This window comes from Tenacibaculum soleae (assembly GCF_030549005.1).
Classification (GTDB): Bacteria; Bacteroidota; Bacteroidia; order Flavobacteriales; family Flavobacteriaceae; genus Polaribacter; species Polaribacter soleae.
This window is the reverse complement of record NZ_JAUOSW010000005.1, coordinates 115,344-173,014: the sequence shown is the minus strand read 5'-3', so window position 1 is coordinate 173,014 and position 57,671 is coordinate 115,344. Positions and strand designations below refer to the sequence as shown.

53 protein-coding genes, 1 tRNA gene and 1 other RNA gene (2 of these 55 cut by a window edge) are annotated in these 57,671 nt (G+C 30.5%); 25 read left to right on the top strand and 30 right to left on the bottom strand.

What is annotated here, in order from left to right:
• Together Q4586_RS08965 and Q4586_RS08960 are read left to right on the top strand one after the other, a co-directional pair.
• A protein-coding gene (locus Q4586_RS08965; RefSeq protein WP_303528509.1) for an alpha-2-macroglobulin family protein crosses the window boundary here: on the top strand, window positions 1–2,235 show its 3' portion. 4,188 nt of this gene lie to the left of the window's left edge; the window shows 2,235 of its 6,423 coding nt (coding positions 4,189–6,423); its start codon lies beyond the left edge, outside the window; its stop codon occupies window positions 2,233–2,235.
• A gap of 51 nt (window positions 2,236–2,286) precedes the next feature.
• The gene (locus Q4586_RS08960; protein WP_303528506.1) at window positions 2,287–2,733 is read left to right on the top strand and encodes a hypothetical protein; all 447 of its coding nucleotides are present in this window, start codon (window positions 2,287–2,289) and stop codon (window positions 2,731–2,733) included.
• A gap of 61 nt (window positions 2,734–2,794) precedes the next feature.
• Here the strand turns inward: Q4586_RS08960 and Q4586_RS08955 are convergent, their stop codons facing one another.
• Both Q4586_RS08955 and Q4586_RS08950 read right to left on the bottom strand, forming a co-directional pair.
• Entirely contained in the window at window positions 2,795–3,313 is a 519-nt protein-coding gene (locus tag Q4586_RS08955) for a DUF4136 domain-containing protein (protein ID WP_303528503.1), read from the bottom strand.
• Between the two features lie 54 nt (window positions 3,314–3,367).
• Window positions 3,368–4,366, bottom strand: coding sequence for a M20/M25/M40 family metallo-hydrolase (locus Q4586_RS08950; RefSeq protein WP_303528502.1), 999 nt, complete (start codon window positions 4,364–4,366; stop codon window positions 3,368–3,370).
• 90 nt (window positions 4,367–4,456) lie between these two features.
• Here Q4586_RS08950 and kdsA point away from each other — a divergent pair, with 90 nt between their 5' ends.
• Together kdsA and Q4586_RS08940 are read left to right on the top strand one after the other, a co-directional pair.
• Window positions 4,457–5,275 carry a 3-deoxy-8-phosphooctulonate synthase gene (kdsA, locus tag Q4586_RS08945; protein ID WP_068703384.1) on the top strand — a complete coding sequence of 273 codons (819 nt, stop codon included), beginning with the start codon at window positions 4,457–4,459 and terminating at the stop codon, window positions 5,273–5,275.
• 40 nt (window positions 5,276–5,315) lie between these two features.
• Entirely contained in the window at window positions 5,316–6,278 is a 963-nt protein-coding gene (locus Q4586_RS08940; RefSeq protein ID WP_303528501.1) for a transglutaminase domain-containing protein, read from the top strand.
• A gap of 110 nt (window positions 6,279–6,388) precedes the next feature.
• Here the strand turns inward: Q4586_RS08940 and Q4586_RS08935 are convergent, their stop codons facing one another.
• Complete coding sequence (locus tag Q4586_RS08935; RefSeq protein ID WP_068703379.1) at window positions 6,389–6,751, bottom strand: DUF1801 domain-containing protein; 363 nt, start codon at window positions 6,749–6,751, stop codon at window positions 6,389–6,391.
• A 78-nt stretch (window positions 6,752–6,829) separates the two neighbouring features.
• On the opposite strand from Q4586_RS08935, the gene Q4586_RS08930 reads away from it, so the two are divergent.
• The 5 genes from Q4586_RS08930 (at window position 6,830) to Q4586_RS08910 (ending at window position 10,573) form a co-directional block, all read left to right on the top strand.
• The gene (locus Q4586_RS08930) at window positions 6,830–7,438 is read left to right on the top strand and encodes a hypothetical protein (protein WP_068703377.1); all 609 of its coding nucleotides are present in this window, start codon (window positions 6,830–6,832) and stop codon (window positions 7,436–7,438) included.
• A 2-nt stretch (window positions 7,439–7,440) separates the two neighbouring features.
• Window positions 7,441–7,737 (top strand): winged helix-turn-helix domain-containing protein, encoded by a 297-nt coding sequence (locus tag Q4586_RS08925; protein WP_068703375.1) that lies wholly within the window; start codon window positions 7,441–7,443, stop codon window positions 7,735–7,737.
• A gap of 52 nt (window positions 7,738–7,789) precedes the next feature.
• Window positions 7,790–9,172, top strand: a complete 1,383-nt coding sequence (creD, locus tag Q4586_RS08920; protein WP_068703373.1) for a cell envelope integrity protein CreD — start codon at window positions 7,790–7,792, stop codon at window positions 9,170–9,172.
• Window positions 9,173–9,241: 69 nt separating this feature from the next.
• Window positions 9,242–9,601: a ribosomal maturation YjgA family protein gene (locus Q4586_RS08915; protein ID WP_068703371.1), complete on the top strand. Its 360-nt coding sequence runs from the start codon at window positions 9,242–9,244 to the stop codon at window positions 9,599–9,601.
• Between the two features lie 66 nt (window positions 9,602–9,667).
• A complete protein-coding gene (locus tag Q4586_RS08910) occupies window positions 9,668–10,573 on the top strand; it encodes a transporter (protein WP_303528490.1) in 906 nt (301 codons plus the stop codon).
• A gap of 79 nt (window positions 10,574–10,652) precedes the next feature.
• On the opposite strand, the gene Q4586_RS08905 is transcribed toward Q4586_RS08910, so the two are convergent.
• Window positions 10,653–10,874, bottom strand: a complete 222-nt coding sequence (locus tag Q4586_RS08905; protein ID WP_068703367.1) for a DUF3820 family protein — start codon at window positions 10,872–10,874, stop codon at window positions 10,653–10,655.
• A gap of 40 nt (window positions 10,875–10,914) precedes the next feature.
• Window positions 10,915–12,123, bottom strand: a complete 1,209-nt coding sequence (locus Q4586_RS08900; protein WP_068703365.1) for an NAD(P)-dependent oxidoreductase — start codon at window positions 12,121–12,123, stop codon at window positions 10,915–10,917.
• 189 nt (window positions 12,124–12,312) lie between these two features.
• Here Q4586_RS08900 and ssrA point away from each other — a divergent pair.
• Window positions 12,313–12,706, top strand: a transfer-messenger RNA (tmRNA) gene (ssrA, locus tag Q4586_RS08895).
• A 61-nt stretch (window positions 12,707–12,767) separates the two neighbouring features.
• On the opposite strand, the gene prfA is transcribed toward ssrA, so the two are convergent.
• Window positions 12,768–13,844, bottom strand: a complete 1,077-nt coding sequence (prfA, locus tag Q4586_RS08890) for a peptide chain release factor 1 (RefSeq protein WP_068703320.1) — start codon at window positions 13,842–13,844, stop codon at window positions 12,768–12,770.
• A gap of 624 nt (window positions 13,845–14,468) precedes the next feature.
• Between prfA and Q4586_RS08885 the strand changes: the two genes are divergently transcribed.
• The 7 genes from Q4586_RS08885 to Q4586_RS08855 all read left to right on the top strand — a co-directional run bounded on the left by Q4586_RS08885 (window position 14,469) and on the right by Q4586_RS08855 (window position 22,409).
• The gene (locus tag Q4586_RS08885; RefSeq protein WP_141677653.1) at window positions 14,469–14,726 is read left to right on the top strand and encodes a hypothetical protein; all 258 of its coding nucleotides are present in this window, start codon (window positions 14,469–14,471) and stop codon (window positions 14,724–14,726) included.
• 115 nt (window positions 14,727–14,841) lie between these two features.
• Complete coding sequence (locus Q4586_RS08880) at window positions 14,842–14,985, top strand: hypothetical protein (protein WP_176714953.1); 144 nt, start codon at window positions 14,842–14,844, stop codon at window positions 14,983–14,985.
• Between the two features lie 176 nt (window positions 14,986–15,161).
• A complete protein-coding gene (locus Q4586_RS08875) occupies window positions 15,162–17,486 on the top strand; it encodes a TonB-dependent receptor (RefSeq protein ID WP_303528485.1) in 2,325 nt (774 codons plus the stop codon).
• A gap of 48 nt (window positions 17,487–17,534) precedes the next feature.
• The gene (locus Q4586_RS08870; protein WP_303528483.1) at window positions 17,535–18,749 is read left to right on the top strand and encodes a DUF4374 domain-containing protein; all 1,215 of its coding nucleotides are present in this window, start codon (window positions 17,535–17,537) and stop codon (window positions 18,747–18,749) included.
• Between the two features lie 12 nt (window positions 18,750–18,761).
• Complete coding sequence (locus Q4586_RS08865; protein WP_028887570.1) at window positions 18,762–19,463, top strand: ABC transporter ATP-binding protein; 702 nt, start codon at window positions 18,762–18,764, stop codon at window positions 19,461–19,463.
• A 76-nt stretch (window positions 19,464–19,539) separates the two neighbouring features.
• The gene (locus Q4586_RS08860; RefSeq protein ID WP_303528482.1) at window positions 19,540–20,970 is read left to right on the top strand and encodes an ABC transporter permease; all 1,431 of its coding nucleotides are present in this window, start codon (window positions 19,540–19,542) and stop codon (window positions 20,968–20,970) included.
• Entirely contained in the window at window positions 20,967–22,409 is a 1,443-nt protein-coding gene (locus Q4586_RS08855) for a DUF3526 domain-containing protein (protein WP_303528480.1), read from the top strand. Before Q4586_RS08860 ends, Q4586_RS08855 begins: the two co-directional genes overlap by 4 nt.
• Window positions 22,410–22,722: 313 nt before the next feature.
• Here Q4586_RS08855 and Q4586_RS08850 read toward each other — a convergent pair whose 3' ends face one another.
• Both Q4586_RS08850 and Q4586_RS08845 read right to left on the bottom strand, forming a co-directional pair.
• Window positions 22,723–23,901 carry an AIR synthase related protein gene (locus Q4586_RS08850; RefSeq protein ID WP_068703310.1) on the bottom strand — a complete coding sequence of 393 codons (1,179 nt, stop codon included), beginning with the start codon at window positions 23,899–23,901 and terminating at the stop codon, window positions 22,723–22,725.
• Between the two features lie 264 nt (window positions 23,902–24,165).
• Window positions 24,166–26,349 carry a glutamine synthetase III family protein gene (locus Q4586_RS08845; RefSeq protein WP_303528476.1) on the bottom strand — a complete coding sequence of 728 codons (2,184 nt, stop codon included), beginning with the start codon at window positions 26,347–26,349 and terminating at the stop codon, window positions 24,166–24,168.
• A 179-nt stretch (window positions 26,350–26,528) separates the two neighbouring features.
• Between Q4586_RS08845 and Q4586_RS08840 the strand changes: the two genes are divergently transcribed.
• Window positions 26,529–27,551 carry a glutamine synthetase beta-grasp domain-containing protein gene (locus Q4586_RS08840; protein ID WP_068703306.1) on the top strand — a complete coding sequence of 341 codons (1,023 nt, stop codon included), beginning with the start codon at window positions 26,529–26,531 and terminating at the stop codon, window positions 27,549–27,551.
• Window positions 27,552–27,635: 84 nt separating this feature from the next.
• On the opposite strand, the gene Q4586_RS08835 is transcribed toward Q4586_RS08840, so the two are convergent.
• Window positions 27,636–28,577, bottom strand: coding sequence for a calcium/sodium antiporter (locus Q4586_RS08835; RefSeq protein WP_303528474.1), 942 nt, complete (start codon window positions 28,575–28,577; stop codon window positions 27,636–27,638).
• A gap of 513 nt (window positions 28,578–29,090) precedes the next feature.
• On the opposite strand from Q4586_RS08835, the gene Q4586_RS08830 reads away from it, so the two are divergent.
• From Q4586_RS08830 to Q4586_RS08815, 4 genes are all read left to right on the top strand, one after another.
• Entirely contained in the window at window positions 29,091–30,428 is a 1,338-nt protein-coding gene (locus tag Q4586_RS08830) for an SPFH domain-containing protein (protein ID WP_068703303.1), read from the top strand.
• 97 nt (window positions 30,429–30,525) lie between these two features.
• Window positions 30,526–30,678 carry an SsrA-binding protein gene (locus tag Q4586_RS08825; RefSeq protein ID WP_068703301.1) on the top strand — a complete coding sequence of 51 codons (153 nt, stop codon included), beginning with the start codon at window positions 30,526–30,528 and terminating at the stop codon, window positions 30,676–30,678.
• 12 nt (window positions 30,679–30,690) lie between these two features.
• Complete coding sequence (locus Q4586_RS08820) at window positions 30,691–30,918, top strand: putative signal transducing protein (protein ID WP_084443079.1); 228 nt, start codon at window positions 30,691–30,693, stop codon at window positions 30,916–30,918.
• 77 nt (window positions 30,919–30,995) lie between these two features.
• Window positions 30,996–31,069: transfer RNA gene (locus Q4586_RS08815), tRNA-Arg, on the top strand.
• A 117-nt stretch (window positions 31,070–31,186) separates the two neighbouring features.
• Here the strand turns inward: Q4586_RS08815 and Q4586_RS08810 are convergent.
• From Q4586_RS08810 to Q4586_RS08775, 8 genes are all read right to left on the bottom strand, one after another.
• Window positions 31,187–33,133: an OmpA family protein gene (locus Q4586_RS08810; protein ID WP_068703297.1), complete on the bottom strand. Its 1,947-nt coding sequence runs from the start codon at window positions 33,131–33,133 to the stop codon at window positions 31,187–31,189.
• 518 nt (window positions 33,134–33,651) lie between these two features.
• Entirely contained in the window at window positions 33,652–33,924 is a 273-nt protein-coding gene (locus tag Q4586_RS08805) for a hypothetical protein (protein ID WP_068703295.1), read from the bottom strand.
• 1 nt (window position 33,925) lies between these two features.
• Window positions 33,926–34,201 (bottom strand): ATP-dependent Clp protease adaptor ClpS, encoded by a 276-nt coding sequence (locus Q4586_RS08800; RefSeq protein WP_068703293.1) that lies wholly within the window; start codon window positions 34,199–34,201, stop codon window positions 33,926–33,928.
• Window positions 34,202–34,206: 5 nt separating this feature from the next.
• Window positions 34,207–35,040 carry a 50S ribosomal protein L11 methyltransferase gene (gene prmA / locus Q4586_RS08795; protein WP_068703290.1) on the bottom strand — a complete coding sequence of 278 codons (834 nt, stop codon included), beginning with the start codon at window positions 35,038–35,040 and terminating at the stop codon, window positions 34,207–34,209.
• On the bottom strand, window positions 35,040–35,798 hold the full coding sequence (gene tpiA, locus Q4586_RS08790; RefSeq protein WP_068703288.1) for a triose-phosphate isomerase: 759 nt from the start codon (window positions 35,796–35,798) through the stop codon (window positions 35,040–35,042). Before tpiA ends, prmA begins: the two co-directional genes overlap by 1 nt.
• Window positions 35,799–35,829: 31 nt before the next feature.
• Window positions 35,830–36,318, bottom strand: coding sequence for a TlpA family protein disulfide reductase (locus Q4586_RS08785; RefSeq protein WP_068703286.1), 489 nt, complete (start codon window positions 36,316–36,318; stop codon window positions 35,830–35,832).
• A gap of 106 nt (window positions 36,319–36,424) precedes the next feature.
• Window positions 36,425–36,892, bottom strand: a complete 468-nt coding sequence (locus Q4586_RS08780; RefSeq protein WP_303528460.1) for a thioredoxin family protein — start codon at window positions 36,890–36,892, stop codon at window positions 36,425–36,427.
• A 2-nt stretch (window positions 36,893–36,894) separates the two neighbouring features.
• Window positions 36,895–37,971: an ABC transporter permease gene (locus tag Q4586_RS08775; protein ID WP_303528457.1), complete on the bottom strand. Its 1,077-nt coding sequence runs from the start codon at window positions 37,969–37,971 to the stop codon at window positions 36,895–36,897.
• A 63-nt stretch (window positions 37,972–38,034) separates the two neighbouring features.
• On the opposite strand from Q4586_RS08775, the gene pyrF reads away from it, so the two are divergent.
• Entirely contained in the window at window positions 38,035–38,847 is an 813-nt protein-coding gene (pyrF, locus tag Q4586_RS08770) for an orotidine-5'-phosphate decarboxylase (protein WP_303528454.1), read from the top strand.
• Between the two features lie 4 nt (window positions 38,848–38,851).
• On the top strand, window positions 38,852–39,643 hold the full coding sequence (locus Q4586_RS08765) for an ABC transporter substrate-binding protein (RefSeq protein ID WP_303528451.1): 792 nt from the start codon (window positions 38,852–38,854) through the stop codon (window positions 39,641–39,643).
• Here the strand turns inward: Q4586_RS08765 and Q4586_RS08760 are convergent.
• From Q4586_RS08760 to Q4586_RS08715, 10 genes are all read right to left on the bottom strand, one after another.
• On the bottom strand, window positions 39,626–39,823 hold the full coding sequence (locus Q4586_RS08760; protein ID WP_303528448.1) for a hypothetical protein: 198 nt from the start codon (window positions 39,821–39,823) through the stop codon (window positions 39,626–39,628). The two genes, Q4586_RS08765 and Q4586_RS08760, sit on opposite strands and share 18 nt — an antisense overlap.
• Window positions 39,824–40,002: 179 nt before the next feature.
• Window positions 40,003–43,167, bottom strand: a complete 3,165-nt coding sequence (locus Q4586_RS08755) for a S41 family peptidase (RefSeq protein ID WP_303528445.1) — start codon at window positions 43,165–43,167, stop codon at window positions 40,003–40,005.
• An 87-nt stretch (window positions 43,168–43,254) separates the two neighbouring features.
• Entirely contained in the window at window positions 43,255–44,076 is an 822-nt protein-coding gene (locus Q4586_RS08750) for a hypothetical protein (RefSeq protein ID WP_068703272.1), read from the bottom strand.
• 55 nt (window positions 44,077–44,131) lie between these two features.
• Entirely contained in the window at window positions 44,132–44,671 is a 540-nt protein-coding gene (locus tag Q4586_RS08745; RefSeq protein ID WP_303528441.1) for a sigma-70 family RNA polymerase sigma factor, read from the bottom strand.
• A 301-nt stretch (window positions 44,672–44,972) separates the two neighbouring features.
• Window positions 44,973–45,419, bottom strand: a complete 447-nt coding sequence (locus tag Q4586_RS08740) for an FKBP-type peptidyl-prolyl cis-trans isomerase (protein ID WP_068703268.1) — start codon at window positions 45,417–45,419, stop codon at window positions 44,973–44,975.
• A 25-nt stretch (window positions 45,420–45,444) separates the two neighbouring features.
• A complete protein-coding gene (locus tag Q4586_RS08735; protein WP_303528437.1) occupies window positions 45,445–47,058 on the bottom strand; it encodes an amidohydrolase in 1,614 nt (537 codons plus the stop codon).
• A complete protein-coding gene (locus Q4586_RS08730; protein WP_068703264.1) occupies window positions 47,055–47,417 on the bottom strand; it encodes a DoxX-related protein in 363 nt (120 codons plus the stop codon). Before Q4586_RS08730 ends, Q4586_RS08735 begins: the two co-directional genes overlap by 4 nt.
• A 3-nt stretch (window positions 47,418–47,420) precedes the next feature.
• Window positions 47,421–48,857 (bottom strand): M20/M25/M40 family metallo-hydrolase, encoded by a 1,437-nt coding sequence (locus Q4586_RS08725; RefSeq protein WP_068703262.1) that lies wholly within the window; start codon window positions 48,855–48,857, stop codon window positions 47,421–47,423.
• A gap of 150 nt (window positions 48,858–49,007) precedes the next feature.
• On the bottom strand, window positions 49,008–50,801 hold the full coding sequence (locus Q4586_RS08720) for a TonB-dependent receptor (protein ID WP_084443077.1): 1,794 nt from the start codon (window positions 50,799–50,801) through the stop codon (window positions 49,008–49,010).
• A 27-nt stretch (window positions 50,802–50,828) separates the two neighbouring features.
• Window positions 50,829–53,849, bottom strand: a complete 3,021-nt coding sequence (locus Q4586_RS08715) for a tetratricopeptide repeat protein (RefSeq protein ID WP_084443075.1) — start codon at window positions 53,847–53,849, stop codon at window positions 50,829–50,831.
• A gap of 125 nt (window positions 53,850–53,974) precedes the next feature.
• Between Q4586_RS08715 and Q4586_RS08710 the strand changes: the two genes are divergently transcribed.
• Window positions 53,975–54,658 carry a cell division ATP-binding protein FtsE gene (locus Q4586_RS08710; RefSeq protein WP_303528424.1) on the top strand — a complete coding sequence of 228 codons (684 nt, stop codon included), beginning with the start codon at window positions 53,975–53,977 and terminating at the stop codon, window positions 54,656–54,658.
• Between the two features lie 204 nt (window positions 54,659–54,862).
• Here Q4586_RS08710 and mdh read toward each other — a convergent pair whose 3' ends face one another.
• From mdh to gyrB, 3 genes are all read right to left on the bottom strand, one after another.
• Window positions 54,863–55,789 carry a malate dehydrogenase gene (gene mdh / locus Q4586_RS08705; RefSeq protein ID WP_068703258.1) on the bottom strand — a complete coding sequence of 309 codons (927 nt, stop codon included), beginning with the start codon at window positions 55,787–55,789 and terminating at the stop codon, window positions 54,863–54,865.
• Window positions 55,790–55,915: 126 nt separating this feature from the next.
• Window positions 55,916–56,938 carry a DUF6588 family protein gene (locus tag Q4586_RS08700; protein WP_303528418.1) on the bottom strand — a complete coding sequence of 341 codons (1,023 nt, stop codon included), beginning with the start codon at window positions 56,936–56,938 and terminating at the stop codon, window positions 55,916–55,918.
• 86 nt (window positions 56,939–57,024) lie between these two features.
• A protein-coding gene (gene gyrB / locus Q4586_RS08695) for a DNA topoisomerase (ATP-hydrolyzing) subunit B (protein WP_068703254.1) crosses the window boundary here: on the bottom strand, window positions 57,025–57,671 show its 3' portion. Its footprint extends 1,291 nt past the window's final position; only the last 647 of its 1,938 coding nucleotides appear in the window; its start codon lies off the right edge, out of view; it ends in the stop codon at window positions 57,025–57,027.

The following is a 57,671-nucleotide window of genomic DNA, read 5'->3' as shown; positions in this document are numbered from 1 at the left end:
ACTAAAAAAGCACAATCTGTTGTAAAAACGTTAACAACGGTAACTCAAAAAGAGTTAATGATTACACCAAATGCTCCACGATTTTTAAGAGAAGGTGATAAAATAACATTGAGTGCCAAAATTTCGAATCTGTCAGATAAAAATCTGCGAGGGATATCTCAATTAATTTTAACGGATGCTATTACAGGTAAAGAAATTCATCTGTTAGAAAACACAACAAAAAATCAATCTTTTAAAGTTGATACAAACGGAAATACAAATGTTTCTTGGAATTTAACCATTCCAGAAACTGTACAAGCAGTTCAATATAAAATTATAGCCAAGGCTGGCGATTTTTCTGATGGAGAACAAAATGTTTTACCTGTTTTATCTAACCGAATGTTGGTTACTGAAACGCTGCCAATGTGGGTACGCTCTAATCAAACAAAAACATTTACGTTAGATAAACTAAAAAACAATACCTCAACAAGTTTAAAACATCACAAATTAACATTAGAAGTTACATCAAACCCGGCTTGGTATGCTGTGCAAGCGTTACCGTATTTAATGGAATATCCATATGAATGTAGCGAGCAAACTTTTACACGTTATTATGCAAATACATTGGCGAGTCATATAGCAAATTCAAATCCAAGGATTCAAGAAGTTTTTAAACAATGGAAATCTTCGGATGCTTTAGTAAGTAACTTAGAAAAAAATCAGGAATTAAAATCATTGATTATTCAAGAAACTCCTTGGTTGCGTGATGCACAATCTGAAACCGAACAAAAAAAGCGTATTGCCCTGTTATTTGATTTAAACAAAATGAAGAACGAGCAACAAAAAAGCGTCCATAAACTAAGAAACATGCAATTGAATACTGGTGGTTTTCCTTGGTTTAAAGGAAGTGATTATGCCAATACATATATTACGCAACACATTGTTAGTGGATTTGGTCATTTAAAAAAATTAGGTATTAAAAATTTTGATGCTTCAACAAATGAAATGCTTCAAAAAGCAATTCGATTTTTAGATCAAGAAATTGTAGTACAATACAGTGATTTATTAAAACAAGCTGCAAAAATAAAAGCCACAAAAGGCGTTGTTAAATATGAAGAATATCTAAAGAAAAATCATTTAAATTATTTTACGATTCAGTATTTATACATGCGTAGTTTTCACCCTGAAATTACATTTTCAAACGCGACTAAAAGCGCAATTAAATATTATAAAAATCAAACTGCTATTTATTGGAATGCTTATAATTTATACGCTAAAGGGCAAATAGCTTTAATTCAATTTAGAGCTGATAATCAATCTATTTCAACAAAAATTATCAAATCTTTAAAAGAAAATAGTATTACTTCTGATGAATTAGGTATGTACTGGAAAGCAAACGTTGCAGGATATTATAATTACGAAGCCCCTATTGAAACACAAGCATTATTAATAGAAGCATTTTCTGAAATTGAAAACAACACCAAAACTATTGATAATTTAAAAATTTGGCTGCTTAAAAATAAACAAACCAATCGTTGGCAAACAACCAAAGCAACCACCGAGGCTGTATATGCATTATTATTACAAGGAAACGATTGGCTTTCTATTACAGATATGGTTGATCTTAAAATCGGAAATCAAAAAATTGAACCTGCTAAACTAGAAAACGTAAAAGTAGAAGCAGGAACTGGGTACTTTAAAACTTCATGGAATAAAGAAGAAATTAAATCCGACATGGCAGAAGTAACGATTTCTAAAAAAGGAAAAGGTATTGCTTGGGGAGGTTTATATTGGCAATACTTTGAAGATTTAGATAAAATTACAACCGCTGAGACTCCGCTAAAAATAAAGAAAAAACTGTTTAAAAAAGTAAATTCGGATACAGGTAAAGAACTTGTTGAAGTTACTACTAAAACAAATTTAAAAGTTGGCGATTTAATTACGGTAAGAATTGAACTTCGCTCTGACAGAGATATGGAATTTATTCACATGAAAGACATGAGAGCGTCTGGTGTAGAACCAATAAATGTACTTTCGCAATACAAATGGCAAGATGGCTTAGGTTATTATCAAGCAACCAAAGATGCGGCAACAAATTTCTTTTTTGATCGTTTACCTAAAGGAGTTTATGTTTTTGAATATGATGTACGCGCAAATAATAAAGGAAATTTCAGCAATGGCATTACAACCATTCAAAATATGTATGCTCCTGAATTTAACAGTCATTCAAAAGGAAAATCATTAATAATTAAGTAAGTTTGTAGCTTACTTAAAAAATATCTTTTTTAAATAATTTAATTAACATTTATGAAAAAACTAATTTTATTTATTGGCTTTATAACCATTTCAATTTTATCAGCAAACGCACAAGAAGTTTCTAAAAATGCAATTGGTATTCGTTTTGGTGACAACAGCGGTTTTGGTGGAGAAATTTCATACCAAAGAAAATTAAGCAACGTTAATCGTTTAGAAATCGATTTAGGTTTTAGAAAAGGTAGTGCGTTTAAAGCTACTGGACTTTACCAATGGGTTTATAAATTAGACAACCAATTTAACTGGTTTGCTGGTGCAGGTGGAGGATTAATTTCTGCTAGTGGTAACAGCGCTATTTTTGCTGCAGGGACTGTAGGTATCGAATACAACTTTGATATTCCTTTAATGATTTCTTTAGACTTTAGACCAGAAATTGGTTTTAGCGATTATTATGATGGCTTTAATTCTGATTTTGGGTTAGGGATTCGTTACCAGTTTTAAAAACGAAAATATTAGCATAAAAAAACCTCCATTAAATGGAGGTTTTTTTATGCTTTTAAATTTACTGTTTAGGAGGATAATTCATTAATATTTTTTCAATTACTTTTTTATAATGTAGTTTCTTTTCTTGAGGCGAACTTCTTTCTTTTATTTCGCCATTTAATACTCCTTGCCATAATAATTCATCATTTTTACTCGCAACAAAATCAATAATTAATTCTTCATTTATTCTTTTGCTTTCAATAGGAATTCCTCCTGAAATACCAAAACCAACATTTCTACCTCCTGAGCCTAATCCAATTCCTATTCGATTTCTTTTGGTTGACGTATTTTTATTTGATATAATATTAACGTATATATCAGGATTTTCAGATAAAGTCATTCCTTTTTGTTGTAGTCCTTTTGTTATTTCATTTGTAATTCTTTTTACATCTAACTCATTTAAACCTTTACCAGCATCCCCAAAAAAATTAAATGTTTTATAGGCTGTAAAATTTGTTTGACTATCGTAATCATAGGCTACTTTAGCAGATGAACAACCCAAAAGAACAATTAATAATAAGTACTTTATTTGTTTCATAATAAAATTTTATACATTTATATCAATAATCATACCTTAGTAAAGATACAAAAATTACTTTTTAAGAGTTACTCTACTAGGCGTATCTTTACCATTAATAATACTCTCAGTACCTTTTGCTACTGCTTTTATAGTTTCAGTAATTACTGTCATATTTAACGTTTCTGCTTCGTCAGATACTTTATGATAATCTTTATCTACATCAATTGGCGTTGTAGAAAATGTATGAGAAGGTACCCCTAAACGTGCCAAAGAAGCATTATCTGATCTAAAAAATAAATTAAACTTTTTATACGGATCTGGAAATAATTGATATCCTGTTCCTATTAAGTTTTTTTGAATAATTTTACCAAAATCAGAACGTTCGAAACCAGTTAACCAAGCCGTGTTTGGGCCAAAACTTGGAGTTTTTCCAATCATTTCTAAATTAATTCCGGCAATAAATTTACTCGCGTCAATTCCTTTTCCAAAATGTGTAGATCCTACCAAGCCCATTTCTTCGGCTGTAAAAGCTACAAAAACAATAGTTCGTTCATTTTGTCCTTTATTTTTAAAGTATTTAGCCAATGCTAAAACTCCCGTTACTCCTGAAGCATCATCATTTGCTCCATTAAAAATCAAATCGCCAGTACCCTCTTTTTTAGTTCCTAAATGATCGTAATGCGCCGAAATAACAACATATTCATCTTTTTTGCTTTTCCCTTCTAAAACACCTATTACATTAAACATTTTAATCCTCTTGTATTCAAAATTTTGACGATACGTTGGTAACGAGTTGTACTTTTTTAAGCCTATTTTTTCAAATTCATTCTCAATATACTTCGCTGCTTTTTCAATACCTGCTGTACCTGGTTTTCTACCACCCATTTCATCAGAAGCCAAGGTATATAAATGCTTTTTAACAAGTGTAGAATCAATATTCACATCACTCACTATTACATTTTTTGCTACACTATTGGTTGTTACAGCTATTTTTTGCTCCTCATTTTTTACAGCTTTACATGACAACATCAATGTTGTTACAATTGCTGATATATATAGTATTTTTTTCATTTGATGCTATTTATAGTATTAATTTGTATTTAATTTAAAAGGCTAAATATAGCCAATTTAATTTCTTAATTTTGTTGAAAATTTACAATGATGGACTTACAACTTATTCCGAATATAAAACACACTAAAGCTAACAACTTTTTTCTTTTAGCTGGCCCTTGCGCAATTGAAAGCGAAGACATGGCAATGCGTATTGCTGAAAAAGTTATTTCTATTACTGATAAATTAGAAATTCCTTATATTTTTAAAGGAAGTTTTAAAAAAGCAAACCGTAGTAGAATTGATAGTTTTACAGGAATTGGTGATGAAAAAGCACTAAAAATATTACGTAAAGTTTCTGAAACTTTTAATGTACCAACCGTAACCGATATTCATGAAGTTTCGGATGCAATTAAAGCTGCTGAATATGTTGATGTATTACAAATACCTGCTTTTTTAGTACGTCAAACCGATTTAGTAGTTGCTGCCGCTAAAACAGGTAAAGTTATAAATTTAAAAAAAGGGCAATTTATGAGTCCAGAGGCAATGCAACATGCCGTTAAAAAAGTACATGATGCTGGCAATGAAAAAGCATGGATAACCGATCGTGGAACCATGTTTGGCTACCAGGACATGATTGTTGATTTTAGAGGAATTCCTACCATGCGCCAATACGCACCTACCGTTTTAGATGTAACACACTCATTACAGCAACCAAATCAATCTAGCGGAGTTACAGGTGGTAGACCAGATATGATTGAAACCATAGCAAGAGCTGGTGTGGTAAATAATGTAGATGGTTTATTTATTGAAACTCATTTTGATCCTGCCAATGCAAAATCTGACGGAGCAAATATGTTGCATCTTGATTATTTAGAAAACCTACTAACAAATTTAGTTACCATTCGTAAAACAATAAATAACTTATAGGCACAATATTTGATAAATAAAGTTGTTTTAAATCCTTACTATGAAACAACTTTATTTCTTTTTTTTACTCCTAAGTTTTGCATCAGTAACTGCCCAAAACTTTACTCTTGTTGACTCCAAAGTAAAAGCCTATCCTAAAAAAATTACGGCAGAAAAATTAGCACATAAAATTGCGATAGATTTTAATTCTGATCAAGATAAAGTTCGAGCGATATTTTCTTGGCTTTCCTTTAATATTCGTTATGATTTAAACGAATTTTACAATCCAAAACAAAAAAGAATTCGGTTTTCTTATAAAAACGAAGCTGACAAACAAGCTAAAATTAGCGCTATTAAAAATAATATTGCTACTGAAACCATGTTAAAAAGAAAAGGTGTTTGTGAAGGTTACGCTCAAGCTTTTGCCAAAATATGCTCGTTGTTAAAAATACAAAACCAAGTTATAAAAGGTTATGTTCGTAATTCATCAAATGACATTGGCAAAATAAAAACACAAACAAATCATGCTTGGAATGCTGTAAAATTAAACAATAAATGGCTTTATATTGATGCTACATGGGCTGCCGGATTTGTTATAAACGGAAAATGGGAACGCAACTTTAACGATTACTTTTTTAACATCCCTAAACAAAAACACCTATTAACACACTATCCTGAAAACGCATCTTGGCAACCTGATATCAAAAAAATATCTTTAACTACCTTTTTTAAACAACCAATATACGCCACTAATTTTTTAAAAAAAGGCTACAAACTACTCAAACCAACTAACGGAATATTACAAGTAAAAAAAGGCACTCCTATTAACATTACCTTAAAAAATTTAAACGCAAATCAACCTATTTATTGCGGCTTTTCAAACTCTAACTATGCTAAAAAACCTAAAATTACAATCACTAAAAATAGTACCACAATAAGTATCATCCCTCCAAAAAGAAGCAAAAAATTACATCTAATTATTAACCAACAAGTAATGTTAGATTTTTTAATCAAACAATATTAAAACATTACTTTTTTTACGAAGCTATTTCCCGCTTTTCGCACTCGCTCTCTGCGAGGAGCTCAAACAAATGCTACAATCGGGGCTAAGCCTTACTTTAAGTTTTGTTTGTTTTACAATGTACTTTTCCCTTGCCTAATTTTATACGCTTCTAACAAAACAGCTCTTAATACTTCTTCATTTATCTCTTCTAAATTAGAAAAGCGTAACGATTTAACAGCCTTTCTTTTTTCAGTTACCAGAAATTCATTGTAGTTGTTTAAAGTAGTTTTAGAATAAAAACCAACATCAACATAACCTTTTTTAGTCGCGTTAAAATAACATAGCGGCTTGCCTTTTAAATAATAAAAAGGAAGTTTCCATTTATATAATAGCTCAACACCTAAAAAATTTACTTCAATCAAAACTTGAAGATGTAATAAAATTGACCGTAACGGCTCTGCTTGTTTTAAGATATATTGTTCAGCTGGTTTCATCCTATAAAAATAAATTAAATATTTTACTTGCCAGTAAAATATAAAACCATTTACTTTGTATTTCAAAGTTCTTTAAAAATGAGTTCAGAAAATTATTTAAAAGACATATCAGAAATTAAAAACTTAATGAATAAATCCTCTCGATTTATTTCTTTAAGCGGATTATCAGGTATTATGGCCGGTATTTATGCACTTATTGGTGCTGGCTATGCATATTGGCTGGTAAACAATCACTCGCAAGGAAAATTATTGTTAGATGGTTGGGTTTTTAAACTTGCCTTAACAGACTTATTATTGGTATTAACCGCAAGTATTGGTACGGCTGTTTTTTTAACCACAAAAAAAGCTACAAAAAATAACGTTAAAATTTGGGATGCCACAACTAAACGGTTATTAACCAGTTTTCTTATTCCTCTAATTGCAGGCGGTATTTATATTATTATCATATTAAGCCAAGGGCGTTACGGGCAAACCGGAGGATTAATGCTATTATTTTACGGATTATCATTAATAAATGCCTCAAAACATACCTATGGAGATATTAAATATTTAGGTTATATCGAAATAATTTTAGGATTACTAGCCTCGTATTTTATAGGTTATGGCTTTTGGTTTTGGGTTTTAGGCTTTGGTGTTATGCATATTGTTTACGGAACTTTAATGTATTTTAAATACGATAAAAAATAATTTTGAAAAATATTATTTTACATATCAATAAAGCATTTGATCATAGAATACGGCTAGGAATCATGTCGGTTCTTATGGTAAATGAATATGCCGAATTTACAACCTTAAAAGAGTTATTAGGTGCTACAGATGGTAATTTAGCCAGCCACACCAAAGCTTTAGAAAAAGTTGAATTTATTAGAATAGAAAAACAATTTATAGGTAAAAAACCAAACACAAGATACTATGCAACAGATCTAGGTAAACAAGAATTTAAAAAACACATCGAAGCTTTAGAAAAGCTAATTAAAAACAAATGATATTTTTTTACACAACAACTTTGAAATTCAAAGTTCTTTTAATAAATAAACTATGGAAGTAACAAACAAACAAAACGGAAAATTTGGAAAATGGGTTAAAACATCAATAACTGCTAGAATGTTAATGGTTGGTTTTTTAATATTGATACTATTAATTCCATTATCGTTTATTAAAAACATCATTAATGAACGCATGAATAGGCAACAAGAAGTTGTACAAGAAATTAATAAAAAATGGGGAAAAGAAGTATTGCTTTATGGGCCAATTATGAAGGTTCCTTATAAAACGTATCATAAAAAATCAATCGTAAATCAAAAAACAAAAGAAATACAAACCGAAATGGTTGAAGAAATAAAGTATGGGTACTTTTTTCCTAAAAAATTAGCGATAAAATCAACTATAAATCCAGAAGAAAAAAAACGCGGCATTTATAAAACAGCTGTTTATAAAAGTAATATTAATATTTCAGGAAGTTTTACGCAGCCTGATTTTGGTGAAATTGATATACAAAAAGAGGCTATTATTTGGGACAAAGTAAGGCTTATTATTGAAACCTCTAACCTAAAAGGTGTTAATAGTTTAGTTGAAATAGCTTTAAATAAAAGTACCTATTCTTTTACATCAAAATATAAAAACAATAACACGAATAACATTTATAATAACTCACTTAATTTACATAAATTAGAGAGCAATGTTATAATTAAAAATGATATTCCTTTAGAAAAAGATGTTGATTTTGAGTTAAATATAAATATTAATGGTAGTAAACAAATCCGTTTTATACCCATTGGAAAAGAAACAAATGTAACAATCAATTCTAATTGGAAAACAGCAAACTTTTTAGGTGAATATTTACCTTATAATTCTAATAAAATTTCTGAAAATGGTTTTTCTGCAAAGTGGAAAGTTTTAGATATTAACCGACCTTTCCCACAACAATCTTTTAACGGAATTCCTAATTTAAAAAACTATGCTTTTGGAGTAAACTTTATGATTCCTGTTGATGAATATCAAAAAAGTGAACGCTCAACCAAATATGGCTTTTTAGTAATTGGCTTAACTTTTTTAGTATTCTTTTTAATTCAAACCATGAGTAAAATTGCCATTCATCCTTTTCAATACTTAATGATCGGTGTTGCTTTAACTATGTTTTACACTTTATTAATTTCAATATCAGAACATTCTAGTTATTTAAAAGCCTATATAATTTCAGGAATAGCGGTTATTATGTTAATTTCTTTGTACTCAAAATCTATCTTAAAAAACATAAAGTTTCCAGTTTTTATAGCACTTTCACTAACTGCCTTATATGCTTTTATTTTTATAATAATTCAATTAGAAAACTACGCTTTATTAGTTGGAAGCATTGGTTTGTTTACCATTTTAGCAACTGTAATGTATACTTCAAGAAAAATAGATTGGCAAAACGATTAATTAATTTTATTTATTAAACAGCGTAAAACTTCTTATAAACAAGGAGTTTTGCGCCTTAAATTAAGGCTTATGAAATTTAATTTAACCAGTTTTATAATTTTTATACTATTATTTATAACAGAAATTTTAATTGCACAAACATCAGGTTTTATACGACATACCTTTGGTGATTTTTTAGTAGTAATACTTCTTTATTATTTAATAAAATCTTTTTTTAATATTTCATCTAAAAAATTAGCAATCTCAATTTTAATTTTTTCTTTTAGTATTGAAATATTACAAAATTATAACTTAGTTAAAATACTTGGTCTAGAAAATTATAGAATAGCAAATATTATAATTGGTAACACCTTTAGCTATTACGATTTAATTGCCTATACTCTAGGTATTACTGTGGTGTTAACGATAGAGTTGATTACTAAAAAATAAACAAAGATTGTTTATGTAATTTTTGGTTTTTATTACGACTGACATTAAAATCAAATTAATAGAACAATGAAAGTAAAAAAATTAATTGCATTATCTGTCTTTGCAATAACAACTGTATATTCTACCGTAAATGCACAAGGGTTATTAGATGGATTTACATCTAAAAAAGGTGATTTATCTTTAACAACTTCTTTTTCTACTAGCAAGTACGATTCTTTTTATGTAGCTAATGTAAAAAAAGATGAAGTTCCTGTTCATGGAGAAATCAACCAAAACATAATTTCTCTTTATGCTAAATATGGTATTACTGACCGTTTATCAGTTGTAATAAACGTACCTTTTATTTCTTCTGACAATACAACAGGAGCTGTAGACCCTGTAAATGGAAAAAACTCTATCTCTGAGTTACAAGACATTTCAATAGCTTTAAAGTTAAATGCTCATAAAATTAATTTTGAAAAAGCAAACTTAAATATTATAACAGGATTTACCGCTGTTATTCCTACAGGGTATGAACCAAACGGTATTTTATCTTTAGGTAGTGGTGCATTCGGATTTGATGTAACTGCTGGTTTACATTTAAACACCGATAGTGGCTTCTTTTCTACTCTTTTTGCTTCTTATAATCTTAGAGGTGATGCTAACAATAATTTAACTCCTGGTAAAGATTTTGGGGTGCCAAATGCTTTTGTAACCACAGGTAAAATTGGATACGCAAGTAGTTTTATTTATGTTGAAGCTTGGGCTGATATTTTTAATTCTGAAGAAGGTGTTGATATTGGAAGTTCAGATTTTGCAGGTAATTTTCCTCAAACGAATGTAGATTATAAAAGAGTTGGAATTACTGTATATAAAAACATTATTCCAAAGCTGGGTGTTAGTTTAGGTTTTGGTAAAGTAATTGATGGTAGAAACATAGGTGAAGCTACTACTTTTTCAGCGGGTTTAACTTACAATGTGTCTTTAAAGTAATTATACATTTTTTAATAAACAAAAAAAGAGTCTTTTTAAGACTCTTTTTTTGTTTATTAACTTTATGTAAAGAATTACTTTAAAAGTGTAATTTAATTTTTCGAAGTACATCGTCTAAACCATTTAGTTGTAATTCATAAACCAACCCCATCATTTTACCCAATTTACCTTCTGGAAACCCTTTGTTTTTATACCATACTAAATAATACTCAGGTATATCAACTAAATAGGTTCCTTTATATTTACCAAAAGGCATTCGCATTTTTGCAGTATCTATTAAAAATTGTTGATCTGGTAGCATAAATTATGTTTATAAGAAATCCCGCATAAGCGGGATTTTTTTATTCTTTTCCGTCTACATATTCTTGCAAATATGAATATCGCTTAGTTAACTCACCATTATCAGTAGTCATCTTCGCTCTTGATAAAACTCCATCTTTATCATTGTTGTAAAAGGCAGGGATCACATGTTTTAAAAACATTTCACCAAAACCTTCACTTGCATCTTTTGGCAATTCACAAGGCAAATTATCTACAGCCATTACTGTAATTGCTTGTTCAGATTTATAATCAACTTCTTTTGCTGTTTTAGGATCATATCCATAAATAGGATCAGCGATGGTAGATGCTTTTATTGTTGATGCCACAGGTCCATCTACATCACAAGAAATATCTGCCACATACCTTATATTAAACGCTGATGATTTAGCATCTTCTCTTGTAAATAAATAAGGAGCACCATTACCGTAAAAATGCCCCGCAATAAAAAAATCTGTTTCCTTCGCGTATGGCATAAAATTACTTTCGTAACCTGTAGGGTCTTTATAAAAAGCAAACTTATCGCCTACTTTACCATCTTTACGCTTAGCATACTCCATTACATCAGCCATACAATATACTGGTTCTGTAAATTTTGATGTTAAATACAATGCATCAGAAATTTGTTTGATCCCTAAATGATCTAAAATTTCCTTAGCTCCGTAGGCAACTTTACCTGTTCCTGTTAAAAGAATTTTTAAATTCGGAAGTTTAATTTTATCTAACTCAGCTTTTACAGCATCTAAATCTACTAAAGTTTCTACTTTAGGTAGTTTGAAACTATTTTCTTTTAAACCAATTGCTCTAAATCCGTTATAAGCCCCTACCAAACCTGCATAACGCCCAAATCCGATTAATCGTGCACCGTTTTCTTTAACAATTGTTTCGTGGTCGTACATTTCAATATTTTTAGCCAACATTGTTTGTAACAGCTTACGATTGTAAGGCTGTTTTTTAATCGTATGACTAAAGTAGAAATATTTTTTATTTGGAATTAAATCATCTAAAGGAACTTCTTTTACGCCTAATAAAACATCACAATCAGTAACGTCATTTACAACTTTAAAACCTGCTTTTTTATATGCTTCATCTGAAAAAATTCTAATATCAGAACTTTCTACAACTATTTCAGCTTCTGGAAATTGTTGTTTAAACTCTTGTAATTTTTCTGGTGAAAACACAACACGTCTATCTGGTGGGTTTTTACGTTCTTTTATAATTCCGAATTTCATTCTTCTTTTTTTTATAAAAATTAAACAAATTAACTATTATTGTTGTAAATTAAAACAGCGTAGGCGAAAATACTTGATTTAAAAGTATTGTACAAATAGTATTTTCATATATTTGCAGCCCATATTTTTTTATAAAAAGTAATTAGTTTTTATTTTTTTACCAGAAAATATTGAAATCTTTAACATATTGGGGACGACTGGTTTTGACAGCAAGGTCAGTGATAATGTAAGCATACCGAGGAGTGAAGAGATTACTCGTTAAACTTTTTTCAACTTTTTAAACGGCGAAGATAACTACGCTTTAGCTGCTTAATCCGAATTATAGTAGGATTGGCCTAGGCACACAAGGTGTGCAAGCTTTATGTCCACGAACAGCCTTGGTTTACGGCGTTTCACTTTTGGGCATCGTAAAAGTAAACATAGAAAACTTGAAACTTTGGCTAGTTTTCGAAACTAAAGAAGATAAGCTTTTAACAGATTGTTCTTAATCAGTTATAAGTCGAAAATTAAGAAAGAACTAAGTATGTAGAAAGCCTTTGAGCTGCTTGTTTGGACCCGAGTTCGATTCTCGGCGTCTCCACAAAAAAAAAAGCAACCTATTCTGGTTGCTTTTTTTATATCTATTTTTAAACAAAAAAATAAATTTAAATAGTCTCTCCTAATTCTTTTAGCTTAGAAGTATTTTCTGCTAACATTAATTCATCAATAATTTTTTGAATATCACCATTTACAATGTTAGATAAATCGTATAATGTTAAACCAATTCTATGATCTGTTACACGACCTTGCGGATAGTTATAGGTTCTAATTTTTGCAGAACGATCTCCTGAAGTTACCATAGTACCTCTTCTTGCTGCATCTTCGGCTTGCTTTTTTGCTAATTCCAAATCGTATAAACGAGAACGTAATACTTTAAAGGCTTTTTCTTTATTTTTATGCTGTGATTTTTGATCTTGACATTGCGCTACTAATCCTGTTGGAATATGTGTTAAACGCACCGCAGAATAAGTAGTATTTACTGACTGACCTCCTGGACCTGAAGAACAGAAAAAATCAATACGCACATCTTTAGGGTTTATTTCTACATCAAATTCTTCTGCTTCTGGAAAAACCATACAAGTTGCTGCCGATGTGTGCACACGACCTTGTGTTTCGGTTTGTGGTACACGCTGTACACGGTGTACGCCTGCTTCAAATTTTAGGGTTCCATACACATCATCACCCGAAACTTCAAATTGGATCTCTTTGAATCCACCATTGGTTCCTTCAGAATAATCTACTGTAGAAACTTTCCACCCTCTACCTTCACAATATTTTGTGTACATTCTAAATAAATCTCCTGCAAATAAACTAGCTTCATCTCCTCCAGTACCTGCACGTAGCTCAACTACTGCATTTTTTCCATCTTCTGGATCTTTCGGAATCAACAAAAACTTAATTTCTTCTTCCAATATAGGAATACGAACTTTAGCTTCGTCCATTTCCATTTTTGCCATTTCTACCATTTCGGCATCACTTCCATCAGCTAAAATTTCTTTAGCCTCTTCAATAGCATCTGTTAGACTTTTGTATTCATCTCCTCTCTTTACAACCTTACCTAAATCTTTGTATTCTTTACTTAATTTAACGTAACGTTTTTGATCCATTATAACGTCTGGTTGGATTATTAAATCCGATACCTCATCATAACGTTGTTTTATAATTCTTAATTTGTCTAACATCTTCTTGCTTTTCTAGTTTGCGAATTTACGTTTTTTATCTAAAATATTTTTAAAATTTGTTTAAGTAAATTTGTTTTTATTCTATTTAACTACAATGAAAACTAAAATTTTATTTCCTCTAATATTAATTCTTTTTGTTGTGTTAAAATATAAAATGAAGATTCTTGTATCAACATTGTTAATAATTACCATTTTGATAGCTTGTTTTACTATCATTTTGTCGATAATTAAACATCCTTTAAACAAAAATACTTTATTGTTTAGTTATTATTAAAACTATGATTTCTTATTTATATTCGGAAAAATACACTTAATAGAAGTATCATCATCATTAAAAATCCTACCTCACAGCATCAAAAAACAAAACATTTTTTTCTTTATAAAATCACACCTAAAATTATATAATTTCACGGCATTCTCCACTGTAAAAACCTATTAATCAACTAGATTAAAAATTAACACTGTTCAAGCAAGCTATTTAAACGCAACTGAGTTGCATTAGCTTAAATAGTTTCATACTTTTGACAAAAAATACTTAAAAATCATAATTATTTTTTAATGAAGAGTAATCGTCTAAAAAATAGCATTACCTGTTTACTTCTCGTTATTTTCATTTCTATGAAAATGGCAGGACTTCACACGCTATCTCATATCGATGACACCTCTCCTTCATTAGGTTGTACGACTTGTGATTATATCATTTCACACAACCTAACTCCCACACTTTTACTTAACATTATAGATTACACATTTGAAGCAATTAAATATAGTCTTCAAATAAAGAAATCAGGAAACTATAATTTTCTTATCTCAAATACTATTGCCGCTAATCAATTATTTTCTCGTCCTCCTCCTTTTGTAATAATAAGAGTTTCTTGCTAACACCTAACTTCATTGTAAAATTTATACAGTTTTATTAAAAGACAAATAACACTAAATACAGTTAAGAGAGAATTTCGCTTATCTATTTTTGTACACACACAAAATAAAAATTGTTATGAAAAGGAAAACCTTTTTACTTTATAATGAAGAACGTGAAATGCTTAATTTAACAGAAGAAACAAGTAATTTTTTAATCAGAAATCAAGAAATATTATCTATAAGTAAAAAATGGATCGGCTTGTTTACTAAAAAAAGATGATGATGAAGCTTTTTGGCTTTTACCTGAAGCTAAATACTTATGGGATAAGTCTGATAGATTACTAAATAAATATACTCTACCTGAAAAAAAAATGGCGTATTAAAAGAAATGCAAGAACAAGGAGTCATTAAAAAAATAAAATTATAACAACAGAAGTTCTAAATATTAAAAACTTAATGAAGGTTGTAAAACTAATACTATTCTGTCTAGTAAATAATTACGTGTATTCTCAAAATAAGAGTATTACAGGAATAGTTACAGATGACAAAGAAATCCCTCTTACCGGAGCTCATATACAAATACTAAAATTAAACAAAGGAACCATCACCAATAAAAATGGTGCTTTCTATTTTAATAAATTATCCGAAACAAATTACACACTAGAAATTTCTTTTATAGGTTTTGAAACTAGCTATATAAAAGTGAATACCTCTAAAGAAAACAAGATTAAGATTGGATTAATACCTGAGAAAAACCAACTTAACGAAATAGCCATTACAAGTAAATCAAAAACTCAACAAAAAAGAGAAAGTACTGCTAATGTATCAATAGTAAAGATGAAAAAATTTCGCGAAAGGAATACAAATACTAGTGATATTGTTAAACAAATTCCTGGAGTAAATATTAGGCAAACAGGTGGTTTTGGTAGTAATGCAAAAATTTATGTGAACGGAATGACTGGTAAATCTATACCCTTTTTTATAGATGGAATTCCACTATCTTATTTCGGATCAGGTTTAGGATTAAATGCATTACCAGCAAGTTTAATAGACCAAATAGAAGTTTATAAAGGCGTTGTTCCTGTTAACTTAGGAGCTGATGCTCTTGGTGGTGGTGTAAATATTATTACTCGAAAATCATATTCCGATTACCTCGATGCCTCTTACTCAGCTGGCTCATTTAATAGTCATAAAGTAAATCTAAATGGTCAATTCGTAAACACCAACAAAAATTGGATATTTGGAGTGCATTCATTTTACAATCATTCTGACAATGATTATAAAGTAAATGTTGAAATTCCTGATGAATTTGGAAATCCAAAACCTGCAACTGTTAAACGTTTTCATGATAATTTTTCTAATTATTTACTAAACTTTTACACTGGTGTTTATGATAAAAATTATGCTGACCGCCTCATTTTTAACATCCGTTATTCGGGACTAAAAGATGATATTCAACATAATGCAATTATGGCGCAGCCTTACGGAGAAGTTACTTATGACGAAGCTACTATAGGTACATCTTTAGAATATGAAAAAAAAGAAATTCTAAATAATACTGATATCAAATGGTATACTGCTTATAACAATACTAAAAGTAATTTTATAGATACTTCTTTAAATATCTATACTTGGGATGGTAAAGTTTTTGGTCAACGAACAGATGGAGGTGAAATTTCTACTTCGCGAAATAATTTAAAGTTCACATCGCAAAACTTCCTAAACAGAATTAATATAAAATACAGTCCATGGCTAAAAGGTAATTTTACCTTAAATATATTTTCAGCTTGGTCTAAAAGAATAGGAAAAGACCCTATTGCTGCCGAGTTTTATGGAGAAGACTTTTTTGCAAACCCTACCCGTCTTTTAAAAAATGCTACTGGTTTGGCATATGAGCATAATTTTTCAAGAAATTTCACAACCTACACAGGTGTAAAGCATTTTTGGATGAATGCTAATGGCTATGCAATTCAGAATCTAAAATATATTCCGAACGAACAAAAAGCTACAAATTTCGGATTTCTGCAATCTCTTAGATACCGATTCTCTAAGAAATTTCTGGTAAAATCTTCTTACGAATATGCTACTAGGCTTCCTGATGAAATAGAACTTTTTGGTAATTTCACATTAGTAAAACCGAACCCTTTTTTAAAACCAGAGCAAAGCCATAATTTAAATGTAGGTTTTCAGTTAAACTCAAAAAAAATTAATTGGGATACCAATCTTTTTTACCGAAATACAAATAACGTTATTTGGCTACGTACTTCTAAGTTTTATGCACAATATCAAAATTTACTAAAATCACGTACTCTAGGTATAGATACAGAAATACGCTATCGCCCATTCAAAACTCTTGATATAAAAGCAAACGCGACTTACCAAGATTTAAGAAATCGTTCTTCTAAAAGTACTACAGGAGCAGTAAACAATCGTTATTTCAACGCAAGGCTTCCTAATACTCCATATTTATTTGGAAATGGAGAGATTCGATATCATAGAAAGAAATTTCTAAGTACAAAAAATAATATTTCATTTTGGTGGTCTGCTAACTACGTTAATGAATTTTACCTTTATTGGGCAGTAGACGGAAATAAAGATTTTAAAAATATAATTCCTTCTCAATTTACTCAAAACTTAGGGGTAACTATTTCACACCCTTCTAATCATTGGGCGATTACCTCAGAAATCACCAATATTTTCGACAAAAAAGTATTCGACAATTTTAGTGCACAACGTCCAGGAAGGGCATTTAGCATAACACTCAGAACCTTTATTAAATAAATTAACCCTTAAACTCGAAAAAACGAGAGATTAAACACAGTAGAAAAAATGAAAAAACAATTTTTTAAGAAAATCACAGCACTATTATTTTACATCACATTAACTATAACATTAATAGGATGTAGTGATGATACTCCTACTAAAAAAGATGACCCAAATCCTATTACTTTAAACTTTGGTATTACTACCGTAAGTGGTGCATGGCCTAATCAAACCTCATATATACAAGGTGTTGAAGATTTAAATTTTTCGACCATAGGAAATGAGAAGGCTTTAGAATTAAATGGAAATTCAGGTACTGTTTCTTACAACAAAGCATTATACGCTTCACCTTTTGGGGCTCCCGCAACTTTAGTTAAATATTCATTTAACGACAATGGAGATACTATTGAAGAAGAACGAATTGTAGTTCCTGGTGCTAATACTTTTTCTACAGTTTATTTTGAAAGTGAAAGTGTTGCTTACGCATCTGTTGCTGGTGGTATTTCAAAACTTATTATTTTTAACCCTACCACAATGCGTATTACAGGAGAAGTTCCTTTAACTTCAATTACCAAAAGATTTCCTGAAGCTACTCGTACTTATTATTTAGATATGATGGCACGAGACAGTAAATTATTTATGGGCTTGCATTACGAAAACAATTTCGCTCCTTTAAACGACTCTGCTTATGTTGCTGTAATTGATTTAAACCAAAAAGTGGTAGAAAAAATTATAGCCGACAATAGAACAGGGATGGTTTTTGGTGGACAAGCAGCTAATACTGGAATGATTAAAGCTAGTAATGGCGATATTTACGTACAAGGTTTAGGAACTAAACTAAGTGGAGGTAACAGTCCTAGTGGTCTCTTAAAAATAAGTAACGGACAAACTTCTTTTGACCCAAACTATTTTATGGATATGCAAAATGCTACAGGAAATGTTTGCTACGGAATTTATCAAACACCTAATGGTAGAAGCTTTACCGCAAAGGTTGAAGACGAAACTGATTTTTATGAATTTAAAACTGGTGAGCCACAGTTTAAATATTTTGAGTTAGACCTAGAAAATAAATCAAGTTTAGGTGCTGTACCAGGGCTTCCAACAACTTATGGTTCTCGTAGAATGATAATTCTTCCTTACAAGGATAATAAATTACTATTTACAACAGCTACCAATGATGAAAATGCTGTATTCAGTTTTGATACTACTTCGAATACTTCTAGTAAATTATTTACTTCTACTGGAGGTTATATCTCAGGTATAGAAGATTTAAAAAAATAACCATTTAACCACATGCTAGAAGCTAAAAATCTCACAAAAAAATACGGTGATTTCACCGCACTAGATTCATTAAATTTAAAAATAGAAGCAGGCGAAATTTTTTGCCTGCTTGGGGCAAATGGCGCAGGAAAATCAACAACTATAAACTTATTTTTAAATTTTATAGACCCTTCTTCTGGAAATGCTTTTGTTAATGGTTTTGATGTTGAAAAGCACCCACAAAAAACAAAACAATGGCTATCTTATATCCCCGAAAATCTTCAATTGTATCAAGATATGACAGGGCTTGAAAATCTTCACTTTTTTTGTGGTCTTCAAGGTGGAAATCAAAAGAAAGATGAATTAGCTTTTTTACTTTCACAATCAGGACTGCAAGAAGATTTCATCTTAAAAAGAGTAAGTAGCTACTCTAAAGGAATGCGACAAAAGGTAGGTATTGCTTTAGCAAGAGCAAAAGGAGCTAAAATTTTACTTTTAGATGAACCTACATCTGGATTAGATCCTAAGGCAAGTAATGAATTTTCACAACTTTTACTAGAGATGAAAGAACAAAAAGTCGCCATTTTAATGGCGACTCACGATCTTTTTCGCGCCAAAGATACAGGTACTCACATAGGAATCATGAAAGAAGGTCTCTTAGTTGATTTAATGAAATCTGATCAAGTCTCTTTTCAAGATTTAGAGAAAAAATACTTAAAACATATGCACACTTAATATGAAGTGGTAATAAAAAAACATTAAGACCAAACCAGGCTGTGTATTTAACAGATATCTATAAAAATTTAAATAGATGAAAAATCAAATTTTTTTAATTGCTAAAAAAGAGCTTACGAGTGTAATTAGGCAAAACTCCTTAAAAATTTTATTTACCATAATTATAGTTCTTTTGGGTTTTGCTGTATATGGAGGCCACATTGCTTATAAACATCAAACTGCAATGGTAGAAACCGCCCAAAAAGAAAGAAGAACTGAATGGCTAGATCAAGGACACAAACATCCCCACATTGCTGCACACTACGGTACTTTTGTTTTTAAACAAAAAACACCTCTTAGCCTTTTTGATTTTGGTTTAGACACCTATACTGGAACTTCTGTTTATTTAGAAGCGCACTATCCTCATGAGTTTATGTTTAGACCTGCACAAGGTTACGGGAATATGATTCGTTTTGGTGAATTAAGCGCAGCCTTGGTGCTTCAATTATTATTACCGCTTCTTATTATATTTATAACATTTCAAACTTTTACTAAAGAAAGAAAAACAGGAACCTTTAAACTCTTAATTAGTCAAGGTACTTCAATAAGGTCTATTTATATAGGTAAAATCTTAGCTTACTTTGTAATTATTTTAGTAATAATGGTTCCTTTTTTCATAGGCTTATATACCGTAGGTTTAAATGAAACAAATAGTTCAGCAATGAATGATATAGGGTTTCGTACCCTACTTCTTTTTCTTCTTTACATTGGTTATTTATGGATTTTTACAAATTTTTCGGTATGGATTTCTCTTAAAGCTTCTAGCTCTAGAAGTGCCCTTTTAACTCTTTTAATATTTTGGGTCGTAACAGGAATTATTATCCCAAAAACCTCAGCAAATTTGGGAGAAACGCTACACCCTTTACCTTCTATGAAAATATACAAAGAAGGTATACAAGATGATATTGCAAATGGAATGGCAATAAACGAATCTAAAGAAGAAAGGTTAGCCAGACTAAAAGAAAATTATTTACAAGAATATAATGTTGATTCTATTCATAAACTCCCCTTAAATTTTAGTGGAATAGAAATGCAAGAGGGTGAAGAATATGCTAATAAAGTGTACGATTTTCATGAAAAAAAACTTCATGAAAAGTTTGAACTTCAAAATAAAACAGAAAGTTTAATGAGTTTTATAGCTCCTTATATAGCAATTAGAAACCTTTCGATGGCCATCTCTGCAACTGACTGGCATAGTTTTAATGATTTTCAAAGAAAAACAAAAAATTACCGCCGACATTTAATACGAACAATGAATTATGATATGGCAAAAAACTCACGCTATGGTGAGTTTTATGAATACAAAGCTGGAAGAAACTTGTGGGAAACAATCTCAGATTTCAAATACCAAGCACTTATTGTAACTGAAACATTAAAGTATTACAAGATAGAACTAGCTTCATTAGCTCTTTGGTTTTTAGCAATACTCTTTCTAACACCTTCTACTTTTAAAAGCAAAATGATATGAAGTTAATTTTACTATTATGGCAACGTGAAGCTATTTCTATTATTAGAAACATCTTTCAAATGATTCTATTAATCTCGATTGTTCTTTTAGGTATCTACGCCATATATTATGGGAACTCTATAATAACAAAGCAGCAAGAAACAATCGAAAACGTTCAAAGTATTCAAAAAAATGAATTTGAAAACTATAAAAAAAGTTTTACTAACGAACACAAATCTGTTAAAGAAAAACAACTGTTTAATATAGCTTCCGACCCTGCTTATGCATGGTATAGACATGAATATCATGCGGTTTTAAATCCTCATAATTTAGCGCACATGTCGTTAGGGCAAAGAGATATAGAGCCTTATTACCGTAAACTAACAGCTGCGAGTCTGTATTATCAATTATTTGAAAATGAATTAGCCAACCCTCTTAAACTATACATAGGAAATTTCGATCTTTCTTTTGTACTTATCTACTTATTCCCCTTGCTTATAATCGTTTTTACTTACGGATTGTATGCTGAAGAAAAAGAAAACGGAATGCTTCCCTTGCTAAAATTACAAACCGTAGGATTAAGAAAAATATTATTAATTAGAATTTCTTTTTACTACGTATTAATTGCAGGCATAGCATTTCTCCTATCTTCTATTGGTTTTTTAATAGCTACGAATGTAAAAATCTTAACCATTGCTCTATGGATAACCGCTATTTTATGCTACTTCAGTTTTTGGTTTACCTTAATGTTCTTTTTAGTTAGTCTTAAAAAAAACTCTTCTCTAACAGCTATTTCTGCTGCTGGGTTATGGCTTTTATTTCTAATTGTTTTACCTGCTGTAATAAATGTATATGCCAATATCGCGTACCCAATAGATAATATGTCACTTGCAGATATTACCCGAAGAAAAAGTCTTGAAAACGAAGAAGACATAAACGAAGCCAAGTCTGTAATTCGTGAATACCTACACTATCGTGATGATTTAAAGGAAGCCAAAGCTTTAATTGATATAAACACAATGTCTAAAGCTTATGCAGCTTTTACCGCCCTAAACGACAACCATCACAAAAAGAAAGTTGTTGATTATTTTAACCAAATTCAGTTACGTCAAAAATGGATTTCATTATTTCAATGGGCAAATCCTGCAGTAAATACTCAAAACATTTTAAATAAAATTACAGAAACGGATGCTGCAATTTTTCAAGACTTTCATCTGTCAATTACGAATTTCCATAAAGAAATTACTCACTTTTATTTTGACAGACTCTTTTTAAATAAACAAATAACAAATAACGATTATAAAAATCTCCCTAAATTTAATCTGAATACAAACAACCCATCTAAAATTAAAAACATTAGAAGCAGTTTAATAGAAATTATAAGTATCTCTTTTTTCCTTTTTGGTTTATCATTCATTTTTTTCAATAAAACTATTTTCACTAAGGCCTTTAAAAAATAGACTACTAAAATATTTTTCAATGAAATTTACAATGCTAAAACCTAAAAAAAAGCCAGACTTTCTAAATGACAACCTTTGGAAACTTATGCTAAAACTTTCTACTCCTAGTATTTTAGGAATGATGGTTACTTTTATTGACAAGCTTGATAATAGGAATTTTCAATATTATTTTTTTATTTCTTTTTTGTCGTCTATTATTATATTTATGAATCACATAAATTTTAAAATTAACCAATAAAAAACCTAAACAATAAAGATATTGCTTAGGTTTAAGTAATTTAATACTATTAAAATATACGTTTAGGTACTTTTTTTAATACTCAAAAGTTCCGAATTCACTATTTATAGTTAATTTCTTAGTTTCAGAAGCTGCTACTCTACCCACAATTTGAGCATTTACATTATAGCTTTTAGAAATTGCTATAATATCTTCAGCTACTTCTGGAGACACATAAAGCTCCATTCTATGCCCACAGTTAAATACTTGATACATTTCTTTCCAATCTGTTTTAGACTGCTCTTGTATCAACTTAAATAAAGGAGGTATTGGAAACATATTATCTTTTACAATATGTAATTCATCAACAAAATGCAAAATTTTAGTTTGTGCTCCACCTGAACAATGAATCATTCCATGTACATCATCTGAAGAAAATTTCGATAAAATTTCTTTAATAATTGGAGCGTAGGTTCTTGTAGGAGATAATACTAATTTACCAGCATCAATTGGAGAATTTTCAACTTCGTCAGTCAATTTTGTATTTCCTGAATACACTAAATCCGCAGGAACGGCAGCATCAAAACTTTCTGGATATTTAGAAGCTAAATAATTATCAAAAACATCATGACGTGCAGATGTTAATCCGTTAGATCCCATTCCTCCATTATACTCTGTTTCATATGTTGCTTGTCCAAAAGATTCTAAACCAACAATTACGTCGCCTGCTTTTATATTAGCGTTATCAATTACATCGCTACGTTTCATACGAGCAGTTACAGTAGAATCTACAATAATTGTACGCACTAAATCTCCAACATCAGCAGTTTCACCTCCTGTTGAATGAATTGTTACTCCAAAACCTTTAAGATCTTCAATTAACTCTTCTGTACCGTTAATTATTGCTGATAAAACTTCACCCGGAATTTTACTTTTATTACGCCCAATGGTAGACGATAGCATAATATTATCAGTTGCTCCTACACATAATAAATCATCAATATTCATTATTAATGCATCTTGTGCAATGCCTTTCCAAACAGAAATATCTCCTGTTTCTTTCCAATACATATAGGCTAATGATGATTTTGTTCCCGCACCATCTGCATGCATAATTAAACAATAATCATTATCATTGGTTAAATAATCTGGAACAATTTTACAAAAAGCTTTAGGAAACAAGCCCTTGTCAATATTTTTAATTGCATTGTGTACATCTTCTTTAGATGCTGATACTCCGCGTTGTGCGTAGCGCTTAGATACTTCGTTACTCATGTGTTGTGTTGTTGTTAGTGCAAATTTAGTTTATCTAAGTTTTAAATCAATAAAAAAGCGAACGTTTTTTATCGTTCGCTTTTTTAACTGTTTTATAATCTTTGTCACTCTTTATCTAACGTTGTTGCTTTTAAAAATAAATTTATTTGACCTACACCTCCTGACAAAGTAGTTTTTAGAATGTTTTTTTTGAAAAATATTATCGTTTAACCTTATTAATCTACAAATTTCAGCTCAATATCCATCACCAAAAACGAATGCTAATTATCTTGTAAACAATAATTCTCTATATTTTGTTAATGGCCACAGGTTATCATCAACCAGTAATTCTAGCTTATCACAATGGTAACGGATTTCATTAAAATAAGGAATTACCTTATTGCAATAAATATCAGCATTTTCTTGCCCGCTTAACTTATTTGCTTTTTTTCTCTCCTCAGTCATTGCTTTAGTTTTAGAGTTTATCCCTGCAATATGATTCGATATTTTTTTTATCAAATCAATTTGTTCTTCTGCATATTGCTCAAAACCTTTTCCAAATATTTCTTTTATGCCTTTAACATTCTCAATCAATGTATTTTGATACTGAATAGCTGTAGGAATTATATGGTTTCTAGCAATATCTGCCAAAACCCTTCCTTCAATCTGAATTCTCTTAGAATATTCTTCTAACTCAATTTCATGACGCGCTTCTACCTCTACCTTGTTCATTACATTCATTTCTTCAAAAAGTGTAATTGCTTTTTTAGAGATTTTAGCTTTTAAGGCTTCCGGAGTAGTCTTATAGTTACTTAATTTTCGTTTAGTAGCTTCTTTTTCCCAAGCGTCACCATACCCATCACCTTCAAATCTAATTTTTTTAGATGCTTTTATATACTCTCTTAACACATTAAAAACTGCTTCGTCTTTTTTTAAGTTTTTAACATCAATTAATTCATCTACTTCATTTTTAAACTCTTTTAACTGCTTTGCTATAACTGTATTTAAAACCGTCATTGGCCCAGCACAATTAGACCAAGAACCTACAGCACGTAACTCAAATTTATTTCCTGTAAATGCGAAGGGCGATGTTCGATTTCTATCAGTATTATCTAATAGTATTTCAGGAATTTTACCTACTATATTTAACTTTAAATCTGTTTTTTCCTTTGGAGATAACTTTCCCTTGGTTACATTTTCTAACTCATCTAAAACAGCTGACAATTGCGACCCTATAAAAACCGATATAATTGCTGGCGGTGCTTCATTAGCTCCTAAACGATGATCGTTACTAGCACTAGCCATTGATGCTCTTATCAATTCTTCATAATCATGTACTGCTTTAATTGTGTTTACAAAAAATGTTAAGAATTGTAAATTCTTCATTGGTGTTTTTCCTGGGCTTAATAAATTTACTCCCGTATTAGTTACTAAAGACCAATTATTATGTTTACCTGAACCGTTAATTCCTGCAAATGGTTTTTCATGAAACAATACTTTAAATTGATGACGTTGTGATACTTTTTCCATCACATCCATTAACAAAGAGTTATGATCTACCGCTAAATTAGCTTCTTCAAAAACAGGTGCTAATTCAAACTGATTTGGAGCTACTTCATTATGACGTGTTTTTACAGGAACCCCCAACAACATACATTCCTGCTCTAAATCACGCATAAAACTCATCACTCTATCTGGTATCGATCCAAAATAATGATCATCTAACTGTTGCCCTTTTGCTGGTGAATGTCCTAATAAAGTTCTACCTGTCATCATTAAATCTGGTCTTGCCGCTGCCAAAGCTGTATCTATTAAAAAGTATTCCTGTTCCCAACCTAAGGTTGCATTTACTTTAGAAACATTTTTATCAAAATATTTACAAACAGCAGTTGCAGTAATATCCACAGCTTGTAATGCTCTTAACAATGGCGCTTTATTATCTAAAGACTCTCCTGTATACGCAACAAAAACCGTTGGTATACATAAAGTAGTACCATATATAAATGCTGGCGATGTTGGATCCCAAGCTGTATAACCACGAGCCTCAAAGGTATTTCTAATTCCTCCATGCGGAAAACTAGATGCATCTGGCTCTTGCTGTACTAATTGACTACCATCAAAACGTTCCATTGCTCCCCCACCTTCAATTGTTTCAAAAAAAGCGTCGTGTTTTTCAGCTGTTGCTCCTGTTAATGGTTGAAACCAATGTGTATAATGAGTGGCTTCTTTTGATAAAGCCCAATCTTTCATACTTACAGCAATTTGATCTGCTATTTTTCTATCAATCTTATTCCCAAACTCAATTGCATCCATCACACTTTGATAAGCATCTTTTGTCATATACTGACGCATAGCTTGCTGGTTAAAAACATTTTTTCCAAACAACTCAGATCTACGTCCTTTTTCTTCTATAAGAACAGGTTTTCTATCTAAAGTTTGTTTTAAAGCGCTAAATCTTAAAGTAGTCATTACATTAAAGGTATAAAATTCACCTCAAAAATACATAAAAAACAAAATACCCCTAAAAAAACAGGGGTTAAATTAAATAAAACTTAATTTTTAAATTTTAACCCCCTAAAATTTTAATATTAAATATAAAATACTCACTTTTGTAGTGGATTTAACAAAACACAAATTACCACAGTATCATGGCTAAAATTAAATTAGAGTACATTTGGTTAGACGGTTACCAACCGACACAAAACCTAAGAAGTAAAACAAAAGTTGAAGAACATGAAAATTTTCAAGGAACTTTAGCTGAACTTAAAAACTGGTCTTTCGACGGATCTTCAACAAAACAAGCTTCAGGAGGCTCTTCTGACTGTATATTAAAGCCTGTTGCAATTCACCCAGATCCTACTCGTATTAATGGATACTTAGTAATGACTGAGGTTATGAATTCTGACGGAACTCCGCATGAATCTAACGCACGTGCTACTATTAACGATAATGACAATGATTTCTGGTTTGGTTTTGAACAAGAGTATTTTATCATGGATAAAAAGACACAACTTCCTTTAGGATTTCCTGTTGGTGGTTACCCAGGACCACAAGGAATGTACTACTGCTCAGTAGGTGGAAGAAATACACATGGTAGAGATTTTGTTGAAAAACATGCTGACCTATGTATTGATGCTGGCTTAAACTTTGAGGGAATTAACCAAGAAGTTGCTTCTGGACAATGGGAATTTCAATTATTTGCCAAGGGCGCAAAAAAAGCTGGAGATGAAATTTGGATTGCTAGATATTTATTAGATAGATTAACTGAGCAATACGGTTATTATATTGAGTACCACCCTAAACCTGTAAAAGGTGACTGGAATGGCTCAGGAATGCATGCTAATTTTTCTAACACTACTTTAAGAACTTGTGGATCTAAAGAAACTTACATGAAAATTTGTGAAGCTTTTAGACCTGTTACAAAAGAACATATCGATATTTACGGAGCACATAACGACCAACGTTTAACTGGTTTACACGAAACCGCTTCTATTACTGATTTTAGCTACGGTATATCTGATAGAGGAGCCTCTATTCGTATCCCTATTTTAACTGTAGAAAGCGGATGGAAAGGTTATTTAGAAGACAGAAGACCAGCTTCAAACGGAGATCCATATAAAATTGCTTCAAGAATTATACAAACCGTAAAACCAGTTTGCGAAAATTTATAATATTTCCAAAACAACACACACTAACACAACAACAAAAAAGCCTTTAAATTAATTTAAAGGCTTTTTTATTTTTAAACTTAGTATTTATTTTAATGTTAAAAACACAAAAACAAAATAAGAAGTCAATAATATAATTCCGTCCTTCCAATTTAAACGCAACTTCTTCGGGAAAAACACTAACGGTAATACTGCAAATGAAATTGCCAACATCCAATAAATATCGTTAGTGACCAAACTTAATGCATCAGCATTTAACTTTACTGGTGTAATAATTGCTGTAACTCCTAAAACTGCTAAAATATTAAACACATTCGAACCTATCAGATTCCCTAAAGAAATTGCTTTTTCTTTTTTCATTACCGCAATTATAGAAGCCGCCAACTCTGGCACGCTTGTTCCCACCGAAACAACCGTAACCCCAATAATAGCATCACTTACCCCCATTTTTTTTGCCAAATTTACCGAACCGTTTATTAACAATTCTGACCCCGCCCATAAACCAAAACCACCAATAACGAAAAACATCGCAATTTTATACAAAGGCAACTCCTCATCATCCTCAGGCATTTCATCTACGACAGCTTGTTTTTGAAAACGCAGTAAATAAATTAAAAACACCACCAATAAAGTAAACATTATACCCCCTTCATACTGCTGAATCGTATTATCAAAAGCTATAAAAAAATACAACAACAGAGAAGCAATCATCATTACTGGCCAATCAGTTTTATAAAAACTTTTCTCCACTTCTATTGTTGACAGGATTACAGTAATACCTAGTACCAAACCTATATTTGCAATGTTGGACCCTATTACATTACCTACCGCCAAACCAGTAGCATTATTTAAGGCAGACTTTATACTCACAATTAATTCAGGTGCAGAGGTTGCAAAAGAAACCACCGTCATACCTATTACAATTTTAGGAATATTTAATTTTAAAGACAAACCTACCGCCGCCTTTAACAACCAATTACCACCCAGAACTAGCAACAACAACCCAACTACAATATATACTATATTCATTTATTTATTTTTTTACGAAGATAAAACTTTGACATGAAAATACACCAATCATAAAAACATCAAAAAGCACCTTTTGAAAACTATTATCATTTCAAAAAAAAATTAAAAAAATAATCAAATAACCAAAAATCATCTTAAAAAAAACCTTTTCCACTTTAATAAAACAAAACAACTAAAAAAACTCCTTTATTTAATTACAAATTAAAACATAAAAACCATTTTCAAACTACATAAAACAACAATAACTAAGAAATATATGTTTCAATACAAAACACAAAAGACTTTTTTAACTTAAAACTTAAACATAAATAGAATAATTCATATTCATTTTTTTGGAAACAAGATCACCTTTAGTATATATTGATAAAACAATTCCGGAATCAACTAATATTAACTATTAAAAACCCAAAAAACGAATGATTGCTATCATATTAAAATTAATTATTATTGCCATAAAAATTGCACCTATAATTACATCACTATATTAATCAATTTTTAAAATCACACTATATTATGCTAACATTTATCGGAGTATTACTAATTATTACAGGGTTAATTACCATTGTATTAAACTCAATTATTAAAAACAGTAAAATCTTAAACTGGTTTACCCTACAAAGGAGTATTCAATTTACAGTTCTTGGAGCCATTATGAGTATAATAACAGGAATGTTTTTTTATGCTGATGCAGGTACAGCTTACGCAGTACAATACGTTTCTGGTGGCGACAAAATGATTACTACACAAGGTTTAAAACTTAAGTGGTGGGGGCGAATTATTCCCCTATCTTATGAAACATCTATAAAAGACATTATTGTTGACGACGAAAGCCAATTACCAAAAAGCGACAGAGGAATCTACAATAGAAAAGCGCAAAAATGGGAATTTAGCGATGCTATTAAAGCAGAAATAAGCACCTCAGTAATTGTTGGAGTAAATATTAACGACGAGGAAGTATTTTTAAATATGGCCGACAGAAATAGAAGCGAATCTAAGTTAATTTACGGAAGAGTTTTACCTAACATTGATGCAGCTATAAAAAACACTTGTAAATTGATGGATGCTCAAGATTATATTTCAGGACAGGCATCAGACTTTGACAGATATTTTAGAGATCAATTAGAAAATGGGATGTATCAGGTAGAACAATATTATGAATCTGAAAACATCAATGAAATTGTAGGAGACACTACTACTATTAGAAAAATAAAAGTTGGTAAATCTAGCAAACAAAAAAAGTTTAGAATAAAAAGAGACACCAACGGAAACATTATTAGAGATAATTCAAACACTTTAAAACAATATGGATTAAAAATTTACCAAGCACAAGTAACAGGTATTGACTGGGAAGCTTCTTTTGACGAACGTTTAGATTTACAAAAAAATGAAGTTGCACAAACTCAGTTAGAAAAACAACAAGCTGAACGCGAATACTACAGAGCAAAGAAAGAAGTTGCTAAAGGAGAATCTGAAAAAGCAAAAGAAAGAGCTCGATTAGAGAAAATTCAAATTCAACAAACAATAGAAGCAGAAACCGAAGCCAAAGTAGCTGGGTTTAACTTAATAAAAGAGAAAAAACAATTTGAAGTAGAACAGTTTAAAGCAAAAAGTAAAAAAGTTGCTGCAGATGCTCAGTATTACGAAAATGCTAAATTAGTAAGCGCTGGTTTAACTCCTCAAGAAAAAGCCGAATGGGAATATAAAACAGCCGTTGGTGTTGCAGGGCAAATAAAAGATTTACAGCTACCATCTACTTATATTGAAGGCGGTAAAAGCGGAAACGACGGAAACCTATTACAATCATTAATTGGTGCCGACCTTGCTAAAAAAATGATGGAGAATAAAAAGTAACCTTATAATACTACAATAAGCGGAGTGGCAATTTTACCCTCCGCTTTATATGGCAAATTATTTTTCAGTATTTTTGATATAACAGATTCATCTTATAATGAAAAAACAACTATTTAAAATACTCGCTAAACTAAACAAAGCACTACTACCTTCTTTCACAAAAAAGGAGTTAGATATATCTAAAGCTTCAAAACTTCAATTAGCAATTATTGGATGGCGCGCTTTTGTTACTACAAATTCATTGGATTAAAACCTTATAATTATGAAAGAACACATAAAAATATATACAGGAACTACCATCTTAACAAACAGACTTGCTTTTTTACTTGACCAAGCTAAAATAGCCACTTTAATAAAAGATAGTAAAGAATCTGGAAGATTAGCAGGATTCGGTACAACAGAAGCTTCTTGCGAATTATTCATCTATAAGTCTGATTTTGAAGACGCTCAAAAAATTGTCACTAACTTTAAACAAGAGGTTGGTGAATAATTAAAAAATAAAATTAAAAAAAGTGTTTATTTATTTTATTTAATTAAAAAACATTCCTATATTTGCACCCGCAAAACGGCCTCGTGGCGCAACTGAATAGCGCACTTGATTACGGCTCAAGAGGTTACAGGTTTGAATCCTGTCGAGGTCACAAAAACCACATATTTATTTATGTGGTTTTTCTTTTTTTAAAATACATCATATAAAAAAACCTCGAAGTAATAACTACTTCGAGGTTTTTTTATCAAACGATAAAATCTATAAAACCTTAATTACTCGTTTTAACATTAACTCCCCCTTCAACAATATAAAAATATGAACGCCTGTTTTCTTGATGTTCCTCTTCAGTACATTTATCCTGATTTGTATCATTACACTTGTTTAACAACTGACTTTCCCCATACCCTAAAGCACTTTTTATACGAGTTGAAGAGATACCTCTAGATATTATATAATTCCTTGTAGAAACAGCTCTACTTGTAGACAATCTTCTGTTATAACCTTTTGTTCCTCTACTATCTGTATGCGATTCAATTTTAATGATCATACTTGGATTATTCTTCATCACAGATACAATATGCTCTAATTCATATTCTGAATCTTCTCTAATATTTGACAGACCAAAATCAAAATAAATAGGTTTAATAACTATCTGATCTTCAAAAACCAAAGGCTCTAGCTGTAAATCAACATTAACTATTGCTTTATCAACATCTAAAGTTTGTGTTTCTTTAAGCACTCTTCTGTAATCATCTTTAGATGCTGTTACCGTAAACTTTCTTTCACAATCTATTGTTTTAAACAAGTAACTTCCATTTTCTTTCGTTATTTGTTCAGACACAAGATTACCTTCATCATCTACCAAAACCACCTTTACGTTTGACATTGGCTGACCTGTAATAGAATTTTTTATAACTCCTTCAATATTTTGCTTACAATCATAAATCAAAAAACTATAAATATCATCATCCCCTTTCCCTTTTTTTCTATTAGATGAGAAAAAGCCCTTACTTTTTTCTTTATTAACTACAAAAGAAAAATCGTCTTTTGGACCATTTATTGGAGTACCTAAATTTACAGGATTTGTGAATTCATTATCTTTAATTTTTGATTCAAAAACATCTAATGCCCCTAAACCAATATGGCCATCTGAAGCAAAGTAAAATGTATTATCTGCCCCAACAAAAGGGAACATCTCTCTACTTTCTGTATTTATTTTCCAGCCTAAATTTACTGGAGAACCATAATTATTACTTTCTAGTATTGCTACTTTATAAATATCTGTTTCACCAAAACCCCCAGGCATGTCAGACACGAAATAAAGCGTTTTTTCATCAAGACTCAGTGCTGGATGACCACAAGAATAATCATCTGTATTAAATGGCAATTCTTTTACATCTATCCATTTATCATTATCTCTTGTTGCTTTGTATATCTTTAAATGAACGGCACTATCCTCACCTTTCTTTACTTTTTTTCCATCAAAATTATCTCTGGTAAAATATATTGTATTACCATCATTTGTAATTACAATATTAGACTCATGATAAGGTGTATTTAACTCTATTAATTTTTCCGTAACTGAAAGATCAACCACTCCATCACTATTTAACTCTTTTAAACCTGAACGATAAATATTCAAAAACGGCTGCTTATTCCATGCGTATATTTTATTATCCCTTTTTATTTTTGTTGGCCTTGTCGATGCAAAATATAATTCATCTTTATACAAAAAGCCTCCAAAATCTGAATACTTTGTATTTGTTGAAACATTATAAATATTTATATAGGTTTCTTTTTTATTTGTATACTTAGCAAAATAATCTTCATTTTTTTCTAAAGCAACAGCTCTACTATCTGTTTCTTTTAAAGTTTTTAATTTCTGAAGCCACCTATCAGATTCAGCTACTTTCCCATTACTTTTAAGTACTTGTGCATATCTAAAAAAATGTTGAGGAGTTTCTTCTTTTTCAAAAATTCGTAATAATTTCTCATACCAACTTTCTGCTTTTTTAAACTCAGCGTTATAATAGTATGAATCTGCCAATTTACTCAACACTATTTGTGAAGAATCTCCTTTATTATATATAGACTCAAACAATTCTGCCGACTTTTTATAAGAAAACTCTTCAAAAAATTTATTTGCAGCTGATATACGCTGACCGTAAGCAACAACATTTGATAATATTAATAAAAATAGTATTATTTTTTTCATAAGTTTTTTTTTTAGAATCTAACTTTTTTATTTAAAAATACACAACATTAATTAACCACTTTTTATTTTCTAAAAAGACTTTAACATGAATGCAAAAATATAATTTATAAATTTTATACCCTTCTTAATTAACTTAAAAGTCTAAATCTCTTTTGAGTTTTAATAAAAATACAAAACAAAACACGGAAATACAAGAACTTAAAAAAAAAAGCTTTAAATTTATAATAAAAAGGCCTTAAACATATGCTCAAGGCCCTTTAACCAAACTTAGTATAAAAACTAACTACTACTATTTTTTGCCATTTTTATTATAAACTTCTCTTTTCAAAATATTATCCTATACCTAGGAATACAAAAGGGGGCATTCTACTTAGAAAAAGTTATTATAAGGTAACAACTGAGGGGAACTTATATGACATTTTAAATATTACTACCTTATTCACATTTATTTAGACACTCTCTTTTTTAAATAGTCACATTAAAAAACAAAAAAAACTCAAAAAAAGTTTTTTGAGTTTTTAATATAAATATTTTCTTAGCACTATTCTATGATCTGGTATTGATTTATCATAATCTTTTATTAACATTTCCAATATCTCTGGAGCTTTTACTCCTATTTCTATTTCCGCCTTATATTTTGAAACATATAAGTTATAAGTGTCCTTATTTTTTTCAAAAATTAAAAAATGTTGCTCGTTTAATACTGAAAAACATATTTCATTTTCTGAAAAAGTTGCTGATTTATCTTTTATAAAATCAGAAAACTCGTAATATCTAAAAATATTTTCCATATTAAACAACCTCTGCAGATAAACCTAACTGTAACAATTTTGAGCATCTTGCTTCTAGATCTTTATACTCACCTGTTTTAACTGTACACTTACCTTTATAATGTACTAAAACAGAACATTGTTCAGCTTGCTCTAATGTATGATCACAAACACTAACCAAACTATCAATTACAAAATCGAATGTATTTACATCATCATTGTGTAAAATAATTTCGTGCTTTTTTGTTTCTTGAATCAAAACATCTAGCTCTTCTTGTATTTTCTCTATTGTACTCATTTATGCTATTTTTGATACTGCAAAGCTACCCAATTATTTCTTTTTATTGTCTTATTTAATGTTAAACCATATTTTGAGACTTCTAAGTCTATCACAGGAATGTCTTCTTTATAAAATCCACTTAACAACAAAACACCTTCTTCATTTAAACACTTAGTGAATTTTTTCATGTCATTCAATAAAATATTACGATTAATATTAGCGATAATAACATCGTATTTTTTATTATCTAACAAAGCAGCATCTCCTTCATAAACCGAAATACTTTTACAGTTATTTCGCTCAACATTTTCTATTGAATTTTCATAACACCAAGCATCAATATCTATCGCATCTATTGGCTGCGCTCCTTTCATTTCTGCAAAAATTGCTAAAATTCCAGTACCACACCCCATATCTAACACTTTTTTATCGGCTAAATCTAAATTAAGTAAATGCTGCACCATCATATGGGTTGTTTCGTGATGCCCTGTTCCAAAACTCATTTTTGGTTCTATTACGATATCGTATTTTAAATTAGGGTTTGTATGAAATGGTGCTCGTATACTTACTAAATCATCTACCTGAATTGGATTAAAATTCTTTTCCCATTCAGCATTCCAATTTGTTTGTGCTATTTCATTGTATTTAAAATCAATTGAAAAGGCTTCTGATTTTAAAATAAAAACATCTTCTAATATATTTTCTTTCCAATCATTTTTTTGGATATACGCTGTTACTCCATACTCACTTTCAACGAAACTTTCAAAACCAATTTCTCCTAATTCTGCTATTAAAATTTCGGTTGCTGGTTCTTTCGGTGATACCTCAAAAACATACTCAATATATATATTATCCATTAAATAGATTTAATAATCGCTACAAAATCATCTGCTTTTAAGGCAGCTCCTCCTATTAACCCTCCATCAACATCTGCTTTAGAAAAAATTTCTTTTGCATTTGCTGGCTTCACACTTCCTCCATATAATATAGAGATACTTTTTGCTACTTCATCACCATATTCTTTTGCTATAACTTCTCTAATAAAAGCATGCATTTCTTGCGCTTGTTCTGGAGATGCTGTTTCTCCTGTGCCAATTGCCCAAACAGGCTCATACGCTAGTGTTATATTAAAAAAATCTTTTCCTTCTAAATGAAACAATCCTTCTTTTAGCTGACTTTCAACTATTTTAAAATGATTTTCAGATTTACGATCTTCTAAAACTTCTCCAAAACAAAAAATTATTTCTAACTTATTATCTAAAGCTGCTGAAACTTTTTCGGCTAACACCTTATTAGTTTCTCCAAAATACTCTCTACGTTCAGAATGCCCTAAAATAACTAAATCTAACCCTAAAGATGTCAACATTTCGGCTGAAACTTCACCTGTAAAAGCACCACTTTTTGATTGATGCATGTTTTGAGCAGCTACTTCTATTTTAGATTTCTTAGCTCTTTTTATTGCTGTGTTTAAATTTACAAAACTTGGTGCTACAATTACTCTAGTATCTTTATCTACCTTTTTCTTTACTCCTTTTTTAATTTGCTTGATTAACTTTTTAGTTTCATCAATATTTTTATTCATTTTCCAGTTACCTGCAACTATCTTTTTTCTCAAAACTGTAATCTAATTTATGTTTATTTATATTTTATTTTAATGCCGCTTCTATTCTTGGGTCATCAGATTCTGCTACATTTGCCAAAGCGGTAATCCCTAACTCATTTACCACCATATAACTTGGTATATCTTTTATATCAAAACCTTTTGCATACCCTCCTTTTAGCGCTGCTGGCATAAAATAATGCTCTCCTTCTATATTAAAAAAACGTTCAATCCCTTTTTTCCACTGTGGTATTGTTTTATCTATCGATAAAAAAACAAAAACAACATCTGGATACTTTGCTTTTAATTTTTTAATTTTTGGTATTCCCGAAATACATTCAACACACCAAGATGCACAAAGTTCAAACATTATTTTTTTCCCTTTATGTTTAGCTAAAACCTCCTTAAATGTTATTGACTCTTCATTTAGGGTTAAAAGTTTTTCATTTAAAACCTCTTCAGGAAAAGCTGATGGTTTTTCTCCATTACAAGATACAAGTAATATAAAAGCGAAGATGTAAATTATTTTTTTCATGTATAGGTTTTTAATTTGATTAATAGTTAAAAGTACATTATTTTTTTAATACTTTAATTAAACTTTTGCGAAACCTTGGTTTCGTTAAAATTATTAAAGTTTAATCTTAGTTTAACTTTGATACACTTGATGACTTAAATAGTTTAATTTCTCCTTTTTTATTTAAAATCATAAATCTCGGAATTGTTTTTAACTTTAAAAACGTTCCTAATTTACCTTTTCCTTTTTTAGGAATGTAATAATGTTCCCCTTTTACAGGAATATCTTTTAATGCTCTTTTCCAATCAAAATAAGAGTGATCAACTGATAAAAAAACATAATTAAATGAAGGATTCTTTTTTTGAAAAAGAAGAACATCATCAAAACTATCTTGACTTACCGGACAATAAGTTGCAAAAATTTGTATAAACTGTTGGACTCCTTTATTGTTTGCTAAAATTGTTCTTAATGAAATTGAGTCTCTATCAATCGTTACAAGTTTTTCATCTAAAGCATCTTTTGTAAAAGATTTTGGCTGAAAAACAGCACAACTTTGCAATGTTAAAAACAATACTAAAAGTAAAAATAATCGCATAATTAACTTAATTTAATTCGTGGATCTAACCAACTATATATAACATCAACCAATATATTTATCAATATAAATAATGTTGCCACCACTAATACACTTCCCATTATCACAGGTAAATCTAACGTATTTAAAGAGTTTACTATTTCTTTCCCTAATCCGTTCCAATTAAAAATGTACTCTACAAAAACAGCACCCGCTAACATCGATGCAAACCAACCCGAAATTGCAGTTATCACAGGGTTTAATGAATTTTTTAACGCATGTTTACGAATTACCTGATACATAGTTAACCCTTTTGCTTTGGCTGTTCTTATATAATCTTGACTCATAGTTTCTAACAACGAGTTTCGCATCAATTGTATAACCACAGCTAAAGGACGTATACCTAACACAGTTGCTGGCAATAACAAGTTTTGCCACTGAATATAACTTCCTTCCCCAAAATCATCAACCTCATATAAACTCCCTGTCATTCTTAACCCAGTAAACTCATGCAACACAAACCCGAAAAACCAAGCAAATAAAATTGCCGAGAAAAAAGACGGCACACTCATTCCTAAGGTACTTATTACTGCTACAATTCTATCAAAAAAAGAATCTTTAAATAAGGCCGATAAAATTCCTAAAACAACACCCAATAATAATGCTATTACAATTGCTAAAACTGCTAAAATTGCTGTATTAGGTAAGGTTTCTGCAATTACTTCAGATACATTTTTTCCGTTTTTTTGAAATGATTGTCGTAAATACGGATATTTAAAAACTATAATTACACTTCCTATTGATAATAATTTTTGAGCGGTGTATTTATTTTCAGATAAAAAAGTATAATCTTCAACATTTTTACTATGTAATGACAACGGTGAAACATCATTTAAATAATATAAATATTGTGTAAATATTGGCTTATCAAAACCATATTTTTTTCTAATATTTTCAAGCTGTTCCGTATCTTCTCGTTGATCTAACATCATTCTTGCAGGATCACCTGGTAACACGTTAAACAAAAAGAAAATTACGGTAACTACTCCAAATAAGGTTAAAAATCCGTAGAAAATTTTATTAATTATATATTGAAACATATACAACAAAGATAAAAGAAAGTGTTAAAAATGTGTACTTTTGCATAACTTTTACAACAACACATGACTACACAACAATTAGTTAACGAAATTAGAAGAAAAAAATCGTTTTTATGCATCGGTTTAGATGTCGATTTAACTAAAATACCACAACATTTATTACAAGAAGAAGATCCTATTTTTGCCTTTAATAAAGCAATTATTGATGCTACTCATCACTTATGTGTTGCCTACAAACCAAATACTGCTTTTTACGAAGCTTACGGAATTAAAGGTTGGAAATCTTTAGAAAAAACCATCAAGTACCTTAACGAAAAACATCCTGAAATTTTCACCATTGCTGATGCCAAACGTGGTGATATAGGAAATACCTCAACCATGTATGCAAAAGCTTTTTTTGAAGATTTAGCTTTTGATTCGGTTACCGTTGCGCCTTATATGGGTAAAGATTCTGTAGAGCCTTTTTTGGCTTTTGATGATAAACATACCATTATGTTAGCCTTAACATCAAACCAAGGTGCGTTTGATTTTCAAACTAGATCTATTGATGGAAAAGAAGTGTATAAACAGGTTTTAGAAACTTCTAAAAGTTGGCAAAATTCTGAAAATCTAATGTATGTTGTTGGTGCCACAAAAGCTGAATATTTTAAAGAAATTAGAAAAATTATTCCTAATTCTTTTTTATTAGTTCCTGGTGTTGGTGCCCAAGGCGGAAACTTACAAGATGTTTGCAAATACGGAATGAGCGAAAATATAGGACTGTTAATTAACTCATCTCGTGGAATTATTTATGCTTCAAACGATACTGATTTTGCAGAAGCTGCTGTCGCAAAAGCAACAGAATTACAATTGCAAATGAGTGCTATTTTAAACTAAACACATGGAGTTCAAAGACCAAATGAATAGAGTTTTTGAAATTCCAGAAACTCCAAAAAGAATAATTTCTTTAGTTCCTAGTCAAACTGAATTATTAGTTGATTTGGGATTAGAAGACAGTATTGTTGGTGTTACTAAATTCTGTATTCACCCTAGTGATTTAAGAAAGAAAAAGACTATTGTTGGCGGCACAAAAAACATCAAAATTGATAAAATTAAAGCCCTAAAGCCTGATATTATTCTTTGTAATAAAGAAGAAAACACCAAAGAAATTGTTGAAGCATGCAAACAAATTGCTACAACCCATGTTTCTGATATTTTTACACTTGATGATTCTAAAGAACTCATCATTCAGTATGGGGAAATTCTTTCTTGTAAAACAGCAGCTGAAAATATTGTTAAAAAGCTAGATATTGAAATCAGTAATTTTCAACAATTTATTAAAAACACTAAAGAAAAAAAGGTAGCTTATTTTATTTGGAGAAATCCGTGGATGGTTGCAGGTAATAATACATTTATCAATCATCTATTAGAACTAAACAATTTTAAAAATATATACAGCAACAAACAACGTTATCCTGAAATTAACTTAGACAAAATAAATAAAAACAATACGCTGGATTTTATCTTACTTTCTTCTGAGCCTTATCCTTTTAAAGAAAAACATATTAGCGAAATATCTAACTACTACAAAAACTCACAAACTATTTTAGTTGATGGCGAAATGTTTTCGTGGTATGGAAGCAGGTTATTAAAAGCCTTTGATTATTTTATACAATTACATCGTAGTATTTGAAAAATCTTTATCTAAGTACCTTACTTTATTTAATTTTTCTAGTACACGCATTGCTTTAAAAGCCGAACGATCGCTTTTGCACTCATCTTCATACTTGTAATCATTAGCTCTTTCAACCAATTTACGATACCTCTCTTCAAGATGTTCTCTATAACGCTGTAATTGATTAATTCTTGACATTATTACTTTAGTTTAACGGAACCTAAATATACATAATTATCTGAATTACAACAAAATAAAAACAATACAATTATAAAAAACAGGTTTTCACCTATTCATCGAACAATTTTAAAACAAAAACCTGAACAATCTTTTTAAAATTGTTCAGGTTTCGTTAATTATTTACTATTAAAATTATCTTACTTTATATCTTGTAATAAAACCTCAACAGCTTTCAGTAATTGCGCATCCTCTCCTCTTTCTTTCCAACCTGGAGCATTTTTCACTAAATAATCTGGAACAGCTGGTGCTTCATTTTCCATATTCTTTCCTGATTTTTTAACAAACCAAGCTCTAAACGGCATACGGATAGACCCATTTTGTAATCTTGCTGAACCAGTAGAAACTACGGCTCCAAATGTAGGTTGCCCTACTAATTTACCTAAACCCAAGTTTTTAAATGCATGAGAAAAAATCTCAGCATTCGAATAACTATTTTCGTTACACAAAGCAACAACTGGCTTTGTATTTACTGATAAAATTGCACGTTCGTTAAACGGATAATTTTTAGTAAATTTTTTATTATTCTTTAAACTTTTAGCGACTCCTCTTGGTACTGTATAGGCATGCTGATCTACATTTAAAACAGCCATTAATCGATCGGTAGTCCATCCACCGCCATTATAACGCACATCAATTACAATTCCTTTTTTTCCGTATCCACTAGCTTTTAATTCACGCTCAAAACGCTCAAAACTTGGCATATTCATTCCTTGTATATGAATATATCCTAATTGCCCGTTTGAGTATTCATCAACTAATTTTTTACGAGAAGTTATCCAAGCTTCATACTGTTGACTCCTAATAGATCGTTGTGGTCTTAACACCACATCTTTACCGTTTTTTAAACTTAATAACACTTCGTTACCTTGTGTATTTTTTAATAGTTGATAAAAGTTAGTATTTTTAGCTATTTTATATCCATTTACAGCTGTAATAACATCTCCTACTTTTAAAGTACTTTTCGATTTATCTGCAACCGTATTTTGTAAAATATAATTCACTTTTACGCCACCTTTCGTGTTTACAACATCTAAACCTAGTAAACCAACTTTATCATTAATATTTCTTGGCGCAGCACCTCTATATCCCATATGACTCGCGTTTAACTGTCCTAATAATAAATTATACATATAAGTATAATCTTGATGAGTTGTAGCTGATAAAACCCATGGCCTATACTTTTTCACCAAACTATTCCAATCATAACCGTGAAATTCTGGATCGTAAAAACCTGCAGTTAAAACACGTATCCCTTCTTCAAAAACTTGCTCGTATTCTTTTTTAGTATTTTTTGTATACGTAGCCGAATGTGGTAATTTTGTTACTTTATCTGATTTTGTATCTAGTTGATTTAAACGACCTTTTGAAGTAAAATAAACTTTTCCTTTATTTTCTGATATCCCTCTTGCTCCGCTTACACTTTTTATAGCTTTTGGCTTACTTCCGTCCCATTTCACTTTGTAAGTACTTCTTTTTTTGTTAGCTGGATTTGTTGCTGAAAAGTAAATAAATTTACTATCAGCACTAAACATTGGGCTATACTCATTATCTTGTAAAGAAGTTACTTGTACCAAACGATCATAAATTTTATCCTGATCTATCTTAACAAGAACTGTTTTTTTCTTCTTATTCTTTTTATCAGATTTACTAGTCTTTTTTTCTTTTTTCTCAGGATAGTAAGTTCCTTCTTCGTGATCAATTTTCGATTTTTCCCAATCGGTTTTATCTAACCAAACCATCCAAACATCATAGTTCATTCCGCTTCTGTTCGATAAAAATGCTAATTTTTTACCATCTGCACTCCAAACCGGATTCGCATCACTACGTGGATGCATAGAAACATTCATTTTTGTAGATTTATCAGCAATCGATTGGATAAATATTTCACTATCAAAATTTAAATCTTCTTGAGAATATGCTATATATTTACTATCTGGACTCCAAGAAACACCTTCTGCTGCCGCCCAAGAATTAGAATATTCTTTAGCATTTACAATTTTTCCACCTTTAATATCAGCAATCATTAAAATTCCTCGACCAACTTGATAAGCTATTTTTTTTCCGTCAGGTGAAACTAACGACCCCATTACATCTTCTTTATGGCTTGTTAATTTCGTCACCCTTGTTTTTAAACTACGATGTAAACCAACTAATGTATCTGTAGAAACTACACTATACAACTGATAAACTCCGTTCCTATCTGAAGAAAAAACAACTGTTTTATCATTTATCCATTGCGGATTACGATCTCTAAACAAATGCTTACTTACATTATTAGAGCGCTTCTTTTCTTTATTGTTTTCTTTTACAAAAATTTCACCGTTAATTTCAAGTGCGATACTTTTTCCGTTAGGAGAAACCGCGTAACTGCTAATTCCGTTTGAAACTGTTTTTGTTATTTCTTCTTCAAATCGATTATCCGAAGAAAGATTTAAGCTTATTTTTTGTTTCGAACCATTTTCAACTTTAAACAAATTTACACCGCTTAAATAAATAAACGTTCCGTTATTACTTACTGAAAACTCTCTAACTCCATCTTTTTTCTCTGATGTTAACTGTGTTGCGTTTCCATTAGCTGTTCCGTTTGATGAGATTGCTTGTTTATATACGTTATAACGTCCACTTTTTGCGCCGATATAATATAAATTACCAGCAGCATCCCATTTAGGCGAATGATCGTTTTTATTACTTGTAGTAATTTGATTATACTTTTTTGTATCTGTGTTGTAAATCCAAATATCTCTTTGTGCAGAACCTGAATAATCTTCACGAGCAATACGACAAGCTCCTTTAGTAAACGCAATTAATTTACCGTTAGGAGAAACCGAAGCTAACTCACCATAAGCTGTTAATAATCGTTGTGGCGTACCTCCTTTTTCATTTACCGTATACATTTGCTTATCCCATTCTGGGCCACGATAAACTCTTCCTGTGGTAAATACAACAGTACCTTTTGATGTCCAATCGGTAGGAATATTTGCTGTTGGATAATACGTTAGTTGTTTTGGCACTCCTCCATTAAGAGTCGTTGTAAACACATTATCATTTCCTTTTCTGTTTGATGAAAATGCGATTTCGGTATCGTTAATATTCCACACCGGATTGCTTTCGTACCCTTTATGAATTGTTAATCTTTTTGCCTGTTTATTCCTAAAATTATATGACCAAATATCGCCATGATAACTGAAAGCCATTTGTGAACCATCATTACTTATAGCTGGTTTTCGAATTAAAGAATTTTGCGAAATTGCAATACCAAAACTAAATAGCATTGCGAATAGGAATAGAATTTTTTTAGACATCTGTTTGATTTTATACAAACGAAATTAAAGCATTCACATTTTTTTTTATAAAAATTATGAATACTTTAACTTTTAAAACATTAAAATTTATTGTTCAAACTCAAGTTTACTTAAATTATTATTAAATTTAATATCTGACCAATCAACTAATATCCATGGTTTTTTTGTTACCTCTGCATTCCAATTAGAACTTTTATACCTACGTTTTGTTGGTATTAATAACCCTTCAATATTTTCATATTTCAATTCCATTAAAAAAGGTTCTGTTTTCCCAAAGTCCATAACGGTAAATAAAAATTGATCAACTAACTTTGTTTGCTGATTTATATAAAGTTGATAAATATCTTTTGCCTCATTGTTTTCAGACTCAAATGTAATCTTAACAACATCGTATTTTATTTTACCGATAAACTCTTCTTTAATAAATTTATACCTCACACCTGGATCTAATAACTTTTGCATCATGGTAAACCAATAATAATTGGTAGGCCTATTAAAAGCAACTCTTTTTAATGCGACAGAATCTTTTACTATTTTTCCATTATTCTTTAACCAAAACTTACTTCCGTCATAACCTTGCTCTATTTGACCTTCTAGATTAGGCAACGTTCTTTCATGTTTTTTATATCTACCGTATGACAATTCCCCCTCGAAAATATACTTCTCAGTAGATACATCTATCTCACCTTTAGGTGTTTTATAAGTATATGTATATGCAACATCTTTTTTATTATAAAGCACATCATAGTCTCCTACTTTTTTTATCATTTGATAAACTAGTTTATGTCCTTTATTTTTAAACTCTACCTGATTTTGATTAGGTGCCTGTTTATTTATTTTATTTTCTTGATTTTTACACGAAACTAAAACAAAGGCTAAAACAATATTAAGTACTAAGCTAATTTTCACTTTTTATATTTTTATTTTAATCAAAATTAACAAAAACATTAAATCATTACTTTATTTATCTACATACTTTACAATCACCCTTGTCCTGAACCTCTCCAACAAGCTTACCCTCTTCATTTAATACAAAGCCGCAACAATCCATAAATCCTTTTGCTATCAATCTACGAGCGCGTTGAATTTGTGATTTTGTTGTTGATAAACTTTGTTTTAAAATATCGGCAACCTCTTGTTGCTTCAAGCCTTTAATATCAGATAAAAACAAAGGATCTCGATATATTTTAGGTAAGTTTTGTAAGATGCCTTGTAAGCAATCTTTTTCAGTATGTTCTTGTTCTTCTATTTTTGTTTCAGTTTCGAAACCAGCCAATTCAAAAGTTTTATTTGTAGTTTTAAAATAATCCATCATAGTATTTCTGGCAATGGTAAAAATCCACGATTTCAACTTCGTAACATCTTTTAACGTATGCAATTTGGTATGTATTTTTATAAAAGTGTCTTGCAAAATATCATCTGCTATCGCAACATCTTTTACCTTACTTAAAATAAAGTATTTAACATCATCTGCATATTGTGTCCAAACTTGATTTGTTGTCATTTTATATTGAAATAAAAACAGAAATTATTCCTTATAAATTTAAGAATAATTTCTGTTATAGTTAACAAACTTGTTGTTTAACAGTTGCAATTGTTACATGAACAGCTTTCGCAAGTACAATTTGAACAATTTCCCGTTTTACAACCATCACAATTGCACGTACATTGATTTTTATATTTCATGATATTTATATTTTAAATTCATATAGTAGACTTTTTAACATAAAAAAAGATGCATTTTTATGTATAAAAAAACACGTTAAACAATAATTATTTAACGTGTTTAAAAAAGTTACTACTTTTTAATTTACCTCTAACAAGTTAATATCAAAAATTAAAACCGATCCACCAGGTATTCCAGACCTTCCATTACTTCCGTATCCTAATTTTGATGGAACCAATAAAACACCCTTACCTCCTTCTTTAAAATATGTAATTCCTTCTGTCCACCCTTTAATAACTTCTTGTAAGTTAAATTCAACTCCTGCTGTATTTTGATCAAAAATATCTCCATTTAAAAAATAACCTTTATAAGCTACTTTCACATTTGATGTTACTGTTGGTCTTGTTCCATTACCTTCGCTACTTATAATATAATACAACCCTGAATTGCTTTTAGTTGCTGATAAATTATTATCAGCAATATATTTAACAATATCTGCTTCATTTTTGGCGTCATAATTAATATCATCGTCACTACTACATGACATAAATAATGCTACTAATACTATATAAAAATACATTTTCATAAAAGGGGTTCGTTTTATAATTTGATTAATTTACTTTTTCGCCACTTACATACGTTGCTAAAACTTTTGTATTCGGAATTTTGTTACCTGCAACAGTTACAATATCATTTTCTAAGGTGATAAAATCGGCAAGTTTACCAACTTCGATGCTTCCTTTTTCAGCTTCTTCAAAATTAGCAAAAGCATTCCAAATAGTCATCCCTTTTAAAGCATTTTCTCTTGATAAAGCATTATTCATTTGATATCCTTTTTCAGGATACCCTTTTAAATCTTTTCTTATAGTTGCTGCATAATAGGTATATAACGGACTTACGTTTTCAATAGGGAAATCAGTTCCTAAAGCAACTTTACCGTATTGTTTCAATAAATCATTATAAGCATAAGCACCTTTAATTCTTGCTGCTCCTACACGATCTTCAGCCCAATACATATCACTGGTAGCATGTGTTGGTTGAATTGATGGCAAAATGTTTTTAAAATGATGAAAATCTTTTAAAGCTACAATTTGAGCATGTTCAATTCTCCAACGGCGATTTTCTTTATTTTTCAACACTTTATTGTACGTATTAAGCATTACATAATTTGCTGAATCTCCTATGGCGTGCGTATTCATTTGATACTCTGAAGTAGCAATTCTTTTTGCTAAACGCTGAAGATCATCATACGAGTTTACCAAAGCACCAAAATGTCCTTTTTTATCAGCATATGCATCCTTTAAAGCAGCTCCTCGCGAACCTAAAGCTCCATCTGCATACACTTTAACCGAACGAACATGTAACCTATCTGTTTTAATAATACCTTTATTCAGGTAGTAATCTAAGTTTTCTTTATTGTTAGAAATCATTGCGTAAATACGCATTTTTAAATCGCCTGTTTGCTGCAAACTATCTATCAATTCAATAACTTGTTTATCTAGTCCTGCATCATCAACAGTTGTTAAACCTAAATCAAAACAAATTTTCTCAGCATCTTTTAGAGCTTGGATTTGTTCTTGTTTATTCGGTTTTGGAACTTTAATAAAATTCATTGCATTATCTATTAAAACACCTGTAAGTTGTCCTTCTTTTTTGACAAATTCACCTCCATCAATTTTAGTATTAATAGTGATTCCTGCTAAATTAATAGCTGTTTGATTTACCAACATTGCATGTCCGTCAATTCTACGAATTGCCACGGGAGTTTCAGGAAATAAAGCGTCTAATTTTTCTTTGGTTGGAAATTCTTTTACTTCCCAATCATTTTGATCCCAACCACGACCTGTAATAAAATTCGTACTTTTTTCTTTCTGAAATGCAACTAACTTCTGTAATACTTCATCGTAACTTTTTGTTCCTACTAAGTTCACTTTTTGCTGCTGTAAACCTAATCCGTAAAAATGACAATGTCCATCTATAAAACCAGGATATACCGCTTTATTTTTGGCATCAATTGTTTTTAATGCAGCATATTTTTCTTGAATTTCTTTGTTTGTTCCAACAGCTATAAACTTACCCTCTTTTACAGCAAAACTTTCTGCTTTATCAAAATTTGAATTTACTGTATACACATTTGCATTTGCAACTATTAAATCTACTTTTTCTTGTTGTTTACAAGAAACAACAGCTATTGAAATTATAAAAAGTAATAATAATTTTTTCATGAGTTTGAATATATTAAATATGCGATATATAAAAGTAAGAATTGTATAGGCAAGCGTATAATTGCGATTTTCTTAGAACCAATTGCGGGTTTTTCTCTGAACAAATCCCATATGTGTAATGGTAAGAAAATAATCATCAATATAAAAAAACCGATGGCTGCATTTTTTACTGTTGCATTAAATAAAAGACCTATTCCGATTGTAAACTCTACAAAACCAGCTATATAATTTACTGTTAACTTAGGTAATGGTTTTGGTATAAATCCGTTAAAAAAACGAGGCTTTACAAAATGCATGATTCCTACGTATGCTAAAAATACTCCAAAAATTATTCGGAGTATTAAAACTAAAACATCCATAAATTATGGTTTAATGGTTTCGTTATTATATAAATATTTATCCATCAAATACACAATACTTGCCATTGATGCGCTTCCTAATTCTAGTTCGCGTTTATTAACTTTATCGAAAGTATCAGTAGCTGCATGATGATAATCAAAGTAACGTTGCGAATCTGGGCGATACCCTACCAAAGTAACATGGTCATCTTTTAACGGACCGATATCTGCACCGCTTCCGCCTGCGGTAATATCGTGCAATCCATAAGGGGCTAATAATTTTTTCCAGCTTTGTAATAACTTTCTGTTTTTATCATTTGCATCAATAGAAAACCCTCTAGGTGTATGTCCTCCTGCATCTGATTCTAAAGCTCCGATATGATGCTCGTTATTTAATTTTGCCAAACGTGCATATTCCGTTGCGCCACGCAAACCGTTTTCTTCATTCATAAAAAACACGATTCGGATGGTGTTTTTAGGTTTGACATTATTCTTTTTTAATAAATAAGCAACCTCTAATGATTGCACAATTCCTGTTCCGTCATCATGAGCACCATCACCCAAATCCCATGAATCTAAATGCCCCCCGATTACCATAATATTATCTGGGTTTTCACTTCCCTTAATCTCTCCAACTACATTGTGTGAAGGAGCATCTGGTAAAATTTCACAACTTTGTTTTAAATAAAATTTAAGTGTAGGATTCTCTTTTAAATGCTTACTTAAATTTTCGGCAGCTCTTGAACTAATTGCTGCTGAAGGAATATATTCTGATTTAGGAATATCTCCATATCCCATTGACCCTGTATGCGGATAATCATCAATTCCGTTAGTCATTGAACGTACTATTACCGCTTTTGCACCAAATTTACCTACAGCTGCTGCACCACCAAATCGCTGCCCTACACATCCGCCGTAGGCTTTAAATGTTTGAATTAATGTATTATCAAAAGCACCATTAAAAAAAACTATTTTCCCTTGTGCTTTAGTACCTAAACTTTCAGCTTCTTTTAAACTTTTTACTTCAATAACTTCGGCTGTAATTCCGTTAATTGGTGTTGCAATAGATCCTCCGATAGCACAAACAGGCACATTAATTTCTTTGCCGTTAAAGTTATAATTAGCCACCTCTTTTTCTCCACGAACCCAATGCGGAACCATAACTGGTTGCAACCAAACAGAATCTAATCCTACTTCTTTCATTAATTTCTCACTCCAAACAACCGACTTTGCTGCTCCCTCTGAACCTGATAATCGACTACCAACATTAGTGGTTAAATCTCTCAACCATTCGTACGACTTCCCTTTGGTTAAAGCTGTATTAAATAGGTGCTTTATTTGTGTAGAATCTATTTTTTCTTCCGAAGAAAAATCTTTAGATGTTAAGGTTGTTTCTTTTTTTGCTGTTTTACAAGAAACTACAAATAGTCCTGTGATTAATAAGATGGATAGTTTTTTCATTTATAACACTGTTTTAATGTGCCCTAAATGTAAGTTTTATATTTTAATCGTAAAAAAACCAATAAAACTATAATTTATACCAATTATTACAATACTAGTGTAATTACACTTTGCAAATAGTTTTATACACCAATATTAGCTTGTTTTTTTTTAGAAAATAGTATCAAATTTCCAAGTTAAACCTCCCATTGCCTGAAAACCTTGCACGTTAAAATTATTGAACCTTTGGTAGCTATTATTCAATATGTTATTAAGATTTAAAAAAACCGAAAATGAATCATTAAAATGGTACCCTCCATTAAAATTAATATCAAAATAGGCATCCATCGTAATAGTTGAAAAGTTTTTAGCTGGTAAAACTTCATATAATTTTCCTTTTCGTTCGCCTACGAAAAATAGATTTGCTCCTGCAAACCATTTATCAGTTTTGTAAGTTCCAAAAAGTTCTCCATTAATTTTTGGAGTGTTCCAAGGTTCTAATTCCTTTGTTAAGGTAAAATTATTAAACTGCCCATTTAAACCAATACTAAGATTTTTAACTCCTTCAAAAGCAACTTCTCCAAAAAAAGAAGTTTTTTTAATATCGTCATATATTGTATTAAATGAGTTTCCATAATCATATCCGTAGAAAGAAAAAGCATCTACTCCTGCAATATTATCTCCGTTAGATTTTGATTGATTTACGGCAAAAAACGGGTTGTTTTCTATATCTGTATAACTTGCTTTAAAGTTATAACTAAACTGCCCATCTAACTTCCCTCTAACTCCTACAAAGGCATTGTATTTAGTATTTGTTTGTAATAATTTTTGCGTTGGTGAAATGTAAGGGTTTTTGCTTGATAAACTTTTATAAGTATTGGTTTCTAAATCTCCTGAAGCACCCACAAAAACATTTGCAAAATCTTTTACTATTGGATATGAAATTTCTACATCTGGGTATATAAAAAAGTTGTTATTTCTATTTTCTAAATCTAACGAAAAATACGCTTTTGCTCCTATTTTAATTGCCAAGTCTTGCACTCTAAAATTGTACGTTGGGTGTACCCCTAAATTAAAAAAGCTATGTTTTAACTCACCTCTTGTAGCATATTCGTTTTCAAATTTAGTACCTAAATAGCTTAGCGTCGTATTTATATAAAGATCGTTTAATTGACGATGAAAATTATCTAACGGTAATCTAAACTTTGCGTTTCCATCTATTAAAAACTCACTACTACTTATTCCGTCTGTTAAAAATGAAACAGCAGCATTACCTTCTTCTAAATAAGAATCGTCAAATTTTATAGTTCCAAAAACTTTAAAAGAGGTGTATGATTGCTCTTCTTCAATAGCACTTATAGTTGCGTCTGTAAAATTTATATTAGTTGGTAAACCATACCAATTGTGTTTATTTCGTGCTGCTTCAATACCTGCTCTCCAATTTAAGTAACGCTCTTGTTGAGCATAAAATAAATTTAAACTAAGATCGTAAAAAGTACTGCTTAATCGTGTTTTTTCTACTGGATCTGCTGATAATAAAAATTTTAAATGCCCCCCCAACTCACTGTTATAACTTTCGTTTTGTCGTATATAAGCTTCTAAAAAAGGGGTGATCTTATTTCCTAAACCTAAAGAAAAATAATTATCATATAGCGTTTCTCTTTTTCCTAAATCTACCTTTTTCATTACACCACTTTTAGGAATAAATGTAGAAGCAACAGGCACTGAAAAAATTGTGTATTCTAACGCTTTTTTTTGGGTTTCTTTAGTATGCTTTATTATTGGTTTTTGTTTTATTTTAAAAGCATCAGTAATTTTAGGTACATAAGAGGTTACCACCTTTACTACCTCGGTTTTTATAATGGAATCTTTTGCTTTTTCGGATGCTTTTTTTTCTTGCGCATTTGCAATTGTTATTACAAATAAAACAAGTAAACCTAAATACTTTCTCATTGATTTAATCATTGAACTCTTTTTTGTTAGTAACAAATTTTAGTTTTGGTTAGTTACTGATTCGTTGGTTTTAGCTTCTTTATTTTTAATTGAACGAAGTTCATTAGTAGCTTCTTCAATTACATCTTTAAATTGTGTAAAGTTTTTAATAATGTTTTCTAAGATGTAGGTTGCCTGATAAGCATCTTTTAAAGCATAATAATTTTTAGCCATAATAATATAACTTTTTACTCCCCAATATTTGTATGATGAATAATTAGCTATTAAATTTTGTACCGCTTTGTTAGATGCTTCGTAATCTTTATAATCATTTAAAAAGAAAGCATTGTAATATAATGTTTCAGCTTTTAACTCACCTGTAGCGTTTTTACCTACTTCATTAAAAAACTCTTCTGCCGTTAAATAATCATTGGTTTTAAAAGCACATCGTGCCATTATTACTTTAGCATCTTCAATGATATTTGTGGCTACTTTTCCTTTTCCTAAAACTTTTTCGGCATAACTTATTGCATTTGTATATTCCTTTTTATTGTAATATCCTTTCATTAAGTTACTTTGTGCAAAGGTGATATTTTGCGGATAATTGGCTTGTTTTTCTAGCTGTGCTAAAATTTTCATTCCGTTATCCCAATCTTCTTTTTCTAAATAAATTTTAGCTAATTTAGTTAGTGATTCTTCTGTAAATTCACTTTTATTTTGAGTAATCACATAAGTATAATGCGGAACAGCGCTTTTAAACTGATGTGTATTATTATAAGATTGCGCTAAATAAAAATGTGCTTTTAATGCATTAATTCCGCCAGGAAATGCTTGAAGATACTTATGAAAACCTGTGATTGCTTTTGTATTATTATTTTCTAAAAATTTATTTTCAGCAGCTTGATAGGTTGCATTATCAAGCTCAGCATCCGTAACGTTTACAAATTTCACGTTTTTAACCCATGTCGCATATTCATCAACCTTACCGATATCTATATATACATTTTTAACATTAGTAACTGCTTGTTTTGCTTCTTTTGAATTTGGATGTTTTGCTACTACTTCCTTATATTTTTGTAATGCTTTTGTGTTTTTATTATTATTGTAGTATAACAATCCTTGACGTAACAAAACAGTAGGTACGTAATTACTAGTTGCGTGTTTTGACAATAAACTATTATATGTTTTTTGCGCTTGGCTCGAGTTGTTTATCGTTGTATACGTTGTTGCTATTTGAAATAAAGCATCGTCTTGTAATTGAGAATCTGTATGGTTGGTCACCAATTTTTTCAAACTTGTAATTTTAGCATCATTTTCCCCTTTAAAACCATAACTCATTGCTGTTTGATACTGTGCATAATCTGCTCCAACACCACCTTCGTCAATTACTTTTTTATACGATTCTATTGCTTTTGAATAATTTTTAGAAGCATAATAAGAATCTCCTAATCGATTTGAAGCATCATCATTTATATCATTATCATCTAACTTAAGTGCCAAAAATTGTTGAAAATGTTTTGCTGATTTTTCATATTCTTTTTGTTTAAAATAAGCGTATGCTATGTGGTACTCTAATCTTTTAGTGTCTTCTAAACTTGTGTCAGTTATTAATAAAAAATTAGTTAGAGCATTTTTATAATTACCTAATAAATATTCAGTTTCTGCTAACCAAAAGGTTGCTTTATTATTCACTAAACTATTTTGTGATGCAGTTGCTGTCTTAAAAAATGATTTTGCTTCTAATAATTTATCTTCATTGAATAATTGAATCCCTCTATATAATGACACTTCTTTCGCTATATTTTCGTTAGCAATAGATTTTGTGGTGCTCAAATAATCTAAAGCTCCTTGATAATCTTGCTGGTGTAAATAAGAAGTAATTAACAAGTCATTTATTTCAGATGCATTGGATGAATTAGGATATTTTGCTAAAAAATCTTTTAATACATCTGGTACACTTTTATACGGATTTCCCTGCTCGTAACTTAACTTTGCGTAGCTTAACGAAGCACTTTCTGTTATTTTTAAATCAAAATCCATCTCGCTAGCATTTTTAAATGCATTTAACGCTGCTGGTTTTTTTTGTAATTCTAAATAACACTCCCCTAAATGATAGTATGCATTTTGAGCTACTTTGTTATTACCATCTATAATTTTATTAAAGTTACCAATTGCTTCTTCATAGTTTTTTTGCTGATAATAGGCGTATCCTAAATAATAATAATCAGTATTATTCCATTTTCCGTTTTTTCCTTTATAAGCTGTTAAATACGGAATTGCCTCAGCGTATTTTTTTAGGTTAAAATAACTTTCTCCAACTATTTTAGATATTTGAGAAATCTCTTTTTCGTCTTTTGACTTTTCTAAAAGCTGTGTTCCTATTTTAACCGACTTATCAAAACGTCCTGCTTTAAAACTAATATCTAAAATATAATAATTAGCTTTTGCCTGATACGTTGCGTCATTTGCTAGTTGGCTTAAATTATTTTCTGCTTCTCCAAAATTCTCTTGTTTGTATGCAATATATCCAAAGTAATAGCGGGCATCGTTACCATAAATTGGGTTTCCTAACAAGGTTTGAAATCTAGATTTTGCATCTTTTAAATAATTAGAAACCAATAAAGCATATCCCATTTTATAGTTTAACTCATCTCTTTCTGGCTGGCTTAATAGTTTTTCATTTACTTTTTGATACCATTTTAATGCATGTGCCGCTTTTCTGTTAGCAAAATAATAGTTACCCACATTTAAAAAAGCTTTTTCTTTTTTATTACTATACGGGTAATTTTCTACAAATGCTAACACCTTATCATTGGCATCGTCTTGTATTAACTTTATAGCACACATTGCATCGTAATAATCAGCTTCTGATTTTTTATTTTCATGAATATTCGCATTCTTTGAAACCTCAATAAACAAACTCTGCGCAGCGGCGTAAGCTTTGTTATTGTATAGTTTTACAGCCTTATGATAATTGGCTGTTATTGCTGAATTAATGGCTGACTCTTGGGCTACTATCGTTGTTGAAAAAGCGATTATAAATAATAAATAATAGCTTTTTTTGTAACAAATAAATCTCATATTTTTTAGTTATCTAAGAGGTATAACGTTCCTTTTTTGTTTTTGTTGGAAAACAACGCATCAAAAGTAAGAAATGTTATAGAATTACATAATAAAATTTTAGATTTGTAAAAACCAATCGATTTATGGAAAAACCTGTTTTATATCTTGAAAATGCTGATATTTATCAGCAAGACAATTTAGTGTTATCAAAAATCAACTTCAAATTAAATAGAGGTGATTTTTATTATTTGATAGGAAAAACAGGAAGCGGTAAAAGTAGCTTGCTAAAAACGCTTTATGGCGATTTACGCTTGCAACGTGGTTTGGGCGAAATTGTAGGTTTTGATTTAAAACAGATGAAAGAAAATGACATTCCTTTTTTAAGAAGAAAATTAGGGATCGTTTTTCAGGATTTTAAATTACTAAACGATCGAAACGTTTTTGAAAATCTAGAATTTGTTTTAAAAGCCACTGGATGGAAAAACAAAACTGAAATGAAAGATAAGATTTATGAGGTTTTAGACAAAGTAGGTATGAAAGAAAAATACTACAAAAAAACATTTGAACTTTCTGGAGGTGAGCAACAACGGGTAGCTATTGCTAGAGCATTATTAAACGATCCTGAGTTAATTTTAGCTGATGAGCCTACGGGAAATTTAGACCCTAAAACATCTTTAGAAGTAATGCAGTTATTAAATGAAATTCATAAAAGCGGAAAAACTATTTTAATGGCTACACATGACTATCAGTTAATTGTAAAATTTAAGCAAAAAACAATTAAATGTGAAGGCGGAGAGTTGTTTGAAGTAGTACAACAAACAGTGTAGTTTTTAAGTAAAAAATAACCCACTTCACGAATGAAGTGGGAAAATTGCTATGAAAAACTATGAAAAAGAAACACTATGTATGCTTCTCTTTTACATAAGACGCTATTTCTTACAAAGCCTTACAAAAAATTATTTTTTTTTAAATAAAAAACCTGTATAGTTAAAACTACACAGGTTTTTTTATGTTACTACAACAAAAACTATCTATAAATTTAAAGCAGCATTGTTATTTTTAACAGCTTCAGCTGATGCCGTTAAGTGTTCTTTTTCTGCATCAGATAAATTAATTGTTACAATACTTTCAATTCCGTCTTTACCTAAAACAACAGGAACTCCAATACATAAATCTGATAATCCGTATTCACCATCTAATAAAGTTGAACATGGAAATATTTTCTTAGTATCACAAGCAATCGCTTGTACCATCCCTGAAACCGCTGCTCCTGGTGCATACCAAGCAGAAGTACCTAATAAACCTGTTAAAGTTGCTCCACCAACTTTAGTATCTTGTTTTACTTGTTCTAACCTTTCCTCTGATAAAAATTCAGAAACTGGTACAGAGTTACGAGTAGCTAAACGCGTTAAAGGAACCATTCCTTTATCAGAATGCCCTCCAATAACCATTCCATCTACATCAGAAATAGGCGCTCCTAAAGCTTCTGCTAAACGATATTTAAAACGAGCAGAATCTAAAGCTCCACCCATACCAATAATTCTATTTTTAGGTAATCCAGTTGCTTTATGTACTAAATAAGTCATAGTATCCATAGGATTAGATACCACGATAATAATTGTATTAGGAGACTCTGCTACTAAACTAGAAGCTACCGTTTTTACAATACCTGCATTAATTCCTAACAACTCGTCACGAGACATACCTGGTTTACGAGCAATACCTGAAGTAATTACACAAACATCCGAACCTGCAGTTTTACTATAATCACCAGTAGTACCTGTAATTTTAGTATCAAAACCATTTAAAGATGCTGTTTGCATTAAATCCATTGCTTTACCTTCAGCAAAACCTTCTTTAATATCTACTAATACAACTTCTGATGCAAAATTTTTAATTGCAATGTACTCTGCACAACTTGCACCTACAGCACCTGCTCCTACAACTGTTACTTTCATTTTTTTATCTATTTAATTGTGATGATTAATTTAAGTTGCACAAAAATAACGATTTGGCTATGGATATAAAAACAAAACCTCATTGAAATTTCAACTAGGTTTTATCTATCTTATTTTTAGTGTTGCTTATCTAAAGCTAAAAGCAATACCTGCATTTACAGAATTATATTCTTGCATTGTATAACTTCCAAATATTTTAAAGAAGCCCAAACTTAAACGTGTACCTATAGTTGCGTTAAATCCACCAGTATTAGAATCTAAATTTAAAGGGTTATTAAGAACTCTTTGATTTAAAGAGGCATTGTATGATAATGTATATTTACCTAACATGTCTACACTTGATGAACCTCCTGTATACCCAACACCTCCATAAACATTAATGATTGGAAAGTTTAACGAAGCAATTGCTTGAACTGTATAAGAATTTAAATCAAAATCTATTTTTCCATTTTCGATAGCAATATTATCGCTTGTATTTTCATCTTTTATATCATAATCAACCCCCATTGTTGTGTATGCTGCTAATATAGATACGTGAAGTGGTAATTTATCTAAAGGACCAAACCAACTAGTTATCTCTTTTTTAAGCCCAATACCAAACAAGCTTCCTTTTACATCATCTTCTCCAACCTTAGGTACAAAACGTAAAATCACTTCCGATTTAAAAGGCAATCCTAAACTTGCCTGTATTGCTGGTGCAGGAACAAAGTCTAATGGTAAACTTTCTTTAACTCCTCCAGGCATTTCAAAAGTTCCTGTATAAGTTATTCCATTTTCTTGAAATGTTACTGTTGCATTACTACCGTCATTCTCAGAACCTACTACTGTAGCTGAAGTTATCCCTCCGCCTGTGGCTTGATTTATAGATTTTAAGTTAGATAAAGAAAACATTTCTTCTTTTGAAGGTGCAGTAGCTCCACTAACACCTATGGTAATGTCAAATCCAAATTTTTTGTGAACTTTAGCCGTATGGTACCAACCATTACTCATTCCATAAACCAACCCTTTCATTGCTGGGTTCATGTATGCGTTTATTAAACGATTAGTGTCTTCTGAGTCTGCAAATAACATTCCTTCTGGTCCGTCTTGAGCACTTACATTAAACATCAAACCAAAAACTGCCAATAGTGATAAAGTAATTTTTTTCATGTTATTACATTTTTATTTTTAACAAATGTATAAAAAAAGCTCAATCTTTTAAGATTGAGCTTTTTAATTTTATTATTAAGATATTGTTAGGCATCAATATTTGCATATTTTGCATTACGTTCGATAAAATCTCTACGTGGTGGCACCTCATCTCCCATTAGCATTGAAAATACTCTATCAGCTTCTGTCATACTATCAATTGTCACTTGACGTAATGTTCTGAACTCGGGATTCATTGTAGTATCCCATAACTGCTCAGCATTCATCTCTCCAAGACCTTTATAACGCTGAATACTTACACTTCCTCCTAATTTTTGAGCAATTAAATCACGTTGATTATCATCCCAAGCATATTCTCTTTTTTGTCCTTTCTTTACTAAATATAAAGGTGGTGTTGCAATATAAATATATCCTTGCTCTACCATCTCTCTCATGTATCTAAAGAAAAAAGTAAGAATTAACGTAGCAATATGCGAACCATCTACATCGGCATCACACATAATAACTACTTTATGATAACGTATTTTAGATAAGTTTAAAGCTCTTGGATCTTCTTCTGTTCCGATAGATACACCTAAAGCTGTGAACATGTTTTTGATTTCTTCATTTTCAAAAACTTTATGCTGCATCGCTTTTTCAACATTCAATATTTTTCCACGTAGCGGAAGAATTGCCTGAAAGTTACGATCTCTACCTTGTTTTGCCGTTCCACCTGCCGAATCTCCCTCAACTA

Excerpts from the sequence above, each read along its gene's own strand:
- Q4586_RS08885 (WP_141677653.1), top strand. The coding sequence starts at position 14,469 with ATGGCAGGACTTCACACGCTATCTCATATCGATGACACCTCTCCTTCA.
- Q4586_RS08835 (WP_303528474.1), bottom strand. The coding sequence starts at position 28,577 with ATGAATATAGTATATATTGTAGTTGGGTTGTTGTTGCTAGTTCTGGGT.
- Q4586_RS08730 (WP_068703264.1), bottom strand. The coding sequence starts at position 47,417 with ATGGATGTTTTAGTTTTAATACTCCGAATAATTTTTGGAGTATTTTTA.
- Q4586_RS08860 (WP_303528482.1), top strand. The coding sequence starts at position 19,540 with ATGAAAAATCAAATTTTTTTAATTGCTAAAAAAGAGCTTACGAGTGTA.
- Q4586_RS08900 (WP_068703365.1), bottom strand. The coding sequence starts at position 12,123 with ATGAAATTCGGAATTATAAAAGAACGTAAAAACCCACCAGATAGACGT.
- Q4586_RS08940 (WP_303528501.1), top strand. The coding sequence starts at position 5,316 with ATGAAACAACTTTATTTCTTTTTTTTACTCCTAAGTTTTGCATCAGTA.
- Q4586_RS08715 (WP_084443075.1), bottom strand. The coding sequence starts at position 53,849 with ATGAGATTTATTTGTTACAAAAAAAGCTATTATTTATTATTTATAATC.
- Q4586_RS08950 (WP_303528502.1), bottom strand. The coding sequence starts at position 4,366 with ATGAAAAAAATACTATATATATCAGCAATTGTAACAACATTGATGTTG.
- prmA (WP_068703290.1), bottom strand. The coding sequence starts at position 35,040 with ATGGATAATATATATATTGAGTATGTTTTTGAGGTATCACCGAAAGAA.
- creD (WP_068703373.1), top strand. The coding sequence starts at position 7,790 with ATGGAAGTAACAAACAAACAAAACGGAAAATTTGGAAAATGGGTTAAA.
- Q4586_RS08775 (WP_303528457.1), bottom strand. The coding sequence starts at position 37,971 with ATGTTTCAATATATAATTAATAAAATTTTCTACGGATTTTTAACCTTA.
- Q4586_RS08955 (WP_303528503.1), bottom strand. The coding sequence starts at position 3,313 with ATGAAACAAATAAAGTACTTATTATTAATTGTTCTTTTGGGTTGTTCA.
- Q4586_RS08710 (WP_303528424.1), top strand. The coding sequence starts at position 53,975 with ATGGAAAAACCTGTTTTATATCTTGAAAATGCTGATATTTATCAGCAA.
- Q4586_RS08700 (WP_303528418.1), bottom strand. The coding sequence starts at position 56,938 with ATGAAAAAAATTACTTTATCACTATTGGCAGTTTTTGGTTTGATGTTT.
- Q4586_RS08880 (WP_176714953.1), top strand. The coding sequence starts at position 14,842 with ATGAAAAGGAAAACCTTTTTACTTTATAATGAAGAACGTGAAATGCTT.
- Q4586_RS08805 (WP_068703295.1), bottom strand. The coding sequence starts at position 33,924 with ATGGAAAATATTTTTAGATATTACGAGTTTTCTGATTTTATAAAAGAT.
- Q4586_RS08915 (WP_068703371.1), top strand. The coding sequence starts at position 9,242 with ATGAAATTTAATTTAACCAGTTTTATAATTTTTATACTATTATTTATA.
- Q4586_RS08785 (WP_068703286.1), bottom strand. The coding sequence starts at position 36,318 with ATGAAAAAAATAATTTACATCTTCGCTTTTATATTACTTGTATCTTGT.
- Q4586_RS08820 (WP_084443079.1), top strand. The coding sequence starts at position 30,691 with ATGAAAGAACACATAAAAATATATACAGGAACTACCATCTTAACAAAC.
- Q4586_RS08800 (WP_068703293.1), bottom strand. The coding sequence starts at position 34,201 with ATGAGTACAATAGAGAAAATACAAGAAGAGCTAGATGTTTTGATTCAA.
- Q4586_RS08905 (WP_068703367.1), bottom strand. The coding sequence starts at position 10,874 with ATGCTACCAGATCAACAATTTTTAATAGATACTGCAAAAATGCGAATG.
- Q4586_RS08845 (WP_303528476.1), bottom strand. The coding sequence starts at position 26,349 with ATGACTACTTTAAGATTTAGCGCTTTAAAACAAACTTTAGATAGAAAA.
- Q4586_RS08930 (WP_068703377.1), top strand. The coding sequence starts at position 6,830 with ATGAGTTCAGAAAATTATTTAAAAGACATATCAGAAATTAAAAACTTA.
- Q4586_RS08745 (WP_303528441.1), bottom strand. The coding sequence starts at position 44,671 with ATGACAACAAATCAAGTTTGGACACAATATGCAGATGATGTTAAATAC.
- Q4586_RS08780 (WP_303528460.1), bottom strand. The coding sequence starts at position 36,892 with ATGCGATTATTTTTACTTTTAGTATTGTTTTTAACATTGCAAAGTTGT.
- Q4586_RS08720 (WP_084443077.1), bottom strand. The coding sequence starts at position 50,801 with ATGATTAAATCAATGAGAAAGTATTTAGGTTTACTTGTTTTATTTGTA.
- Q4586_RS08735 (WP_303528437.1), bottom strand. The coding sequence starts at position 47,058 with ATGAAAAAATTATTATTACTTTTTATAATTTCAATAGCTGTTGTTTCT.
- Q4586_RS08870 (WP_303528483.1), top strand. The coding sequence starts at position 17,535 with ATGAAAAAACAATTTTTTAAGAAAATCACAGCACTATTATTTTACATC.
- Q4586_RS08765 (WP_303528451.1), top strand. The coding sequence starts at position 38,852 with ATGGAGTTCAAAGACCAAATGAATAGAGTTTTTGAAATTCCAGAAACT.
- Q4586_RS08910 (WP_303528490.1), top strand. The coding sequence starts at position 9,668 with ATGAAAGTAAAAAAATTAATTGCATTATCTGTCTTTGCAATAACAACT.
- Q4586_RS08875 (WP_303528485.1), top strand. The coding sequence starts at position 15,162 with ATGAAGGTTGTAAAACTAATACTATTCTGTCTAGTAAATAATTACGTG.
- Q4586_RS08855 (WP_303528480.1), top strand. The coding sequence starts at position 20,967 with ATGAAGTTAATTTTACTATTATGGCAACGTGAAGCTATTTCTATTATT.
- kdsA (WP_068703384.1), top strand. The coding sequence starts at position 4,457 with ATGGACTTACAACTTATTCCGAATATAAAACACACTAAAGCTAACAAC.
- Q4586_RS08725 (WP_068703262.1), bottom strand. The coding sequence starts at position 48,857 with ATGAAAAAACTATCCATCTTATTAATCACAGGACTATTTGTAGTTTCT.
- pyrF (WP_303528454.1), top strand. The coding sequence starts at position 38,035 with ATGACTACACAACAATTAGTTAACGAAATTAGAAGAAAAAAATCGTTT.
- Q4586_RS08865 (WP_028887570.1), top strand. The coding sequence starts at position 18,762 with ATGCTAGAAGCTAAAAATCTCACAAAAAAATACGGTGATTTCACCGCA.
- Q4586_RS08810 (WP_068703297.1), bottom strand. The coding sequence starts at position 33,133 with ATGAAAAAAATAATACTATTTTTATTAATATTATCAAATGTTGTTGCT.
- mdh (WP_068703258.1), bottom strand. The coding sequence starts at position 55,789 with ATGAAAGTAACAGTTGTAGGAGCAGGTGCTGTAGGTGCAAGTTGTGCA.
- Q4586_RS08850 (WP_068703310.1), bottom strand. The coding sequence starts at position 23,901 with ATGAGTAACGAAGTATCTAAGCGCTACGCACAACGCGGAGTATCAGCA.
- Q4586_RS08935 (WP_068703379.1), bottom strand. The coding sequence starts at position 6,751 with ATGAAACCAGCTGAACAATATATCTTAAAACAAGCAGAGCCGTTACGG.
- Q4586_RS08830 (WP_068703303.1), top strand. The coding sequence starts at position 29,091 with ATGCTAACATTTATCGGAGTATTACTAATTATTACAGGGTTAATTACC.
- Q4586_RS08960 (WP_303528506.1), top strand. The coding sequence starts at position 2,287 with ATGAAAAAACTAATTTTATTTATTGGCTTTATAACCATTTCAATTTTA.
- prfA (WP_068703320.1), bottom strand. The coding sequence starts at position 13,844 with ATGTTAGACAAATTAAGAATTATAAAACAACGTTATGATGAGGTATCG.
- Q4586_RS08740 (WP_068703268.1), bottom strand. The coding sequence starts at position 45,419 with ATGAAAATGTATTTTTATATAGTATTAGTAGCATTATTTATGTCATGT.
- Q4586_RS08825 (WP_068703301.1), top strand. The coding sequence starts at position 30,526 with ATGAAAAAACAACTATTTAAAATACTCGCTAAACTAAACAAAGCACTA.
- Q4586_RS08840 (WP_068703306.1), top strand. The coding sequence starts at position 26,529 with ATGGCTAAAATTAAATTAGAGTACATTTGGTTAGACGGTTACCAACCG.
- Q4586_RS08760 (WP_303528448.1), bottom strand. The coding sequence starts at position 39,823 with ATGTCAAGAATTAATCAATTACAGCGTTATAGAGAACATCTTGAAGAG.
- Q4586_RS08755 (WP_303528445.1), bottom strand. The coding sequence starts at position 43,167 with ATGTCTAAAAAAATTCTATTCCTATTCGCAATGCTATTTAGTTTTGGT.